49 protein-coding genes and 1 pseudogene (2 of these 50 cut by a window edge) are annotated in these 55,972 nt (G+C 66.1%); 28 read left to right on the top strand and 22 right to left on the bottom strand.

Going from position 1 to position 55,972, the window contains the following annotated elements; genetic code table 11:
• A protein-coding gene (locus ACQR10_RS01160; protein ID WP_434911745.1) for an LLM class flavin-dependent oxidoreductase crosses the window boundary here: on the bottom strand, positions 1 to 1,107 show its 5' portion. It extends 132 nt beyond the left edge of the window; only the first 1,107 of its 1,239 coding nucleotides appear in the window; its start codon is at positions 1,105 to 1,107; the stop codon falls past the left edge of the window.
• 444 nt (positions 1,108 to 1,551) lie between these two features.
• On the opposite strand from ACQR10_RS01160, the gene ACQR10_RS01155 reads away from it, so the two are divergent.
• A complete protein-coding gene (locus tag ACQR10_RS01155) occupies positions 1,552 to 3,054 on the top strand; it encodes an extracellular catalytic domain type 1 short-chain-length polyhydroxyalkanoate depolymerase (RefSeq protein ID WP_434911744.1) in 1,503 nt (500 codons plus the stop codon).
• Between the two features lie 6 nt (positions 3,055 to 3,060).
• Here ACQR10_RS01155 and ACQR10_RS01150 read toward each other — a convergent pair whose 3' ends face one another.
• Positions 3,061 to 3,729 (bottom strand): MBL fold metallo-hydrolase, encoded by a 669-nt coding sequence (locus tag ACQR10_RS01150; protein WP_434891703.1) that lies wholly within the window; start codon positions 3,727 to 3,729, stop codon positions 3,061 to 3,063.
• A 136-nt stretch (positions 3,730 to 3,865) separates the two neighbouring features.
• On the opposite strand from ACQR10_RS01150, the gene ACQR10_RS01145 reads away from it, so the two are divergent.
• Positions 3,866 to 4,348: an MmcB family DNA repair protein gene (locus ACQR10_RS01145; protein WP_434911743.1), complete on the top strand. Its 483-nt coding sequence runs from the start codon at positions 3,866 to 3,868 to the stop codon at positions 4,346 to 4,348.
• A gap of 126 nt (positions 4,349 to 4,474) precedes the next feature.
• Here the strand turns inward: ACQR10_RS01145 and ACQR10_RS01140 are convergent, their stop codons facing one another.
• From ACQR10_RS01140 to ACQR10_RS01130, 3 genes are all read right to left on the bottom strand, one after another.
• The gene (locus ACQR10_RS01140) at positions 4,475 to 4,735 is read right to left on the bottom strand and encodes a DUF1488 domain-containing protein (RefSeq protein WP_315803840.1); all 261 of its coding nucleotides are present in this window, start codon (positions 4,733 to 4,735) and stop codon (positions 4,475 to 4,477) included.
• Positions 4,736 to 4,833: 98 nt separating this feature from the next.
• Positions 4,834 to 5,076, bottom strand: a complete 243-nt coding sequence (locus ACQR10_RS01135) for a hypothetical protein (protein WP_316215312.1) — start codon at positions 5,074 to 5,076, stop codon at positions 4,834 to 4,836.
• A gap of 103 nt (positions 5,077 to 5,179) precedes the next feature.
• Positions 5,180 to 5,317 (bottom strand): hypothetical protein, encoded by a 138-nt coding sequence (locus tag ACQR10_RS01130; RefSeq protein WP_316215311.1) that lies wholly within the window; start codon positions 5,315 to 5,317, stop codon positions 5,180 to 5,182.
• A gap of 509 nt (positions 5,318 to 5,826) precedes the next feature.
• Between ACQR10_RS01130 and ACQR10_RS01125 the strand changes: the two genes are divergently transcribed.
• The 3 genes from ACQR10_RS01125 (at position 5,827) to ACQR10_RS01115 (ending at position 6,960) form a co-directional block, all read left to right on the top strand.
• Positions 5,827 to 6,096: a hypothetical protein gene (locus ACQR10_RS01125; RefSeq protein WP_316179156.1), complete on the top strand. Its 270-nt coding sequence runs from the start codon at positions 5,827 to 5,829 to the stop codon at positions 6,094 to 6,096.
• On the top strand, positions 6,089 to 6,385 hold the full coding sequence (locus ACQR10_RS01120) for a hypothetical protein (protein ID WP_316215310.1): 297 nt from the start codon (positions 6,089 to 6,091) through the stop codon (positions 6,383 to 6,385). Before ACQR10_RS01125 ends, ACQR10_RS01120 begins: the two co-directional genes overlap by 8 nt.
• Positions 6,386 to 6,594: 209 nt before the next feature.
• Positions 6,595 to 6,960 (top strand): hypothetical protein, encoded by a 366-nt coding sequence (locus ACQR10_RS01115; RefSeq protein WP_315803834.1) that lies wholly within the window; start codon positions 6,595 to 6,597, stop codon positions 6,958 to 6,960.
• 34 nt (positions 6,961 to 6,994) lie between these two features.
• On the opposite strand, the gene ACQR10_RS01110 is transcribed toward ACQR10_RS01115, so the two are convergent.
• Entirely contained in the window at positions 6,995 to 7,549 is a 555-nt protein-coding gene (locus tag ACQR10_RS01110; RefSeq protein ID WP_316215309.1) for an ActR/PrrA/RegA family redox response regulator transcription factor, read from the bottom strand.
• A 177-nt stretch (positions 7,550 to 7,726) separates the two neighbouring features.
• Positions 7,727 to 9,082 carry an ActS/PrrB/RegB family redox-sensitive histidine kinase gene (locus ACQR10_RS01105; protein WP_316215308.1) on the bottom strand — a complete coding sequence of 452 codons (1,356 nt, stop codon included), beginning with the start codon at positions 9,080 to 9,082 and terminating at the stop codon, positions 7,727 to 7,729.
• A gap of 97 nt (positions 9,083 to 9,179) precedes the next feature.
• On the opposite strand from ACQR10_RS01105, the gene ACQR10_RS01100 reads away from it, so the two are divergent.
• The 5 genes from ACQR10_RS01100 (at position 9,180) to ACQR10_RS01080 (ending at position 16,261) form a co-directional block, all read left to right on the top strand.
• The gene (locus ACQR10_RS01100) at positions 9,180 to 9,971 is read left to right on the top strand and encodes an ABC transporter ATP-binding protein (RefSeq protein ID WP_316215307.1); all 792 of its coding nucleotides are present in this window, start codon (positions 9,180 to 9,182) and stop codon (positions 9,969 to 9,971) included.
• Positions 9,968 to 10,780, top strand: coding sequence for an ABC transporter permease (locus tag ACQR10_RS01095; protein ID WP_316215306.1), 813 nt, complete (start codon positions 9,968 to 9,970; stop codon positions 10,778 to 10,780). The genes ACQR10_RS01100 and ACQR10_RS01095 overlap by 4 nt, the downstream gene beginning before the upstream one ends.
• A gap of 124 nt (positions 10,781 to 10,904) precedes the next feature.
• Positions 10,905 to 12,233: a polyhydroxyalkanoate depolymerase gene (locus ACQR10_RS01090; RefSeq protein WP_315803830.1), complete on the top strand. Its 1,329-nt coding sequence runs from the start codon at positions 10,905 to 10,907 to the stop codon at positions 12,231 to 12,233.
• 208 nt (positions 12,234 to 12,441) lie between these two features.
• The gene (locus ACQR10_RS01085; RefSeq protein ID WP_315803829.1) at positions 12,442 to 13,281 is read left to right on the top strand and encodes a M48 family metallopeptidase; all 840 of its coding nucleotides are present in this window, start codon (positions 12,442 to 12,444) and stop codon (positions 13,279 to 13,281) included.
• A gap of 316 nt (positions 13,282 to 13,597) precedes the next feature.
• Positions 13,598 to 16,261, top strand: coding sequence for an EAL domain-containing protein (locus ACQR10_RS01080; protein WP_316179166.1), 2,664 nt, complete (start codon positions 13,598 to 13,600; stop codon positions 16,259 to 16,261).
• 142 nt (positions 16,262 to 16,403) lie between these two features.
• Here ACQR10_RS01080 and ACQR10_RS01075 read toward each other — a convergent pair whose 3' ends face one another.
• The gene (locus ACQR10_RS01075) at positions 16,404 to 18,608 is read right to left on the bottom strand and encodes a transglycosylase domain-containing protein (protein WP_316215305.1); all 2,205 of its coding nucleotides are present in this window, start codon (positions 18,606 to 18,608) and stop codon (positions 16,404 to 16,406) included.
• A gap of 154 nt (positions 18,609 to 18,762) precedes the next feature.
• On the opposite strand from ACQR10_RS01075, the gene ACQR10_RS01070 reads away from it, so the two are divergent.
• From ACQR10_RS01070 to ACQR10_RS01055, 4 genes are all read left to right on the top strand, one after another.
• Positions 18,763 to 19,188: a DUF1330 domain-containing protein gene (locus tag ACQR10_RS01070; RefSeq protein WP_315803828.1), complete on the top strand. Its 426-nt coding sequence runs from the start codon at positions 18,763 to 18,765 to the stop codon at positions 19,186 to 19,188.
• Positions 19,189 to 19,469: 281 nt separating this feature from the next.
• Entirely contained in the window at positions 19,470 to 19,784 is a 315-nt protein-coding gene (locus tag ACQR10_RS01065) for an ArsR/SmtB family transcription factor (protein ID WP_315803827.1), read from the top strand.
• Positions 19,781 to 20,140 carry an SRPBCC family protein gene (locus ACQR10_RS01060; RefSeq protein WP_316215304.1) on the top strand — a complete coding sequence of 120 codons (360 nt, stop codon included), beginning with the start codon at positions 19,781 to 19,783 and terminating at the stop codon, positions 20,138 to 20,140. The genes ACQR10_RS01065 and ACQR10_RS01060 overlap by 4 nt, the downstream gene beginning before the upstream one ends.
• Before the next feature lie 41 nt (positions 20,141 to 20,181).
• On the top strand, positions 20,182 to 20,787 hold the full coding sequence (locus ACQR10_RS01055; RefSeq protein ID WP_316215303.1) for an ATP-dependent Clp protease proteolytic subunit: 606 nt from the start codon (positions 20,182 to 20,184) through the stop codon (positions 20,785 to 20,787).
• 274 nt (positions 20,788 to 21,061) lie between these two features.
• On the opposite strand, the gene ACQR10_RS01050 is transcribed toward ACQR10_RS01055, so the two are convergent.
• From ACQR10_RS01050 to ACQR10_RS01040, 3 genes are all read right to left on the bottom strand, one after another.
• A complete protein-coding gene (locus tag ACQR10_RS01050; protein ID WP_315803823.1) occupies positions 21,062 to 22,288 on the bottom strand; it encodes an ABC transporter substrate-binding protein in 1,227 nt (408 codons plus the stop codon).
• Positions 22,289 to 22,597: 309 nt separating this feature from the next.
• Positions 22,598 to 22,963, bottom strand: a complete 366-nt coding sequence (locus ACQR10_RS01045; RefSeq protein WP_316215302.1) for a DUF1304 domain-containing protein — start codon at positions 22,961 to 22,963, stop codon at positions 22,598 to 22,600.
• A 93-nt stretch (positions 22,964 to 23,056) separates the two neighbouring features.
• Positions 23,057 to 25,852 (bottom strand): [protein-PII] uridylyltransferase, encoded by a 2,796-nt coding sequence (locus ACQR10_RS01040; protein WP_315803821.1) that lies wholly within the window; start codon positions 25,850 to 25,852, stop codon positions 23,057 to 23,059.
• A 264-nt stretch (positions 25,853 to 26,116) separates the two neighbouring features.
• Here ACQR10_RS01040 and ACQR10_RS01035 point away from each other — a divergent pair.
• The 3 genes and pseudogenes from ACQR10_RS01035 to ACQR10_RS01025 all read left to right on the top strand — a co-directional run.
• Positions 26,117 to 26,500: pseudogene (locus ACQR10_RS01035) on the top strand (ABC transporter ATP-binding protein); the annotation flags it as partial.
• Between the two features lie 57 nt (positions 26,501 to 26,557).
• On the top strand, positions 26,558 to 27,073 hold the full coding sequence (locus tag ACQR10_RS01030) for an OsmC family protein (protein WP_316215301.1): 516 nt from the start codon (positions 26,558 to 26,560) through the stop codon (positions 27,071 to 27,073).
• A gap of 220 nt (positions 27,074 to 27,293) precedes the next feature.
• On the top strand, positions 27,294 to 28,103 hold the full coding sequence (locus ACQR10_RS01025) for a hypothetical protein (RefSeq protein WP_316215300.1): 810 nt from the start codon (positions 27,294 to 27,296) through the stop codon (positions 28,101 to 28,103).
• Here ACQR10_RS01025 and ACQR10_RS01020 read toward each other — a convergent pair.
• Together ACQR10_RS01020 and mutS are read right to left on the bottom strand one after the other, a co-directional pair.
• Complete coding sequence (locus ACQR10_RS01020; protein ID WP_434911742.1) at positions 28,095 to 30,233, bottom strand: hypothetical protein; 2,139 nt, start codon at positions 30,231 to 30,233, stop codon at positions 28,095 to 28,097. The two genes, ACQR10_RS01025 and ACQR10_RS01020, sit on opposite strands and share 9 nt — an antisense overlap.
• A gap of 683 nt (positions 30,234 to 30,916) precedes the next feature.
• Entirely contained in the window at positions 30,917 to 33,661 is a 2,745-nt protein-coding gene (gene mutS / locus ACQR10_RS01015; RefSeq protein ID WP_316215298.1) for a DNA mismatch repair protein MutS, read from the bottom strand.
• 360 nt (positions 33,662 to 34,021) lie between these two features.
• Here mutS and pcaF point away from each other — a divergent pair, with 360 nt between their 5' ends.
• The 6 genes from pcaF (at position 34,022) to ACQR10_RS00985 (ending at position 41,214) form a co-directional block, all read left to right on the top strand.
• A complete protein-coding gene (gene pcaF / locus ACQR10_RS01010) occupies positions 34,022 to 35,230 on the top strand; it encodes a 3-oxoadipyl-CoA thiolase (protein ID WP_316215297.1) in 1,209 nt (402 codons plus the stop codon).
• Between the two features lie 132 nt (positions 35,231 to 35,362).
• Positions 35,363 to 36,256, top strand: a complete 894-nt coding sequence (locus ACQR10_RS01005; protein WP_316215296.1) for a dioxygenase — start codon at positions 35,363 to 35,365, stop codon at positions 36,254 to 36,256.
• Between the two features lie 60 nt (positions 36,257 to 36,316).
• Positions 36,317 to 37,381, top strand: a complete 1,065-nt coding sequence (locus ACQR10_RS01000; RefSeq protein WP_316215295.1) for a phosphotransferase family protein — start codon at positions 36,317 to 36,319, stop codon at positions 37,379 to 37,381.
• 248 nt (positions 37,382 to 37,629) lie between these two features.
• The gene (locus ACQR10_RS00995) at positions 37,630 to 38,811 is read left to right on the top strand and encodes a PspA/IM30 family protein (RefSeq protein ID WP_316215294.1); all 1,182 of its coding nucleotides are present in this window, start codon (positions 37,630 to 37,632) and stop codon (positions 38,809 to 38,811) included.
• Between the two features lie 22 nt (positions 38,812 to 38,833).
• Complete coding sequence (locus tag ACQR10_RS00990; RefSeq protein ID WP_316215293.1) at positions 38,834 to 39,484, top strand: OB-fold-containig protein; 651 nt, start codon at positions 38,834 to 38,836, stop codon at positions 39,482 to 39,484.
• A 35-nt stretch (positions 39,485 to 39,519) separates the two neighbouring features.
• Positions 39,520 to 41,214 carry a flotillin family protein gene (locus ACQR10_RS00985; protein ID WP_316215292.1) on the top strand — a complete coding sequence of 565 codons (1,695 nt, stop codon included), beginning with the start codon at positions 39,520 to 39,522 and terminating at the stop codon, positions 41,212 to 41,214.
• A gap of 313 nt (positions 41,215 to 41,527) precedes the next feature.
• Here the strand turns inward: ACQR10_RS00985 and ACQR10_RS00980 are convergent, their stop codons facing one another.
• From ACQR10_RS00980 to ACQR10_RS00960, 5 genes are all read right to left on the bottom strand, one after another.
• Complete coding sequence (locus tag ACQR10_RS00980; protein ID WP_315800043.1) at positions 41,528 to 42,385, bottom strand: IS3 family transposase; 858 nt, start codon at positions 42,383 to 42,385, stop codon at positions 41,528 to 41,530.
• Entirely contained in the window at positions 42,382 to 42,783 is a 402-nt protein-coding gene (locus tag ACQR10_RS00975) for a helix-turn-helix domain-containing protein (RefSeq protein WP_315800042.1), read from the bottom strand. Before ACQR10_RS00975 ends, ACQR10_RS00980 begins: the two co-directional genes overlap by 4 nt.
• 67 nt (positions 42,784 to 42,850) lie before the next feature.
• The gene (locus ACQR10_RS00970) at positions 42,851 to 44,407 is read right to left on the bottom strand and encodes a DHA2 family efflux MFS transporter permease subunit (protein WP_315803812.1); all 1,557 of its coding nucleotides are present in this window, start codon (positions 44,405 to 44,407) and stop codon (positions 42,851 to 42,853) included.
• A 4-nt stretch (positions 44,408 to 44,411) separates the two neighbouring features.
• On the bottom strand, positions 44,412 to 45,569 hold the full coding sequence (locus ACQR10_RS00965; RefSeq protein WP_316215291.1) for an HlyD family secretion protein: 1,158 nt from the start codon (positions 45,567 to 45,569) through the stop codon (positions 44,412 to 44,414).
• Positions 45,562 to 46,041, bottom strand: coding sequence for a MarR family winged helix-turn-helix transcriptional regulator (locus ACQR10_RS00960; RefSeq protein ID WP_315803810.1), 480 nt, complete (start codon positions 46,039 to 46,041; stop codon positions 45,562 to 45,564). The genes ACQR10_RS00965 and ACQR10_RS00960 overlap by 8 nt, the downstream gene beginning before the upstream one ends.
• Before the next feature lie 174 nt (positions 46,042 to 46,215).
• On the opposite strand from ACQR10_RS00960, the gene ACQR10_RS00955 reads away from it, so the two are divergent.
• The 4 genes from ACQR10_RS00955 (at position 46,216) to ACQR10_RS00940 (ending at position 50,177) form a co-directional block, all read left to right on the top strand.
• The gene (locus ACQR10_RS00955; RefSeq protein WP_315751916.1) at positions 46,216 to 46,707 is read left to right on the top strand and encodes a Fur family transcriptional regulator; all 492 of its coding nucleotides are present in this window, start codon (positions 46,216 to 46,218) and stop codon (positions 46,705 to 46,707) included.
• Between the two features lie 227 nt (positions 46,708 to 46,934).
• Positions 46,935 to 47,888, top strand: coding sequence for a DMT family transporter (locus ACQR10_RS00950; RefSeq protein ID WP_316215290.1), 954 nt, complete (start codon positions 46,935 to 46,937; stop codon positions 47,886 to 47,888).
• Positions 47,889 to 47,901: 13 nt separating this feature from the next.
• The gene (ispG, locus tag ACQR10_RS00945; protein WP_316215289.1) at positions 47,902 to 49,191 is read left to right on the top strand and encodes a flavodoxin-dependent (E)-4-hydroxy-3-methylbut-2-enyl-diphosphate synthase; all 1,290 of its coding nucleotides are present in this window, start codon (positions 47,902 to 47,904) and stop codon (positions 49,189 to 49,191) included.
• Positions 49,192 to 49,664: 473 nt separating this feature from the next.
• Positions 49,665 to 50,177 (top strand): GNAT family N-acetyltransferase, encoded by a 513-nt coding sequence (locus tag ACQR10_RS00940; protein ID WP_434911741.1) that lies wholly within the window; start codon positions 49,665 to 49,667, stop codon positions 50,175 to 50,177.
• A 919-nt stretch (positions 50,178 to 51,096) separates the two neighbouring features.
• Here ACQR10_RS00940 and ACQR10_RS00935 read toward each other — a convergent pair.
• Entirely contained in the window at positions 51,097 to 52,704 is a 1,608-nt protein-coding gene (locus ACQR10_RS00935; protein ID WP_316215288.1) for a Na+/H+ antiporter, read from the bottom strand.
• A 30-nt stretch (positions 52,705 to 52,734) separates the two neighbouring features.
• Positions 52,735 to 53,109 (bottom strand): nuclear transport factor 2 family protein, encoded by a 375-nt coding sequence (locus ACQR10_RS00930; RefSeq protein WP_315801752.1) that lies wholly within the window; start codon positions 53,107 to 53,109, stop codon positions 52,735 to 52,737.
• Positions 53,110 to 53,329: 220 nt separating this feature from the next.
• Between ACQR10_RS00930 and ACQR10_RS00925 the strand changes: the two genes are divergently transcribed.
• On the top strand, positions 53,330 to 55,231 hold the full coding sequence (locus tag ACQR10_RS00925; RefSeq protein WP_315801751.1) for a caspase family protein: 1,902 nt from the start codon (positions 53,330 to 53,332) through the stop codon (positions 55,229 to 55,231).
• On the opposite strand, the gene ACQR10_RS00920 is transcribed toward ACQR10_RS00925, so the two are convergent.
• Together ACQR10_RS00920 and ACQR10_RS00915 are read right to left on the bottom strand one after the other, a co-directional pair.
• Complete coding sequence (locus ACQR10_RS00920) at positions 55,232 to 55,924, bottom strand: DUF1345 domain-containing protein (RefSeq protein ID WP_316179207.1); 693 nt, start codon at positions 55,922 to 55,924, stop codon at positions 55,232 to 55,234.
• Between the two features lie 9 nt (positions 55,925 to 55,933).
• On the bottom strand, positions 55,934 to 55,972 hold the 3' portion of the coding sequence (locus tag ACQR10_RS00915; protein WP_316179209.1) for a polyprenyl synthetase family protein. The gene runs 882 nt beyond the window's last position; the window shows 39 of its 921 coding nt (coding positions 883-921); its start codon lies off the right edge, out of view; its stop codon occupies positions 55,934 to 55,936.

The raw sequence follows: 55,972 nt of genomic DNA, 5'->3' as shown, positions 1-55,972 counted from the left end.
TCCCGCGCGCTCGAAGATGTCGCGATTCTCGATGACGAATTTCTGCGAGCGGCGCAGGCCGTCGATGTAGCCGTTGATCTCCGGCACGACATAGCGCGCGACCATGTCCCAGCTGCGGCGCGTGTTCTCCGGATTGGCCCAGTCGTGCACGAAGCCGATGATGTGGCCGACACCGCCCGACACCTGCATCAGGTTCTTGATCGTCTTGACGAGATCGTCGGGCGTGCCGATCGTCGACGCCGCGCCCTCGACGAAGGCGGTCTTGTCGACAGCCTCGTCCGGCGAGGCGAATGGTTTCAAACCCGGCCGCATCAGGGTGCCGACCGTATATTCGTTGTGCCAGCGCATCAGCCCGGGGCCGGCCTCGCGGCGCGCCTGCTCGCGCGTCTCGGCGATGTGCCACGACAGCAGCACGCGCCAGTTGGCGCGGCTCACGGTCGTGCCGTGCTTCTTCGCCGCGTCCTCGGCGAACTCCCATTGCTGCGGCAGCGCCATCAGGCCCTGCGTCGACATCGAGCCGAGCGAGATGATGCCGATGCCGTATTTGCCCGCGAGCGTCATGCCGGACGGCGAGATCTGCGACGCCACGACGAACGGCATCTCCTCCTGCAAGGGCAGGATCTGCAAGGCCGCGTCGTTCATCGTGAACCAGTCGCTCTTGGCGGTGACGCGCTCGCCGTTGAACAGGCGGCGGATGATCGCGATCGCCTCGTCCTGACGGTCGCGCTGCGTCATCGGATCGATGCCGAGCGTGTGGGCATCGGAGGCGAGCGCGCCCGGCCCCGAGCCGAAGATGGCGCGGCCGCCGGTCATGTGGTCGAGCTGCACCATGCGCTGGGCGACGTTGTAGGGATGATGATAGGGCAGCGAGATGACGCCGGTGCCGAGCCTGATGCGCTTGGTGCGCTCGCCGGCAGCAGCGAGAAACATCTCGGGCGAGGCGATCGTCTCCCATCCGCTGGAATGATGCTCGCCGCACCAGAACTCGTCATAGCCGAGCTCGTCGAGCTGCGAGACCAGATCGAGGTCGCGGCGGAATTGCAGCATCGGATGCTCGCCGATCGGATGATGCGGAGCGAGGAACGCGCCGAATTTGAGCCGCGCCATGTGTTTTCTCCCAAGCGGAATTCGTTGTTGCTTGCCGATCAGGCTAATTGGCGCCTCGGTGCGAGGCAATCATCTTGCCGCGCGGGACGACCGGTGCATGGCTGCCATTTGTTTGTTTACTGATCACCGATCGGTGCTCACACTCGGCGCGGGGTTGTCGATTCGTTGACCTGTGGCTGCAATGGCGACATGCCGAACGCGGTCACTGCCTTTCCGGGTTGCGTTGCGTGTCGCTTTCACGCTCGCGGCGATCGAACGCCTCGTCGGTTCGCATTTCGGTGATTGCTGCGTGAAGAACCGCGTCGGCGTGGCATTTAGATCGCAGCAAGAGCGAAATTCGCAATCAAATTGCCGAGCTCCGCAATCTCGCGGGCTTTTTCTTTTGCGCTGCAGCAACCATCTGGGTGATGGTGGGTTTGATCCGTGACTGCCAAGGAGCTGCCGTTGTCCCTCGCTGAAAATGTTGAGTATTTGCGACGGCTGCGCGAGCTGAATGGCATCACCGGATTCGCAGATTTCCACCGCCAGTCCCATCCCGCTCCCGAATGTCCGCTGGTCGAGGTCGAAAGCTTCGGCAGCAATCCCGGCCGTCTGAAGATGTTCGCCCATGTGCCGGCGCAGCGCCAGCCGCTGCTGCCGCTCGTCGTCGTGCTGCATGGCTGCGGGCAGGGCGCGGCCGACTACGATCTTGGCGCCGGCTGGTCGACGCTCGCGAAGCATTTCGGCTTCGCGCTGCTGATGCCGGAGCAGCAGCGCATCAACAATCCGCAGCGCTGCTTCAACTGGTTTCAGTCCGAGGACATCACGCGCGGCCAGGGCGAGGTCGCCTCGATCCGCGAGATGATCGCCCGCATGGTGGCCGACTACGCCATCGATGCGAACCGCATCTTCGTCACCGGCCTGTCGGCGGGCGGCGCCATGACCATGGCGATGCTGGCGGCGCATCCGGAGGTGTTCGCGGCTGGCGCCGTGATCGCCGGCTTGCCATTCGGCACCGCGCGCAACATGCGCGACGCCATCCTGCAGATGCGGATGCCGCCGGCGCGGCCGGCCGGCGAGCTCGGCGATCTCGTGCGCCGCGCCTCCAGCCATCGCGGCAAATGGCCGAAGCTGTCGGTGTGGCACGGCACCGCCGACTACACGGTGCATCCAGACAATGCCGGCGAGATCGTCAAGCAATGGCTCGACCTGCATCAACTGCCGCTGGCGCCGATGGCCGCAGGCGAGGTCAACGGCTATCCGCATGAGCAGTGGTGGAATGCCGATGGCGAGACCATGGTCGAATCCTTCACCATCTCCAACATGGCGCATGGCACGCCAATCGGCGTCGCGGCCAACGACAAGCGCTATGGCAAGGCCGGGCCGTTCCTGCTCGAAGCCGGCATCTCCTCGTCCTATCTGATCGCGAAGTTCTTCGGCGTGACCGACTGGATCCGCCAGCCGAAGCCGGCCGCGACCTCGCCGAGCACGAAGCTCATTCCCGAGGTGTCGCCGATCTCGGCGCTGCCGGCCCTGACGAAGATGCTGCGGCGGCCGGATGCGCCGGCCGCGGTCGAGCCGACCGAGGCCAAGCCCGTGCCGGACACACCGGTCAAGGCGGCGCCGGTCAAGCCGACACCGGCGCGTCCGCCGGCGCGGGCGAAGGGGACGCGGTCTGCTTCCGGCAAGGCCGCGAAGCCGAAACCCGAGTTGCCGGGATCCAGGCCATCGGCGCCGGTGGTCGCGCAAGCGGTGGCCGCGAAGCCGGCCGTTACGCCGGTCGAAATCAAGCCTTCAGCTCCAAGGCCGTCAGGCGCGAAGGCGGTCGACATGACGCCCGCCGACCCGCCGCCGGTTCTCAAGCCCGCGACCGCCGTCCCGACGCAGGCGCCGCCGCAGAAGCGGCGCCGTGTGATCGACGTGGCCGCGGTGATCGAGCGCGCGCTGCAGGCGGCCGGCTTGAAGTAGTTCGTCTCAGGCCATCCCCGTCAGGAACGGGTTGGTCATCCGCTCCTGGCCGAAGCTCGAGCCGGCGCCGTGGCCGCAGATGAAGCCGACGTCGTCGCCGAGCGGCAGCAGCTTCTCCTTGATCGAGCGGATCAGCGTGTCGTGGCTGCCGCCGGGCAGGTCGGTGCGGCCGACCGAGCCGTTGAACAGGACGTCGCCGACATGGGCGAAGCGCATGTCCTTGTTGAAGAACACGATGCTGCCCGGCGAATGGCCGGGGCAGTGCAGGATGTCGAAGACGAGCTCGCCGATCTCGACCGTATCGCCTTCCTCGAGCCAGCGGTCGGGCGTCACGTCGCGCACGCCTGTGATGCCGAAGCGCGCACCGCTGGCGACGACGTTGTCGAGCAGGAATTTGTCGGCGACATGCGGTCCCTCGATCGGCACCTTCAGCTGGTCGCGCAGATCGGCCGCGCCGCCGACGTGATCGATATGGCCATGCGTCAGCCAGATCTTCTCGACGGTGACTTTGGCCTGCGCGATCGCCGCCTGGATGTTCGGCACGTCGCCGCCGGGATCGATCACGATCGCCTTCTTCGTCGCCTCGCACCACAGGATGGTGCAGTTCTGCTCGAACGGCGTCACGGGCACGATCATCGCGCCGGCCTTCGCCCTGGTCTGGTTCTGCTCGGTCATGGGCGCCAGCATGCCGATTTTTCGCAGTGCGCCAAGTGAAAAGGCGGCTGTCGGGTGCAGAGCTCCGCGCTGCAGCGGCCCGCATCGGGGCGTCAACCGGGCTTGGGAGACGCCTGGAATCGGCTATGCTGCACCGATGGAATCGTCCGCCGCCAGGATCAGCCTCGTTCCCGTCGACCGCCGCCAGTCGGAGACGGCGCTGGCGATTGCGCGCGGCACCTCGCGGCTGCTGCGCTCGCTCGGCTTTGCCACCATCAGCGAGCTGCCGCTGCCGTCGGGCCGTCGCGCCGACCTGGTGGCGCTGAACGAGCGCGGCGAGATCTGGATCGTCGAGATCAAGTCGTCGGTCGAGGACCTGCGCGCCGATCACAAATGGGAGGATTATCGTGCCCATTGCGACCGGCTGTTCTTCGCCTTCACGCAGGACCTGCCGTGCGAGATCTTTCCGCGGGACACCGGCCTGATCGTGGCCGATGCCTACGGCGCCCACCTGCATTGCGAGGCGCCCGAGCACAGATTGCCGGCGCCGACGCGCAAGCTGATGACGGTGCGCTTCGGGCTCGCGGCGGCGCAGCGGATCAACCGGCTGATCGACCCGCAGGGCCACGCGGACCTCTAGAGAATCCTCAAGTGCGCTCCACTGGACGGGGTTCCCTGCCTAGGTAGGTGACGCAGGCTCCGTCAGGTCACGACTCTCGAGATGAGAGACATCGCATCGCTGAGAGCCGATCCGCAGGCAGCGCCGTCAAAAATTTGCAGCGACGAGATCGTAGGATCCCCGGCTTCCTCGGACATAGACCTTGGCGGCGGCGGCGCAGATGCGCTCACGGTTGGAATCGAACGCAGTCAGAAAGCCCGACTCGTCCGGACAGGTGTCGGGTTGAAGGCGTCTCAACGCGCCCTCGTCGACGAAGAACGACGCTTCGATTGCGCTGTCGTAGCCCCAGAACCGTACGGCACGTCGCGTGCGATCATAGGAGCGGCTGTGATTTGGAAACTCAATCATGTGTGTGTCCGATCGGGTTCGGAGGGCGCCGCAGATGGGCGGACGTCATCCAAGGGGCGCTCGGCGGTGGTTGCCGGCGACAAAGCGGGTTGCGCATCTCAATCGAAAGCCGACGGCAACTCGCCGTGGCGGAAGAAAACCGTCGGCTCATCGTCATAGTCGCCCATGTCGGGATCGCCAGATGACGAGAAGGCGACGACGCCTGCCTTGCTCGACACCAGTCGTTCCGCAGTTCGGAGCGCGCTCGATTCCGTCTTGCAGGCGATCGGCGTCTCGGGTTTCGGGCGTCCGCCCCGGCCGGCGCTGAACGCCTGGACGAAATAGATCGTTTCGCGCGCCATGTTCTGTCCTTTGCGCTGCCAGTACGGTCGGCCGCATCACCTCCGCATTGCGCGCGGCCTTGCATGCGGGAGAACCATCCAGACTGATGAGACCGGAAAGCCCCTAACGCTTCTTCTTGTCGTTGGAAAAATCCGGCTGCCATGCTCCGGCCTTCTGGCTCGGCGCTGCGGCAATGCTCTTGGGCTTCTCCTTCTTGGGCTTCTTGGCTTCCCGATTGCTTTTTTGCTGACCTTTGGCCATGTCGGTCTCCTCGACTCGGGTTGGAGCTGGTTCAGCGCATCGAACGAAGGCGCTGTCTCGATCCTGCGTGCGCGGCGCCACTGCCTTGTCGGCGGGTGGCCATCGTCCACCGACGCCGACGGGGCGCACGGCGGTGTGATCTACGAATGCAGCGCGGCAGTTGCGAGCGCGAGAAGGATCAGCAGCAGCGGCACGATGATGGGTGGAACGATCCACTCGCTCAGACGAAACTGCGGCATTGGCTATCCCTCGCGTGGTTTGCGGCGGGAGCGCTCGTGACCCTCAGTCACCGGTGAATGCCGTCGGAATGGCGGTGATCACCATTGATACACCCTGGCTCCTGCAATAGCGAGCACCAAAGCGCAGCGACACGGTGCGATGACGGCCCAGCCGCTCATCCGTCGTGCTGACGAGAAAGCGGTGGCTATTGCCGGCCGCAAGGCGCATGCTTCGTAGAAGCCTTGAGTTTGCGACAGCGACAGCGGGCCTGTTGCGAAAGGTAGGCGCAGATGAGCATTCGCTCGCGGCGCGAATTCGTCACCTTCAGACATCCGTTCCGGATCAGAAGCATCGAGCGTCTCCTGCCGGAAGGCACCTATGAGGTGGTCACGGACGAAGAGATGATCGAGGGGCTGTCCTTTGCTGCCTACCGCCGGGTTGCGACGATGATGATGCTGCCCGCCGACCGTCCGCACTCTGGTGCCGTCGAGATGGTATCCATCAGTTCGGCCGATCTTGCAGACGCGCAGCGTATCGACGCGAGTGCATCGGATGACTGACGAACCGTTCGATCTCGACAGCCACCGCGGGATGAGCGCGCAGAAGGCCGTGGACCTGCGTCGCGCGTTGGCGGAGGCCGAAACTCACGCACGGGACCTGCGCGAGCGCCAGGCGGTTCTCGAGCAGCACCTGCTCGCCCACGCGGCTGCGTCGTGGCCGGAAGCTGCCGCGAAGGCGCGCTATCTGCTAAACCTCTACGCCGCGAGTCTTGCGGAACAGGATACCAGGCACCGAGAGCTGATCGCCGCCGTGCTGGCCGATTTCTCCCGGCTGGCCGGGGAGAGCTGACGCGAGCCGGCGAATCGTGGCGCCTATCAGCCTATCGTGCACCCGCGCCCGATTCAGGACTGTTGCCAAGGGCGACAGCATCGACCCGTCTGGCCTCCCGGCAATTTCCCCGGCTTTGCCTGATAATTGCCCCGCATAGGGCGCAACATGCCGGAACAATTTTAAGGTTCGAGCAGTATCCAGCCCAGGGGTGCGGACAGGGACGACAGATGCGACGGGTGGTCTTGGCGTTGGCACTGCTCTTCGCGACTGGAGTCCGCGCGGAGGAAAAGGCGTTCTACGTCCTCGGCGTGGGGGCCGATTCCTGCGAGCGCTTCATCGCCGCCGCCGAGGAGCAGCCGCCCGGCACCTACAAGGCGATCAGCAATGGCGACGAACCCTACGTCAATGCCATATCAAAATATCAGCAATGGATGATGGGCTACGTCTCGGCCATCAATGCGGACCGCGGCGACGAGGGCCGGCAGATCAAGCTCGACCTGACCGAGGTCGACAGCTGGATGCGCAACTGGTGCAGCCGCAACCCGCGGCGCACGGTGTTTCATGCGCTGCAGGCGTTCGTGAAGTCGCACTGACGCCGGAGCGAGCAAACGCTCGCTTACTTCGGCCTTACTTCGGCGCGCGCTTGGCGAGGATGCGCTGCAGGGTGCGGCGGTGCATGTTGAGGCGGCGCGCCGTTTCCGAGACGTTGCGATTGCACATCTCGTAGATGCGCTGGATGTGCTCCCAGCGCACGCGGTCGGCCGACATCGGATTCTGCGGCAGCTCGGACTTTTCGCCGGTGGTCGACAGCAGCGCGGCGACCACGTCATCGGCATCCGCCGGCTTGGCGAGATAGTCGACCGCGCCCATCTTCACGGCCGTCACCGCGGTCGCGATGTTACCGTAGCCGGTCAGCACGATGGCGCGCGCCTCGGGGCGCTTGCGCTTCAGCGCCGACACCACGTCGAGGCCGTTGCCGTCGCCGAGCCGGAGGTCGACCACGGCAAAGGCCGGCGCCGCCTTGCCGATCTGTGAAATACCTTCGGCGACGCTTTCGCAGGAGGTGACGGTGAAGCCGCGAGTCTCCATGGCGCGCGACAGGCGCTCCAGGAACGGCTTGTCGTCCTCCACGATGAGGAGAGAGCGGTCCGGGTGGTTCGTCAGTTCGGCGATGGCGCCCACGGTCATATATCCTTGAGAAGATGGCTCGATGGTTGCGAGACGATCTGGTCCATCCTCATATGGTCTGCCGAGTCGCCGCTGCCAAGATCGCGGGTTGCCGCAGTCTGCGGCGTGACGCCGCGCGGGGCCGGTGTGCCGTATGCCAGGACCGCGCCAGCGGCGGCTGCCCCGCAGGTTTCATTCCGGCTCCGCCTCGCCATCGTCATCCTCGCTGGCCTCGAAGCGCCGCCGCGGCCAGACGATCTGGACCACGGCGCCATGGTCGGGGAAGGTGCGATTGCTGAACGAGACCTTGGCCCCGGTCCGCTCCAGCAGGGTGCGGGCGATGAACACGCCGAGCCCGAGTCCGCCGCCCTGGTTACCTCCCGGGCCGTCCTCGGCGCTGGGCCGTCGCGACAGATAGGGCTCGCCGATCCGCTTCAGGATATCGGGCGCGAAGCCGGGGCCGTCGTCGGACACCACGATCTCGACCGTCTCGTTGTTCCACCAGGCGTTCACCTCGACGGCGTTGCGCGCGAAATCGACGGCATTCTCCAGGATGTTGCCGACGCCATAGAGGATCGCCGGGTTGCGTGAGCCGACCGGTTCCTTGGCCGCGGCCACCGCGACGCGCACCTTGATGTCGACGCCGAAGTCGCGATGCGGTGCGACCGTCTCCTCGATCAGGGTCGACAGCTTCATCCGGTCGTACATCGACCCGATCGAGGACAGCTGGGTGATCTTGCCGAGAATGTCGCGGCAGCGCTGCGCCTGCTCGCGCAGGGTCTTGATGTCGGAGGTGACCTGGCTGTTGTCCTGCAGGGCGCGCTCCAACTCGCGCGAGATCAGCACGATGGTCGCGAGCGGCGTGCCGAGCTCGTGCGCGGCGGCCGCCGCGAGACCGTCGAGCTGGGTGAGGTGCTGCTCGCGCGCCAGCACCAACTCGGTGGCCGCCAGCGCGTCCGACAGCTTGCGTGCCTCCTCGGTCACCTGGAACGCATAGAGGCTGGTGACGCCGATCGCGAGCGCGATCGAGAGCCAGACGCCGAACAGGTAGATCGGCGGGAAGATCAGCGGCTCCTCGCCTTCCCACGGCAGCGGCAGGTGCATGAAGAACAAGGCGGTGGCGCAGGCGACGGCGAGCAGGCCGAGCATGATCGTCAAGCGGACCGGCAGCGCGGTCGCCGAGATCAGCACCGGCGCGAGGAACATGTAGGAAAAGGGATTCTCCAGCCCGCCCGTGAGATAGAGCAGCACCGTCAGCTCGATGATGTTGAGCGCGAGCAGGCCACCGGCGTGGGCCGGCTCCAGCAACTGCATCGGGTTGAAGGCGATCTGCAGGCCGAGATTGAGCAGCGCCGAGATGCTGATCACCGCCAGACAGGGCACCACCGGCAGGTCGAACTCCAGCCCCTGCACCACGATGAAGATCGCGCTCAACTGACCGAGCGCCGCCAGCCAGCGCAGTCGCAGGATGGTGTCGAGCCGGACGCGCTGGCGCGGATGGCGATAGTCGGTGTCGGGCGTGTCGATGATCAGGGCGTCGTCGGTCATGACGGGAACCTAATGCCGCGCAGGCGCGGCGACAAATCTGGGCGGCCGTTGGTGGCCTGTTGCGGTTTGCGGCACAATGCCTCAATGAACCCCTCCCATGACGCAAGATGACGCAGTGCCGACCCTCTCATCCGATTCCGGCTCGGTTTCGCCCGCGATTGCCGTGTCGCAGCTGACCAAGGTCTACAAGACGACGACCGCCGTCGACGGCATCTCCTTTGCGATCCGCCGGGGCAGCATCACCGGGCTGCTCGGCGGCAACGGCGCCGGCAAGACCACGACGATTGCGATGATCATGGGGCTGGTGCAGCCGACCTCGGGCGAGGTCGCCGTGCTCGGCCACAGCATGCCGGACGAGGCTGCTGCCGTGCTGGGGCGGATGAACTTCGAGAGCCCCTATGTCGAAATGCCGATGCGTCTCACGGTGCGGCAGAACCTCACCATCTTCGGCCGGCTCTATGCGGTGGACCACCTCAAGGAGCGGATCGCCGAGCTCGCCGCGCAGCTCGACCTCACCGACTTCATCGATCGCGCCAATGGCAAGCTCTCGGCCGGGCAGAAGACGCGCGTCGCGCTGGCGAAGGCGCTGATCAACGATCCCGAGCTGCTGCTCCTGGACGAGCCGACCGCCTCGCTCGATCCTGATACGGCCGACTGGGTGCGCGGCCATCTCGAGCGCTACCGGAAGCGCCGCGGCGCCACCATCCTGCTGGCCTCGCACAACATGCTGGAGGTCGAGCGCCTGTGCGACCGCGTCGTCATCATGAAACGCGGCCGCATCGAGGACGACGACAGCCCGGCGCAGATCATGGCGCGCTACAACCGCTCGACGCTCGAGGAGGTGTTTCTCGACGTCGCCCGCGGCCGCGACCGGGAGGCGGCGCAATGAACGATCTTTCCCTCCACATCTCGCCGCGCCGGATCGGCGCGATGATCCTGCGCTACTGGTACCTGCTGCTGTCGTCCTGGCCGCGGCTGCTGGAGCTGATGTACTGGCCGACCCTGCAGATCATCACCTGGGGGTTCCTGCAGACCTACATCACCGCCAATGCCGGCTTCTTCGCCAAAGCCGGCGGCACGCTGATCGGCGCGGTCATCCTGTGGGACATCCTGTTCCGCGGCCAGCTCGGCTTCTCGATCTCCTTCCTGGAGGAGATGTGGGCGCGCAACATCGGCAACCTGATGATGAGCCCGCTGACCCCGATCGAATTCCTGCTGGCGCTGATGACGATGAGCCTGATCCGGCTGGCCATCGGCATCATTCCGATGACCCTGATCGCGGTCTGGTTCTTCGATTTCAACTTCTACAGCCTCGGCCTGCCGCTGATCGCGTTCTTCTGCAACCTGATCTTCACCTCCTGGGCGGTCGGAATCTTCGTGTCGGGTCTGGTGCTGCGCAACGGGCTCGGCGCCGAGAGCATCGTCTGGACGCTGATGTTCGCGCTGATGCCGCTGGCCTGCGTGTACTATCCCGTCCAGGTGCTGCCGCACTGGCTGCAACTTGTCGCCTGGTCGCTGCCGCCGACCTATGTGTTCGAGGGCATGCGTGCGCTGCTGGCCGATCACGTCTTCCGGTCCGACCTGATGCTGACCGCGCTCGGGCTCAATGCCGCCCTGCTGCTGGCGTCGTTTGCGGCATTCATTGCCCTTTTGCGCAGCGCGCGGCGCGCCGGCTCGCTGCTGGCGGCAGGGGAATAATTGCGCTTTTCCCGTGGATTTCCGGGCTCATTTCGTCGCTTTGCGGCGTTGACACGTACAACACCGCATTGACGCTTAATTACGCATTCGGCAGTATGCTGCGTTGCAGAGAGGTTGAACGAGAATGCCGATAGGTGAGTTTGGCGGTGCACCGCCCCTGGCGTCGGAAGGCAGTCCGGTCCTGACGACACCGATGTACTGGATGTACGAAATGGCGCATGCATCGCTCAATCCGGCGCGCGCTGTCACCGATGCCACCAAGATCCTGTTTCAGAACCCGCTTAATCCCTGGGCCCATACCGAGATGGGCAAGTCGGTCGCAGCGGCCTGCGAGCTGTTCGAGCGCACCACGCGCCGCTACGGCAAGCCCGAATGGGGTCTCGACGAGACCGAGGTCAACGGCATCCGGACCCCGGTCGAGGTCCGCGCGATCTGGGAAAAGCCGTTCTGCCGGCTGCTCTATTTCGACCGCAAGCTGACCCGCCCTCTGCGCGCGCCCCAGCCCCGGCTCTTGATCGTGGCGCCGATGTCCGGCCATTACGCGACGCTGTTGCGCGGTACCGTCGAGGCGTTCCTGCCGACCCACGAGGTCTACATCACCGACTGGTCCGACGCGCGGATGGTTCCGCTGGCCGAGGGCCGTTTCGACCTCGACGACTACATCGACTACGTCATCGAGATGCTGCGCTTCCTCGGCACCAACATGCACGTCATGGCGGTGTGCCAGCCGGCGGTGCCGGTGCTGGCCGCGGTGTCGGTCATGGAGGCCGAGCGCGATCCGTTCGCACCGATCTCGATGACCCTGATGGGCGGCCCGATCGACACCAGGCGCAATCCGACCGGCGTGAACAATCTCGCCCAGGAGCGCGGCATCGACTGGTTCCGCAACCACGTCATCACCAAGGTGCCGTTCCCGCATCCCGGCGTGATGCGCGACGTCTATCCGGGCTTCCTGCAGCTGAACGGCTTCATCAGCATGAACCTCGACCGCCATGTCGACGCCCACAAGGCGCTGTTCGCCAACCTCGTGAAGGGTGACGGCGACCAGGTCGACAAGCACCGCGACTTCTACGACGAGTATCTCGCCGTCATGGACCTGGCTGCGGAATATTATTTGCAGACGGTTGAGACGGTGTTCATCCGACACGCGCTGCCGAAGGGCGAGATGACCCACCGCGGCACGCTGGTCGACCCGTCGAAGGTCACGCGTGTGGCGTTGATGACCGTCGAAGGCGAGAAGGACGACATCTCCGGTCTCGGTCAGACCGAAGCGACGCATGGACTCTGCTCGTCGATCCCGGATCATCGCCGGGTTCACTACGTGCAACCAGGTGTCGGTCATTACGGCGTGTTCAACGGCTCGCGATTCAAGTCGGAGATCGTGCCGCGCATCAACGATTTCATGTTGTCGGCGGCCGATCCCAAGTCGCTGCTCGCCATTGCGGCTGAATGAGCGACAATCACATTCACCGCGCATCCGAATCCGGCTGCGCGGTAACTCTTTGAAGGGACGGTAGAAACCGGAATTCAGGAGTGACTCAAGCAGTGAATGTGGCGTCGCTCCTTGAGCGATGCTTTTGAATCTGAATTCATATCTTCGGGAGCCTGAGAGGCCCAACTGCTGGGGTGCGGAACCTTCGGAACCCCTGTATGTTGGGCAAATGATTTGTTTTTGCGCCGAGCGCTTTCCCTGGCGGTGGATATGGCAAAATCCGGGCGAGTTCTTACCCCCCGGACTGACAGAAATGGCCACTCGCGCGCTACTTTATCGGCGGCCCGCCGAACCCTCGCGTCTTCTCGTCAAGCACGGCTCGCAAATCTACTCGATTAGATTGCGGCGTCACCGTCGTGCGCGACGTTATACCCTGAGAATTCATCCGTCGGATCGCGAAGCGATCCTGACGATGCCTCCGCGCGGCACCATCATCGAAGCGAAAGACTTCGCGCAGCGTCACGGCGCGTGGATCGCGGCGCGTCTCGGCCGGCTGCCGAAGGCGGCGCCATTCCTGCCGGGCACGTTGGTGCCGCTGCGCGGCGTGCCGCACAAGATCGTGCATCGCGCCGGCGAGCGCGGCACGGTGTGGACCGAGACGCGCGACAGCGGCGAGAAGATCCTGTGCGTGGCCGGCGGGATCGAGCACACCGAACGCCGCGTGCTCGACTTCCTCAAGCGCGAGGCGCGCCGTGACCTGCAGAAGGCCGCCGACGGCTATGCCGAGCAGCTCGGCGTCAAGGTCAAGCGGCTGTCGATCCGCGACCAGTCGAGCCGCTGGGGCTCGTGCACCTCGGCCGGCTCGCTGTCGTTCTCGTGGCGTCTCATCCTGGCGCCGCCCTTCGTGCTCGACTATCTCGCCGCGCACGAGGTCGCGCATCTGATCGAGATGAACCACTCGCCGCGGTTCTGGAAGGTGTGCGGTAGAATCTGCGCCTCGGTCGAGCGCGCCAAGAAGTGGCTCGACACCTGCGGCAACGATCTGCATCGCTATGGCATCGACGACTGAGGTCTCGACGACAGACCTCTCGACGATGTGAGTCCCAATGGCCCGGCCTTCTGGTCCGGGCCATTTCTTCGTCGGGTTCCAATCTGCATCGATGAACTCAGAACCCGCCTGCGGACTATCGAATTCTTAAGCCTTCTCGCCTGCAGTCGCAGGATATTGCCCAAATCGGCGGCGCCTTAACGTGGCTGTAACGCTGCGCTCGCCAGATTTACCGCAATCAACCCAAGGTGACGTCCCAGCGAGCTGCCGGGCCGTTCGCTGCAACCAAAGCGCCGATCGTTTCTCTCGAAACGTGCAGCGCGCCTCGAATCGAACGATGTTTGCAAGCGAGTTTCAACCGGCCGCATCCACACAATTGCTCTCTGCCGCGCTCGACGGTGCCTCCGAGGCGATTCTCTTTCTCGACGCGCAGGGCCACGTCCAGCACGCCAATCAGGCGGCGTCGGTGCTGCTGCGGCGTGAGCCGGCCGCTCTGGTCGGCGCCGACCTCGAAAGCCTGGGTCTGCCCGCGGATCTGATCGCGGCGACCCCGTGCGCCGAGGCGACCGACGCGCAGCAGGAGCCGGACCAGTCCGACGCCCGCGAAATGACGATGCGCCATGCCGACGGCGGGCGGACCCGCCTCCGCCTGTCGTTGTGCGCGCTCCCGCCGGGCCGGGAGGATGAGCCGGTCCGTTCGTTGCTGTTCATTCGTGACGTGACCACCGAAGTCGACATGCGCGAGCGCAATGCGCTGCTGACGTCGGTCGCCGATCGGACCAACCGGGCCGTCATCGTCACCGATCGCCATCTCAACGTCCTGTACACCAACGCCGCCTTTGCCAGCCTGTTCGGCTACACGCCTGAACAGGCGATCGGGCGCCGCGCCGAGGAACTGCTGACCGGCCCCTGCACCGATCCCGCCATCGTCAACCGGCTGAGGCAATGCCTCGAGGACGACCGCGGCATCGAGGAGGACGTGCTGGTCTACGACAAGGACGGCCGCGAGATCTGGACGACCGCCTATGTCAAGGCGCACCGGACCAGGCGGGGCAAGGTCAGATATCTGTTCGGGCTGCTCACGGACATCCGGGAGACCAAGCAGCTGCGCTCGCTGCAGCAGCTGATCATGGCGTCGCTGGCGTCCGACGTTTCGATCACGACCATCGCCGATCAACTGTGCCGCCGGGTCGAAGAGCTCGCCCCTGACGTCGTCTGCTCAATCCTGCACGTCGATTCAGATGGGCACGTGCATCCGCTCGGCGGCCCGAGCCTGCCGGCCGATTTTTCCGCCAGCCTCGACGGGATCCCGATCGGGCCGGACGTCGGCTCCTGCGGCACCGCCGCCTATCTCTGCGAGCCGGTGCTGTCGCGCGACATCGACAATGATCCGCGCTGGCAGCCCTACAAGGCCGGCCCGCTCGCCGCCGGCCTGCGCGCCTGCTGGTCGTCGCCCATCAAGGGCAAGGACGGCCGCGTCATCGGCACCTTTGCCTTCTACTTCCGTGAATGCCGCGGCCCCAGCCCCTGGCACGAGCAGATCGTCGCCGCCTGCGTCCAGCTCGGTGCGCTCGCCATCGAGCGCCAGGAGGTCCGCTCGACGATCTCGCAGGTCGCCTATCACGACATGCTGACGGGCCTGCCCAACCGTGCCCGCATCCCGTCGCTGATCGCCGAAGCCATCAAGGCCTGTCCGGAAGGCGGACACGTCGCCGTCGCCTTCCTCGACGCCGACAATTTCAAGGACGTCAACGACACGCTGGGCCATGCCGCCGGCGACGAGTTCCTGGTCGGCTTCGCCAACCGCCTGCGGGCGCAGATTCGCGCCGGCGACATGCTGGGCCGGCTCGGCGGCGACGAGTTCGTGATCGTGCTGCAGAACCGCGATCCGCTCGAGGCCTCGCTGGCGGCGGCGCGGATCACCGCGGCGCTCGCCATGCCGCTGACGATCGGCAAGCGGCAGGTGCCGATGTCGGCGAGCATGGGGCTCAGCCTCTATCCTGACAACGCCAAGGACATCGAGACCCTGATCAAGCAGGCCGATGCGGCGATGTACAAGGCCAAGCGCGGGGGGCGGGCGACCTACCGCTTCTTCAGCGCCGACATCGACAAGCTCGCCGAAGAGCGGCTGATGCATTCGACCGCGCTGCGCGAGGCGATCGCCAGCGAGGCCCTGACCCTGCACTATCAGCCGCAGATCCGCACCCGCGACGGCGCGATCCACGGCGTCGAAGCGCTGGCGCGCTGGCACGATCCGGTGCTCGGCGAGGTCTCGCCCGCCAAGTTCATTCCGCTTGCCGAGGAATGTGGTCTGATCGAGCAGATCGGTGTGTGGTCGATCAAGCTGGCCTGTCAGCAGATGGCGTCGTGGCGGCGTGCCGGTCTCGATATCCCCTGCATCTCGGTGAACCTGTCGCCGATCAACTTCCAGAACGTCAACCTGGCGGCGATGGTGGCGCAGATCCTGGCCGCCAACGACCTGCCGGCGAAGATGCTGATGCTGGAGATCACCGAAGGGGTGATCCTCAACGAGCGCGCCACCGTGATCGCGACCATGAACGAGCTGCGCAACATGGGCGTCGGCCTGTCGCTAGACGATTTCGGCACCGGCTATTCCAGCCTGAGCCGGCTGGCCCAGCTGCCAATCGACGAGCTGAAGATCGATCGCAGCTTCATGCGCGATTTCGAGAACGACAGCGGCACGCGGGCGATCGTGACCGCGGTCGTGCGCGTCGGCCAGAGCCTCGACGTGGCCGTGGTCGCCGAAGGGGTCGAGACCGAGCCGCAGCGCAAGCTGCTGGCCGAGCTCGGCTGCGATGCGATGCAGGGCTTCCTGTTCGCGCGGCCGATGGCCGCCAGTGCCTTCAGCCGCTGGCTGCTGGACTACAGCGCCCACCGCGCGAGCCTGATGCTGCGGCAGATCGGACGCGTTTTGGCGCAGACGGCTGGTTCTGGGGCGGTTGACCCGGCTCCGCTTCCGATCGCCAAGGCGGCCGGCTGAGCCAGCCGGGCTCCATCCATCCTCAGCCGAGCTTGTTGAACGAACGCCAGCCAAGCCACGTCGAGATTCCGCGTTCAAGGCCTGCGGCCTTGCCCCGGAATGACGGTGGGCGTGGCGCAAGTCGTCACGCGATGAGCTCAGCTCAGCGCCGACCACCGAACAGCCGGTCGACCAGCCAGCCATCGAGGCCGGCGGCGGGCTCCGGCCGCACATTGTTGCGGCTTGGCGGCGGCGCCGAGCGCGCGGAGTAGGCGGCATTGGGGGCAGGGGCCGTCGGCGCCGTGATCTGTGAGGCGATCTGCGCCAGTGTCGGGACCACGCCGGGGCTCTGTGCATTCGGCAGCGCCGCCACCGGCACGCCCTGATGCGCTGATCGCATGAAGCGCGTCCAGACCTCGACCGGCAGGCCGCCGCCGGTCGCCTTCTTGGTCGGCGAGTTGTCGTCATTGCCGAGCCAGACGCCGGTGACGAGATGCGCGGTGTAGCCGATGAACCACGCGTCGCGGAAATCCTGGCTGGTGCCGGTCTTGCCGGCAGCGGTCCAGCCCGGGATCTCGGCCTTCTTCGCGGTGCCGGAGATCAGCGTCTCCTGCATCATCTGATTCATCATCGCCGCGTTGCGCGGCTCGATCACCTGCACCGGCTGCTCTGTCTGGCGCATGTAGAGCAGCTTGCCGTCGAGCGTCCTGATCCGCGTCACCACATGCGGCGAGACGGCGAGGCCGCCATTCGAGAACGGCGCATAGGCGCCGACCAGCTCGATCATCGACACCTCGGAGGTGCCGAGCGCGATCGACGGGTTGGGATCGAGCCTGGAGGCGATGCCGAGGCGGTGCGCGGTCCGCACCACGTTCTTCGGCCCGACCTCGAGGCCGACGCGCACCGCGACCGTGTTGAGCGACATCGCCAGCGCCTGGGTCAAGGTCACCGGGCCGAAATATTCGCGGGTGTAGTTCTCCGGCTTCCAGCCCTTCAGATCGAGCGGCGCGTCCTGGCGGACCGTGTCCGGCGTCAGGCCCTGCTCGATCGCGGTGAGATAGACGAACGGCTTGAACGCCGAGCCGGGCTGGCGCTTGGCGGTGACGGCGCGGTTGAACTGGCTGTCGGCGTAGTTGCGGCCGCCGACCATGGCGCGCACGGCGCCGTCCGGCGTCATCGCCACCAGCGCGCCCTGGCTGACGTTGAATTTGACGCTCTTCGCCGCGAGCTCGTCGATGATCGCGGCCTCGGCGACGCTCTGCAGCTTCGGATCGATCGTGGTCTCCACCACGATCGATTCCTCGACCTGGCCGACGAGATCGTCGAGCACCTCGCCGATCCAGTCGGCGACGTAGTTGATGGTGCCGGCGCCCGCCGGCTTCACCGCGACGGAAGGGTGCGCGATCTGGGCCCGCGCCTGGGCGTCGGTGATGAACTTGGCGTCGGCCATCGCCGCGAGCACGGTCTGCGCGCGCTTGGCGGCGCCCTCCGGGTTGCGGTTCGGCGCCAGCCGCGACGGCGACTTCACGAGACCTGCGAGCATCGCGGCCTCGCCGATCGTCACCTGCCGCGCCGACTTGCCGAAATAGCGCTGCGCCGCCGCCTCGACGCCATAGGCGCCGGAGCCGAAATAGACCCGGTTGAGATACAGCTCCAGGATCTCGCGCTTGGAATATTTGCGCTCCAGCCACAGCGCCAGCTCGGCCTCCTGCAGCTTGCGCGCCAGCGTACGCTCCTGGGTCAGGAACAGGTTCTTGGCGAGCTGCTGCGTCAGGGTCGAGCCGCCCTGCGACACGCCGCGATGCAGGACGTTGGCGACCACGGCGCGGGCGATGCCGATCGGATCGATGCCGAAATGCTGATAGAAGCGGCGGTCCTCGATGGCGATGAAGGCCTTCGGCAGATAGGGCGGCAGATCCTTCAGCGCGACATTGGCGCCCGCCATCTCGCCGCGCTGCGCCAGCATGCTGCCGTCATAGCCCACGATCTCGATCGTCGGCGGCCGCTTCGGGATCTCCAGCGACTGGATCGGCGGCAGATGCGCGCCGGCCCAGATCACGACGCCGACCAGCGCGATCACGCCCCACAGGCCGCAAACCAGTGCCCAGTAGAACATGCGGCCGACCGACATCCCCCAGCGTGAGTTGGCTCGGGCAGGCTTCGGTTTCGGTGGGGTGGCTTTCGGCGCGCGCGCCGGCACATCGTCCTCGTCGTCCGGCTCGACCGGCCTTTTCTTTGCAGCGGACTTCTTGGGCGCGTTGTCGGAGGGAATGCGATCCTTGGGGTCGAGGCGCAGATCGGCCATCGCGGCCGCAAGACCGAATCGCGGCTCCTTGCGTCCGCCGCCCTGTTTCCGTCCCCGCGCCATACGCAACCCGAGCCCGCGATCCCGCCGTCCGACCACGGTAATGTCCGGAGTTTAAGGGGCAGTTAGGAAGAGCTTAACGCGCGATTAGGAGTTTCGCGCTCGTAACGCCGCGTTATGGTTAAGCCAAGGTAAACAACAACAGACGAGGGAGTTCATGGGCCATATCGATCCCACCAAGGAGGTGTTCGCGCAGTTCCGGGAGAACGACCGCCCGGGTCCGATCCACATGCTGAACCTGGTGCGACTGCGCAAGGAGGCGGCCTATCCCGACGGACGCAAGGTCAGCGGCGCGGAAGCCTATGCCGCCTATGGCCGCGAGAGCGGCCCGGTGTTCGAGCGCCTCGGCGGCCGCATCATCTGGCAGGGCCGCTTCGAGCTGATGCTGATCGGCCCGCAGGAGGAGCGCTGGGATCACTGCTTCATCGCGGAATATCCGTCCGTGCAGGCGTTCGTCGAGATGATCCGGGATCCCGTCTACCGCGAAGCGGTGAAGCACAGGCAGGCGGCGGTGGAAGACTCGCGGCTCATCCGGCATGCGGTACTGCCGGTGGGGAAGAACTTTGGCGAGGTGCCGGCGTAGTTTTTTCTCAGCAGTGTTGGTCGAAGTCGACGCCCCATCGGCGGTAGGTTCCCTCCCCCCTTGTGGGGGAGGGTTAGGGAGGGGGGTAGCTACGAGGACGGTCGCCCGGAGGCCCCCCTCCCCAACCCTCCCCCACAAGGGGGGAGGGAGCGCAGCGGGGGACTTTGCGAGAGTGTTTTCTACAGTGGAATGCAGTCCGCGAGCGTGGGATCGCTCGATAGGCTCGCCAATGCTTGGGCTGCGGGCTTGCACAACACATAAGTTTATGCTTATGTGTTGTCATGATCGAGAGTGACATCTTCAAGGCGCTGGCCGATCCGACGCGCTACGCGATCTTCGAGAAGCTCGCGGCCGGCGGCATGAATGCCAGCGCCCTTCGCGAAGGTTTGACGATCAGCCAGCCGGCGATGTCGCAGCATCTCGCGGTGCTGCGGAACGCGGGGCTGGTGCGGGAAGAGCGGCAGGGCCGCTTCGTCAACTACGAGGTCGATCCGAATGGCCTGGCGCACATCGCGCGCTGGCTGGCGAAGTACCGCGCCTACTGGCCATCACGGGTCGATGCATTGAAAACCCTGCTGAAGGACATGGACCAATGACCGATCTCGAGGCTGACGCGCAGGGCGATGAACTGGTGCTCGACTACGAGCTCGATGCGCCGCCGGAGAAAGTCTGGCGGGCCATCAGCAGTCCGGCGCTGCGCGACACCTGGCTGCCGCCCGGCGACCTCGCCGATGCCGCGCCGATCTCGTCGACGCCGGGCGAGGAAGTGCGCTACCGCATGCGCGACGACGAGCCGCCCTACCTCGAAAGCATCGTGACGTTCCAGGTCATCCCCAACGCCGATGGCGGCACGCGGCTCAGGATCATCCACGGACTGGCCGCGGCGCCGCTGATGCGGCGGACGCCGCCAGCGGCGAACAGCAACATGCGCAGTCTGATGCGCGCGGCCTGACGCATCAACTCATCAGCAACTCACTGAACGGGAGCTCGCGCATGCGCGACACGATGCAACTCGTCCCCATGGTCATCGAGCAGTCGAGCCGGGGAGAGCGATCCTTCGACATCTATTCGCGGCTGCTGCGCGAGCGGATCGTCTTCCTCAACGGCGAGGTCAACGACACCGTCTCCGCCCTGGTCTGCGCGCAACTGCTGTTTCTCGAGGCGGAGAACCCGAAGCGGCCGATCCATCTCTACATCAATTCGCCCGGCGGCGTGATCACCAGCGGGCTCGCGATGTACGACACGATGCAATTCGTCAAGGCGCCGGTGCATACGCTGTGCATGGGAACGGCGCGCTCGATGGGGTCGTTCCTGCTGATGGCGGGGGAGCCTGGCGAGCGCACCGCGCTGCCCAATGCGAGCCTTCACGTGCATCAGCCGCTCGGCGGCTTCCAGGGCCAGGCGTCCGACATCCTGATCCACGCCCGGGAGATGGAGCAGACCAAGCGCCGCGTGATCAGGCTATATGCCGAGCATTGCGGGCGCAGCTATGAGGACGTCGAGCGCACCCTCGATCGCGACCACTTCATGACGGCGGATGAGGCGCAGCAATGGGGCTTGATCGACCGGGTCGCGAAGCAGAGGGCGATGGGCGAGTAGCGTGGACGGCACGTTCGACCGAGAGTGCACGACGTGCCGGATGCCCCGCCGGCGCGGGGCATGACAGTGGTGTCTGCGGCAGCAGGAGCGACGAAGGGGCGCAATCCGTGCCGCAACGCAAAAGGGCTGCGCCGTTGCGCAGCCCTTTACCGGTGATGTCGTCATTCCGGTCGCGCGCAGCGCGAGCCCGGAATCCATTTGGCGTGATATTCGGTTGTGAGATGGATCCCGGGTTCAGCCCTATCGGGCTGCCCCGGAATGACGAGGGGTGGCGCTAACCCGCCGCGCCCTTGTCCTCCAGGATCGGGCCGAACAGCTCCCAGCGCTCACCGTTGAACTTCATCATCTGCAACTGCTTGTTGACGCGGTAGTCGGTCGGCGAGGTGTTGATCTTCATGCCCGGCAGCGACAGGTCGCCGACGACATCCTTCAGCGACGTCGCCTGCTTCATGACGTTCTCGCGGGTGAGATTGTCGCCGCACATGCGCAGGATGGTCACCAGCAGCTCGGCGTTGCCGTAGCCATAGGTGTTGAAGTTCGAGTTCTTGTCGCCTTCAGGATAATACTTGGCCATGAACTCGAAATAGCGCTTCATGCCCGGATCGTCTTTCCACTGCGGATCGAGCGGGTCCTTGCCGTAATTGACCGAGATCACGCCCTTGGACGCCTCGAGACCGGCCGGCTGAAGCACCGCACCGACCGACGTCGCATTGATGTCGACGATGTGCACCGGATGCCAGTCGAGCTCGTGCAGCTTCTTGATCGCCTGCGCCGCCTGCTTCGGCGTCGCGGCCGAGAACAAGAGGTCGGCGCCGGCCGCCTTGAGCTTGAGGAGCTGGGAGTCGATGGTGGGGTCGGAGACCTCGTAGGAGGCCTCGGACACGATCATCGTCGCCGCCTTGTCGCCGAGGCCGGCCTTGATGCCGTTGAGGTAGTCCTTGCCGAGATCGTCGTTCTGATAGAGCACGCCGACCTTGGCATTGGGGTGCTCCTTCAGAATGTACTGGCCGTAGATGCGGCCCTCGGTGAAGTAGTTGGGATTGTATCCCATGGTCCAGGGGAAGTTCTTCGGATCGGTGAACTTGGTGGCGCCGGTGGCCGCGAACAGCTGCGGCACCTTCTTGGCGTTCAGGTATTTCTGGACCGCGGCGTTGGACGGCGTGCCGATGATCTGGAACGTCAGCAGCACCTCGTCGTCCTCGACCAACTTGCGCACCTGCTCCACGGCCTTCGGCGGCGAGTAGGCGTCGTCATACTGGATCAGCTTGATCTTGCGGCCGTTGATGCCGCCCTGCTCGTTGATCATGTTGAAATAGGCGGCCTGGGTCTTGCCGATCGAGGCATAGGCCGAGGCGGGACCCGAGAACGGCACGGTCTGGCCGATCTTGATCTCGGTATCCGAAGCGCCGGGATCGTACTTCTTCTGGGCCGAGGCTGACGTGACGGAGAGGGTGACGGCCAGAGCGGCCGCCCCTGCAAGACGGAAATATCCCTGTCGCATGGGGTCTATCGTTCCTCCTGATTTGTTGTGCGGCTGGTCTGCCCAATGGGCGCCATCGCTGGAAGGCAGTGTGGAGGAACGGCTTGGCGGACGCAAGGCGAGGGGAGCGCGGGTGGGGCGGTTCCGCGGGGCGGGGGCGTGTGCTGGATTTCGTCGCCTTTCGGCGAGAGCATTGGCCTCATGGTTCGAGGCGCGCCGCAAAGGCGGCGCTCCTCACCATGAGGGTGGAGATTGCGCCGCGAATTCCGCCCTCGTCCTGAGGAGCCCGCCGGAGGCCGGCGTCTCGAAGGACGGCCGCAAACTCGATGGTCAGCCCGCGAGCCAGACCAGCACGAGGCCGATCGCGGCCGGCACGCTCTGGATGAACAGGATCTTGCGGCTCGCGGTGGCCGCGCCGTAAAGCCCGGCGACCAGCACGCAGAGCAGGAAGAAGATCTTGATCTGGAACGCGAAGGCCGGCGTCGGGTGGGCCAGGCCCCAGAACAGGCCGGCGGCGAGGAAGCCGTTGTAGAGGCCCTGATTGGCGCCGAGCACCTTGGTCTGCTCCGCGCGCTCCGGCGTGTTGTTGAACGCCCTCAAGCCGGCCGGCTTGGTCCAGAGAAACATCTCCAGCACGAGAATGTAGACGTGCAGCAGGCCGATCAGCCCGACGACGATGTCTGCAATCAATGCCATGGTTCGGCTCCCCCAAGCCTGCGTGGGCCGGCGCTGGTGCCGGTCCCCTTCTTCAAATCGGCTCCGAGCGGCTCAGGGCCGCGCGATGGTCCCTCATGCCGCCGGTTGAGCGGCCGCGTCGTCGTTCGCCAGCAGATGCAGCAGCGCGCTCTTGATCGCGGCCTGCCGGGTCGGCGCGTTGATCTGCGCGCCCAGGAGGTCGGTGACGTAGAACACGTCGCGGGCGCGCTCGCCGAAGGTGGCGACATGGGCGGAGGCGATGTTGAGGTTCAGCTTCGAGATCGCCGTCGTCAACTCGTAGAGCAGGCCGGGGCGGTCGAGGCCGGAGACCTCGATCACCGTGTAGAGCTCCGACCACTGATTGTTGATGGTCACTTCCGGCTCGACCGAGAACGCCTTGTGCTGCTTGCCGCGCGTGGTGCGCCGCGCCACCGCGTCGGGCAGCCGCAGCTTGCCTTCCAGCACCTGCTCGATGGTCTCGCCGATCCGGGTCGCGCGCCGGCCCTCGTCCTCGTCGCGCTCATACTCGCGGGAGATCGCGATGGTATCGAGCGCGCGCCCGTCGGTCGTGGTGTAGATCTGGGCGTCGACGATGTTGGCGCCGGCCGAGGCGCAGGCGCCTGCGATGATCGATAGCAGCCAGGGGTGGTCCATCGCGAAAATCGTCAGTTCGGTGACGGCGCGGGCCGGATCGAAGCCGACATTGATCGCGAGCTTGTGTCCCGCATCCTCGCTCGATCGCACGAAGCGGGCATGGCGGATCTTGCGCGGCAGCTCGACCTTGAGCCAGTAGGCCGGATAATGCCGGCCGATATAGGTGTTGAGCTCGTCGTCGGGCCAGTCGGTGAAGGCGTTGCGGAATTCGGCCTGCGCCGCGGTAATGCGCTTGGCGCGGTTGACCTCGGAGAAGCCGCCGGTCAGCACCGGTTCGGTCTCGTAATAGAGCGTGCGCAGCAGTTGCGCCTTCCAGCCGTTCCAGACGCCGGGGCCGACGCCGCGGATGTCGGCGGTGGTCAGGATGGTCAGCAGCTTCATCTGCTCGACGGACTGCACCACCGCGGCGAAATTCTCGATCGTCTTGCGGTCCGACAGGTCGCGCGACTGCGCCACCGTCGACATCGTCAGGTGCTCCTCGATCAGCCAGGCGACCAGCTCGGTGTCGGCATTGTTGAAGCCGAGCCGCGGGCACAGCCGGCGCGCGATCTTGGCGCCGGCGATGGAATGATCCTCGGGGCGGCCCTTGGCGACGTCGTGCAGCAGCACGGTGATGTAGATGACGGCGCGGTGCTCCGGCCGGATCTTGCGCATCAGGTCGGAGGCCAGGGTGAACTCGTCGATGCCGCCGCGCTCGATCTCCTGCAGGAAGCCGATGCAGCGGATCAGGTGCTCGTCGACCGTGTAGTGATGATACATGTTGAACTGCATCATCGAGACGATGCGGCCGAAGGCGCGAATGAAGTGGCCGAGCACGCCGGTCTCGTTCATCCGCCGCAGCACGACCTCGGCATCGTTGGAGGTCAGGATCTCCATGAACAGCCGGTTGGCCTCGGGATCGTCGCGCAGCTCGGTGTTGATCAGGTTCAACGAGCGCGTGACCGCGCGCATCGCGTCGGGATGGAAGGCGAGGTTGTTCTTCTGCGCCAGCCGGAAGATGCGGATCAGATTGACCGGATCGTGCTTGAAGACGTCGGGCGCGGCGAGGTTGATGCGGTTGTTGTCGACGATGAAGTCGTCGCTCTCCGGCACGCGCCGCCAGGTCGAGCCGGTGGTCAGGCGCGAGATCATCCGGCTCAGCACCGGCGCCGGCTTGGCTTGCTGGTCCTCGAGCTTGGCGCACAGGATCGCGGTGAGATTGCCGACCTCCTTGGCGACCAGGAAGTAGTGCTTCATGAAGCGCTCGACATCCTGCATGCCGGGATGGCTGGTGTAGCCCAGCCGCACCGCGATCTCGCGCTGCAGGTCGAACGACAGCCGTTCTTCCGGACGCCCGCTGACGAAATGCAGGTTGCAGCGCACCGACCACAGGAAGTCCGCGCAGCGCCGGAAGGTGCGGTATTCATGCGCGTCGAACACGCCGCGCTCGACCAGCTCGGCGGTCTCGCGCACGCGGTAGACGTATTTGGCGATCCAGAACAGCGTGTGCAGGTCGCGCAGGCCGCCCTTGCCGTCCTTGACGTTGGGCTCGACCAGGTAGCGCGACTGGCCGCCGCGGCGATGCCGCTCCTCGCGCTCGGCGAGCTTGGCGGCGACGAATTCGGCGGCGGTGCCCTGCACCACCTCGCTGTCGAAACGTGCGACCAGCTCGTCATAGAGCGGCCGGTCGCCGGCGAGATAACGCGTCTCCAGGATGGCGGTGCGGATGGTCATGTCGCCGCGTGCCTGGCGGATCGACTCGTCGACCGACCGGGTCGCGTGGCCGACCTTCAGCCCCATGTCCCATAGCGAATACAGGATGGCTTCGGCCACCTGCTCGCCCCAGGCGGTTTGCTTGTAGGGCAGGATGAACAGCAGATCGATGTCGGATTCCGGCGCCATCAGGCCGCGGCCATAGCCGCCGGTGGCGACCACCGCCATGCGCTCGGCGCCGCTCGGCACCTGCGAGCGATAAAGGTGCTGGGTGGCCGCGGCGTAGAGGATGCGAATGATCTCGTCCTGCACGAAGCAGAGCTGCTCGGCGCAGCGCCGGCCGTGGCGGTCCTTCAGCAGTTGCGCCTGGGCCGCCGCGCGCGCCTTGACCAGCTCGGCCTTGAGGAATTGCACCACGGCCGCGCGGAACATGTCCTCGCGTCCCGAATGCTGCGCGGCCAGCGCGTCGACCGCAGCCGCGATGCCGGCGCTGTCGAAATCGGAAATGCTATCAGGGTGGGAATGGGGGGCGACGCTGTCCATGGCTGCAACCGGATATCGAACAAGGCCTGTGCTGTCACGAAACTTCCAATGCAACAATCGATCCATGCTGTCATCGGTGGTCACGGGATGATGATCGTTCTGAACCGCGCCGTCGAAAGGAAAAGCAATTCTCGCGCGCTTCCGGAATAAACTCTTGTAATAAAAGAGAGATTTCCGAGGCTCCAAAGGAGCTGCGACGGGTGATTGTCGGGGCGCGGATTTGCTGCGGTTGCGGCCGTGGTTCTACTGGGGTGCGACGCTTGACGCGCGGCCGAGCCGGTGAATGAGGTCCGCGGCGCGCGTGCGCTCTTCCGCGACGAGCCGTTCTCGGCGCTCGACGCCTTCACCCGCAAGGACCTGCAGGATCATCTGCTCGATCTCTGGACTGATGCGCGCCCGACACTGGTGCTCGTGATCCACGACGTCGAGGAGGCCGTCGTGCTGGCCGACCGCGTGCTGGTGATGCGGCCGCATCCCGGCCGGCTGTTCGAGGAGATCACCATCAATCTGTCGCGGCCGCGGGACCGCAACGCGCCCTTGTTCGACCACTTCAAGCGCCACGTGCTAACCGCGCTGGACCGCTCGCTCGACCGGACGATGCCGGACGCGCAGGGCAGGGGTGAGCCCGGCGGCGGCCTGTGGTGGTGACAGCGGCAGCCGGTCCCGGTACATCTCGTCTGAAATAAATCCGGGAGAGAACGACAAATGGATGCTGCCGAGCTGCGCGCCATGCAGGCGCCGATCAAGGAACGCTACAAGGCCGACCCGTCCGCCGCCGTGATCACCTTGAAGGCCAAGGGTGAGGTCGGGCAGGAGGGGCTGACCTGCAAGCTCGAGACCGGGCGCGCGGCTGCCGTGGCTGGTCTGCATCCGGGAACCGGCGGCTCCGGGCTCGAGCTGTGCTCCGGCGACATGCTGCTGGAGGCGCTGGTCGCCTGCGCCGGCGTCACCTTGAAATCGGTCGCGACCGCGGTCGAGGTGCCGCTCAAGAGTGGCCATGTGCTGGCCGAAGGCGATCTCGATTTCCGCGGCACGCTCGGCGTCGACAAGGAGGCCCCGGTCGGCTTCCAGGAGATCCGCCTGCGCTTTGAGGTCGACACCGACGCCCCGCAGGACAAGCTCGACCTGCTGCTCAAGCTCACCGAGCGCTATTGCGTGGTCTATCAGACCATCAAGAACGGCCCGAAGGTGTCGGTCAGCCTGAAGCGGGTGGCGGCGTAGCCCGTCGTTCATTCTGTGTCCCGCCATTGGTGAGCGCAAGCCGGCGAGGCGTGCTCGGTCTGCGCCTCCCCCGCGCGCGGGGGAGGTCGTCTCGCATCGCAGATGCGAGGCGGGTGGGGGAAATTCTCTCCACACGACGTGTACCACCCGAGCCGCGCCCCCACCCCAGCCCTCCCCCGCAGGCGGGGGAGGGAGAGCACCGCCGCTGCGGCATGAGCTGATGTCCCTCGATCCCTCCTTTCTGCTGCTGCTGACCCTGCGCATGGCGATCGCGGCCTCGTTCGTGGTGTCGGCGTCGATGATCGCCGAGCGCACGGGTCCGGTGATCGGCGCGCTGGTCGCGACCCTGCCGATCTCGGCGGGGCCGACCTACGTGTTCCTGGCGCTCGATCACGACGCCGCCTTCATCGCAGAGGGCGCGCTGACCAGCCTGCCGATCAATGCCGCGACGATCTTCCTCAGTCTCGTCTATGCCGTGCTGGCGCAGCGCCACAGCGTGGGGGTGGCGAGCGCCACCGCCGTCGCGGTGTGGCTTGGTCTCGCCACGCTGATCAAGAGCGTGCAGTGGACGCTGGCGATGGGCATCGTCGCCAACGTTGTGACCTTTGCGATCTGCCTGCCGCAGCTCGCGCGCTACCGTCATGCCAAGATGCCGCTGATCACACGGCGCTGGTACGACGTTCCCTTACGCGCCTCGCTGGTCGCGACGCTGGTTGCGACCGTGACCTCGGCGTCGGGCTGGGCCGGCCCGAGCGTCTCCGGCATCCTGGCGCTGTTTCCGATCGTCTTCACCTCGATGATGCTGATCCTGCAGCCGCGCATCGGCGGACCCGCGACCGCGGCCGTGCTGGCCAACGGTGCCTGGGGCCTGATCGGCTTCTCGCTCGCGATCGTCGTGCTGCATCTCGGCGGCCTGCATCTCGGTGCGGCGTTCGGTCTGAGTGGCGCGCTGGCGACCTGTGTCGGATGGAATCTCGGCCTGTGGTGGCTGGGGCGGCGGAAGGCGGCGGGCGTCCGACCGTTACGATAGACGTGGACGCCGGCGCAGGAAGTCGGCGCGCGATCGCACCGATGGGTTCTTGTCCTGCTCGAAATGCGCGATCAGCCGGTCTTCGTCAGGGACGGCCGCACGACTGGCGATCAGCGCATCGGCTGCAGCACGCCGCACGATCACCGATGCGTCGCGCGCCGCCTGCCAGAACAGATCAGGCGGCAGTGCGATGTCCTGCAGGGGACGGTGATCGAGTTTCGGAACGCGCTTCCTGATGCCGTAGACCTTGTCGATCCATTGCCACTCATAGCCCGCGAACCAGGTGACGTTGCCTGTCAGCAGGCTGTGATAGGCAATGGCCCTCACCTGCGGCTGGATCGCCGATGCGGCCAGGGCCGGTAGATACTGATCGATCGCAGGATTGCGCGCGAGTAGACGCAGATACTTGGCCAGCGAGCCGTTCGCCGTCCGTTGCAGGAAGCCGGCAATGATCGGCAGCACGTCCGGCCTGCCGAAAACGTCATCGAGCAGGTCGGCTTCGCGGCTCCAGCGTCCCCAACTGTGTCGGCGATCGAGGAGATAGGGGGCACTGCTTGCTGCAACTTCCGGAACGATCTGACGTTGGACGCGCTGCACATAGCGCGCGGCGGCACGTCGGACCGGCTCGGCCCAATCATTCAACAGCACGTCCGGCCTGCCGAAAACGTCATCGAGCAGGTCGGCTTCGCGGCTCCAGCGTCCCCAACTGTGTCGGCGATCGAGGAGATAGGGGGCACTGCTTGCTGCAACTTCCGGAACGATCTGACGTTGGACGCGCTGCACATAGCGCGCGGCGGCACGTCGGACCGGCTCGGCCCAATCATTCAACAGCACGTCCGGCCTGCCGAAAACGTCATCGAGCAGGTCGGCTTCGCGGCTCCAGCGTCCCCAACTGTGTCGGCGATCGAGGAGATAGGGGGCACTGCTTGCTGCAACTTCCGGAACGATCTGACGTTGGACGCGCTGCACATAGCGCGCGGCGGCACGTCGGACCGGCTCGGCCCAATCATTCAACAGCACGTCCGGCCTGCCGAAAACGTCATCGAGCAGGTCGGCTTCGCGGCTCCAGCGTCCCCAACTGTGTCGGCGATCGAGGAGATAGGGGGCACTGCTTGCTGCAACTTCCGGAACGATCTGACGTTGGACGCGCTGCACATAGCGCGCGGCGGCACGTCGGACCGGCTCGGCCCAATCATTCAACAGCACGTCCGGCCTGCCGAAAACGTCATCGAGCAGGTCGGCTTCGCGGCTCCAGCGTCCCCAACTGTGTCGGCGATCGAGGAGATAGGGGGCACTGCTTGCTGCAACTTCCGGAACGATCTGACGTTGGACGCGCTGCACATAGCGCGCGGCGGCACGTCGGACCGGCTCGGCCCAATCATTCAACAGCACGTCCGGCCTGCCGAAAACGTCATCGAGCAGGTCGGCTTCGCGGCTCCAGCGTCCCCAACTGTGTCGGCGATCGAGGAGATAGGGGGCACTGCTTGCTGCAACTTCCGGAACGATCTGACGTTGGACGCGCTGCACATAGCGCGCGGCGGCACGTCGGACCGGCTCGGCCCAATCATTCAACAGCACGTCCGGCCTGCCGAAAACGTCATCGAGCAGGTCGGCTTCGCGGCTCCAGCGTCCCCAACTGTGTCGGCGATCGAGGAGATAGGGGGCACTGCTTGCTGCAACTTCCGGAACGATCTGACGTTGGACGCGCTGCACATAGCGCGCGGCGGCACGTCGGACCGGCTCGGCCCAATCATTCAACAGCACGTCCGGCCTGCCGAAAACGTCATCGAGCAGGTCGGCTTCGCGGCTCCAGCGTCCCCAACTGTGTCGGCGATCGAGGAGATAGGGGGCACTGCTTGCTGCAACTTCCGGAACGATCTGACGTTGGACGCGCTGCACATAGCGCGCGGCGGCACGTCGGACCGGCTCGGCCCAATCATTCAACAGCACGTCCGGCCTGCCGAAAACGTCATCGAGCAGGTCGGCTTCGCGGCTCCAGCGTCCCCAACTGTGTCGGCGATCGAGGAGATAGGGGGCACTGCTTGCTGCAACTTCCGGAACGATCTGACGTTGGACGCGCTGCACATAGCGCGCGGCGGCACGTCGGACCGGCTCGGCCCAATCATTCAACCGCCAAGCGACAGCGGCAAGAAAGAACGCAGACTCGGGCGGTCTTTGCAACGAATCGAGGGCTGCTTCGCGAACATGGCCGCTCGGATGAAATAGGAAAATCCAAGCATAGTTCGGAGCTCGTCGCATCAGGGCAAGATCACGGACATAGATCGGCTCGTTGGTGAATGCACCGATCAGGCGATCCATCAATAATGGCTCCCAGCCGAGACGCGCCGCCAGCGCGATCTCGCGGGAAGCCAGAACAACCAGATGATGTGGAACGGCAGAGAGGTCCGCCAGAATAGCCGGCAACTCGTCATCCCAGTTCTCGCGAGTGGACGCCAGCGCCGACAGCTTGGCAGTCAAGGCGGTAGACAGCACTGTACGAGAACGCGTGGTCATCTCGCCAGAATGACAGTCTCGCGCAAATTTTGAAAGGGGAGACGACGTTCCTCATTGCTTGCGAGTCTGCCTTTGGCCTGTCCCCATCCACCCGACAAACCGCCGCCGCCTCGACCGCTTTCTCCACCGTCATCGCGAGCGCAGCGCGCAATGACGGAGAGTGTGGACCGAGCTGCCTCCCCATCCCCGCTGTCATTCCGGGGCGCGCGTAGCGCGAACCCGGAATCCATTGGACCGCATGTGCCGACGAGAAATGGATTCCGGGCTCGCGCTGACGCGCGCCCCGGAATGACGGCCGACTATTTGGTCGGCAGCTTCGCCTTCAGCCGATACAGCGCATCCAGCGCCTCGCGCGGCGTCATCTCGTCGGGATGCAGCGCCGTCACCGCGGCGATCAGCTCCTCCGTCTCCTTCGACATCGCAGGCTCCACCGCCGCGCGCGACGGCACCGCGAACAGCGGCAGGTCGTCGACCAGGGCACGCGCGCTCTGGCCGCGGTCCTGGGCCTCCAGCTTCGCCAGCACCGATTTGGCGCGGCTGATCACCGCCGGGGGGAGACCGGCGAGCTTCGCCACCTGAATGCCGTAAGAGCGGTCGGCCGAGCCGGGCAGCACCTCGTGCAGGAACACCACGTCGCCCTGCCATTCCTTGACCCGCACCGTGGCATTGAACAGCCGCGGCAGCTTGGCGGCGAGGGCTGTCAGCTCATGGTAATGCGTCGCGAACAGCGTGCGGCAGCGGTTGCTCTCGTGCAGATGCTCGATCGCCGCCCAGGCAATGGAGAGACCGTCGAACGTCGCGGTGCCGCGTCCGATCTCGTCGAGGATCACCAGCGCGCGCTCGCCGGCCTGGTTGAGGATCGCGGCGGTCTCGACCATCTCGACCATGAAGGTCGAACGTCCGCGCGCGAGATCATCGGCGGCGCCGACGCGCGAGAACAGCCGGTCGACGATGCCGATGCGGGCGCGGCTCGCCGGCACGAAGCTGCCGATCTGCGCCAGCAAGGCGATCAGCGCGTTCTGACGCAGGAAGGTCGATTTACCCGCCATGTTAGGACCGGTGAGCAGCCACAGCTGGCCGCTCTTGTGTCCCGGCGTCGGCGACAGGTCGCAGGAATTGGCGATGAACGGCTGACCCTCGCGCTTCAGGGCCTGCTCGACCACCGGATGGCGGCCACCTTCGATGGCAAAGCCGAGCGAGCCATCGACCTCGGGCCTGACGTAGTTGTCGTCGACCGCGAGCTTGGCGAGGGCGGTGGCGACATCCAGCATCGCAAAGCCATGCGCGGCGGCGCGCAGATCGTCGCCGATCGCGAGCGCGGCCGCACACAGCCGGTCGAAGATCTCGAGCTCGAGATTGAGCGCGCGCTCGCCGGCATTGGCGATCTTGGCCTCGATCTCGCCGAGCTCCGACGTGGTGAAACGCACCTGGCCGGCCAGCGTCTGGCGATGGATGAAGGTCGCGTTCAACGGTGCCGTCATCAGCTTGTCGCCGTGCTGCGCGGTGACCTCGACGAAATAGCCGAGCACGTTGTTGTGCCGGATCTTGAGTGCCTTGACGCCGGTCTGGTCGGCGTAGCGCGCCTGCATCGAGGCGACGACGAGCCGCGAGGCGTCGCGCAGATTGCGCGTCTCGTCCAAGGTCGCATCATAGCCTGATCGAACGAAGCCGCCGTCGCGCTTGATCAGCGGCAGCTGCTCGTCGAGCGCGCGGGCGAATTCGTCGGCCAGCGCGCGTGCCGGCCGCACCAGCGCGGCCATCACCGAGGCGATCTCCTGCGGCGGCTGGTCGAGCACTGAGAGCCGCGCCAGCGCCTGGTCGGCGGCGAGGATGCCGTCACGCAAGGCGGCGAGATCGCGCGGGCCGCCGCGGCCGACCGAGAGCCGCGCCATCGCGCGGGTCATGTCGGGCGCGCCGCGCAGGATCGAGCGGATGTCCTCGCGCGCGGCGCTGTCGGCAACGAAAACGTTGACCGCGTCGAGCCTTCGCCCGATCTGCGCGGGCTCGGTCAGCGGCGCAGCGAGGCGTTGCGCGAGGAGGCGCGAGCCGGCCGAGGTCACCGTGCAGTCGATGGCGTCGAGCAGCGAGCCGCGCCGCTCGCCGGCGAGCGTGCGCGTCAATTCGAGATTGGCGCGGGTCGCCGGATCGATCGCCATGGTGCTGCCGGTCGCCTCGCGCGCTGGCGGCGCCAGCGGCGGGCGCTGGCCCACTTGCGTGCGCTCGACATAGGTGACGCAGGCAGCGGCGGCGGTCGCCTCCAGCCGCGACAGCACCGCGAGCCCGTCCATGGTCGCGACCGCGAAATAGTCGCACAGCCGCCGCTCTGCGGTGGCGCCGTCGAACACGTCGCGGGTCAGCGGCGTCACGGCGGTGAGCTCGCGCAGCACAGGCTCGAACGCCGCGTCCGAATACAGCGCGTCGGAGACGATGACCTCGTTCGGGTTGATACGGGCCAGCGTCGCCGTGAGCTCGGCAAAGGCACATTCGGTGACGATGAAGTCCGAAGTCGAGATGTCGATCCAGGCGAGCCCGAGCCGGTCGCCGCCGGACGAGCCGCGGCTGCGCGCGATCGCCAGCAGATAGTTGTTGGCGCGCGCGTCGAGCAGATTGTCTTCCGTCAAGGTGCCCGGCGTCACCACGCGCACCACGCCGCGCTTGACCACGCTCTTGTTGCCGCGCGCCCGCGCCGCCGCCGGATCCTCCATCTGCTCGCACACGGCGACGCGGATGCCTTGCGCGATCAAGCGATGCAGATAGTCCTCGGAGCGCTCCACCGGCACGCCGCACATCGGGATATCCCGGCCCAGGTGCTTGCCGCGCTTGGTCAGCACGATGCCGAGCGCTTTCGAGGCGACCTCCGCATCCTCGAAGAACAGCTCGTAGAAGTCGCCCATCCGGTAGAACAGCATCAGCCCCGGATGCGCTGCCTTGATGTCGAGATACTGCTCCATCATCGGCGTGAGCTTGGCCGGCGCCTCGGCGGGAGCGGCGCCGAGTGTCGACTCTTGCGGAACCGGGGCGGAGATGGGCTGCTGGATCGTCATGGCGCGGAAACTAGCCAATTTGCCCGGACGGTCCTACCGCTTTGCAGGCGATGTCCCGGTTTTCCACGATGAGCGGTGCCTGCTGTCGCACCTCCCCCGCTTGCGGGGGAGGTCGTATCGCATCGAAGATGCGATACGGGTGGGGGACGTCTCTCCACACGACGAGTGGCGCTTGGGGCGGCCCCCACCCCAACCCTCCCCCGCAAGCGGGGGAGGGGGCGCACCGTGTGCGGGGAGACGGTGTGCGCACGCCATTGTCGGCGCATAGCACCCCGCGTCCCCGTCATTTGACCTGCCTCCAGGGCACTCCTAAAACCGCCGTCAATTCTGACCAGAAACACGAAAGTTCGGGAGAGAGCGATGCGAGACGTGTTCATTTGTGATGCGGTGCGGACTCCGATCGGCCGCTTCGGCGGCGCGCTGGCCAAGGTGCGCACCGACGATCTCGCGGCCACCCCGCTCAAGGCGCTCAAGGCGAAGCATCCCAAGCTCGACTGGGCTGCCGTCGACGAGGTGTTCTTCGGCTGCGCCAACCAGGCTGGCGAGGACAACCGCAACGTCGCGCGCATGGCGCTGCTGCTCGCGGGCCTGCCGGATTCCATTCCCGGCCAGACCTTGAACCGTCTCTGCGCCTCCGGTCTCGACGCGGTCGGCGCGGCGGGACGTGCGATCCGCGCCGGCGAGGTCGATCTGGCGATCGCCGGCGGCGTCGAATCCATGACGCGCGCGCCGTTCGTGCAGGGCAAGGCGACCGAGGCGTTCTCGCGCTCGGCCGAGATCTTCGACACCACGATCGGCTGGCGCTTCATCAATCCCTTGATGAAGCAGCAGTATGGCGTCGACTCCATGCCGGAGACCGGCGAGAACGTCGCCGAGGAATTCCAGGTCTCGCGCGCCGACCAGGACGCGTTCGCGATCCGCTCCCAGCAGCGCGCCGGAAAGGCGATCGCGTCGGGCTATTTCGCCGCCGAGATCACGCCGGTCATGGTGCCCGGCGGCAAGGCCGGCCCTGTGACGGTGGACAAGGATGAGCATCCGCGCCCCGAGACCACGCTCGAAGGCCTCGCCAAGCTGAAGCCGATCGTGCGCAATCTCGGCACGGTCACGGCCGGCAACGCCTCCGGCGTCAATGACGGCGCCGCCGCCATGATTCTCGCCTCGGAAGCGGCGGTGAAGAAGCACGGCCTCACGCCCCGCGCGCGCGTGCTCGGTCTGGCCTCCGCCGGCGTGCCGCCGCGCATCATGGGCATCGGCCCGGTGCCGGCGGTGCGCAAGCTGATGGAGCGGCTCGGCCTGAAGATCAGCGATTTCGACCTGATCGAGCTCAACGAGGCGTTCGCCTCCCAGGGCATCGCCTGCCTGCGCCAGCTCGGCGTCGCCGAGGACGCCGATTTCGTCAACCCGCATGGCGGCGCCATCGCGCTGGGACACCCGCTCGGCATGAGCGGCGCGCGCATCGCGATGACCGCGGTGCACGGCCTTGAGGTGCGCGGCGGCAAGCGTGCGCTGGCCACGATGTGCGTCGGCGTCGGTCAGGGCGTCGCGCTGGCGGTCGAGATGATCAACTGATCCCAAACCCTCATCCTGAGGAGCCCGCCTCTTGGCGGGCGTCTCGAAGGATGAGGCCCGGCACTGGCCTCATGGTTCGAGACGGCGCTTCGCGCCTCCTCACCATGAGGGGAAACAGCGGAGAGCGCCGCCATGACCATCTCCCGCGAACAGGACGTCACGCCGGCCGTATTGGCGGTGATGGAGCGCACCGAGAATCCGCGGCTGCGCGAGATCATGGTGTCGCTGATCAAGCACCTGCACGGCTTCGTCCGCGATGTCAGGCTGACCGAGGCGGAATTTCGCGAAGCCGCCGCCATCATTGCCGAGCTCGGACAGCGCACCAACGACACGCATAACGAAGTCGTGCTGATGGCCGGCTCGCTCGGCGTCTCGCCGCTGGTCTGCCTGCTCAACAATGGCGATGGCGGCAACACCGAGACGGCGCAGTCGCTGCTTGGCCCGTTCTGGCGGCTGAATTCGCCTGTTACCGAGAACGGCGGCTCGATCGTGCGTTCGGCGACGCCGGGTCCGGCGTTGTTCGTGCACGGGCGCGTGGTCGATCCGAAGGGCGCGCCGATTGCCGGCGCCGAGGTCGACGTCTGGCACGCCTCGCCGGTCGGCTATTACGAGAACCAGGATCCGGAGCAGGCCGACATGAACCTGCGCGGCAAGCTCGTGACCGACGCCGACGGCCGCTTCTGGTTTCGCTCGGTGATGATGGTCGGCTACCCCATCCCGACCGACGGCGTCGTCGGCCGTCTCCTGAAGGCGCAGGGCCGCCATCCCTATCGCCCGGCGCATCTGCATGCGCTGATCGTCAAGGAAGGCTTCAAGGTGCTGATTTCGCAGGTCTACGACCCCAACGATCCGCATATCGACAGCGACGTGCAGTTCGGCGTCACCAAGGCGTTGCTCGGCAACTTCATCCGACACGACGCGCCGCATCCGACGGAAGCCGACGTCACTGCGCCCTGGTACTCGCTCGATCATGTCTATCGCATGGAAGCCGGCGACACCGTGCTGCCGCGCGCGCCGATCAAGTAGCGCTTCGGAATATCCATGTTAGTGTGGGCTAAGCTGCAACCCTGAAGGGACGGCGCCCACATGTCCTCCACCGACTTGCCGTCCGTCGCCGAGCCTGCCGCGTTGACGGCGACGATGCGCGATTCGGGTGTGCTCCAGTCCGGCGCGGTCTCGGACGTCGCCGTGATCAGCGACCGGCCGATGCTGCTGTCGCGCATCATCCGCCTTGGTTTGTCCTATCGCGGCGCGGCCCCGGATGCGCCGAAGGCGCTGATCCTGAAAATCCCGATGCCAGCCTTCGCCAAGACGCTGTGGTGGGGCGGGCGCCACGAGGTCAACTTCTATCGCGATCTGGCGCGGCTCATGCCGACGGGCCTGGTGCCCGGCTCTTACGGCGGCGCCTGGGACGAAGCCGCGCTCACCTGGCACTTGCTGCTCGAGGATCTCACCGACACACACCAGACGGCGACGCCATGGCCGCTGCCGCCCGCGCTGCCCCAGGCCGAGGGGATCGTGCGGGCGCTGGCGCGGCTGCATGCGGCGTGGTGGGACGATCCGCGGCTTGGCGTGTCCATCGGCAGCTTCGCGACCGCGGACGAGCGCGACGAGCGCGGAAAAACCTTTGCCGGCCACTATCAGCGCTTCGCCGATCAGTTGGGAGACCGCCTAAGCGCGGACCGGCGCGCGGTCTACGAACGCCTGATGGCGGCGACGCCGCGGCTCTCGGAACGCTATCTGTCGCGGCGAAACCTCAGCATTCTGCATGGCGACGCGCATGTCTGGAATTTCCTGGTGCCGAAGGCCGCCGACAACGACGACGTGCGCGCGTTTGATTTCGACCAGTGGCGGATCGGCGTGCCCGCGAACGACCTCGCCTACATGATCGCGCTGCAGATCTATCCCGACCGGCGGGCGCGGATGGAGCGACCGTTGCTCGACCGCTATCATCAGATGTTGGTCGCAGGCGGTGTGACCGGTTACGACAGGGCGGCGCTCGATCAGGACTATCGTCTCGCCGTGCTCTGGCACATCGCCCAGCCGGTCCGGCAATGGGCGATCCAGCTCCCGCCGGTGATCTGGTGGAATAATCTCGAGCGGATCTTCCTTGCGTTCGACGATCTCGGCTGCCGCGAATTGCTGGACTGACGACGCTTTCCCCATGACAGGGCCGCACGCAGGCGGCGAGGTCCCTGTCGCTACACGTCACTGCGGTGCATTTGCCGTCGCAGCTACCAGTCACCTTAACGATCACCAGAGATTGTTCGCCGGCCTTAAACCGCCGGCCAGCATCGGCGCGACATATCGGCATGGGCATGGCGTTTGGCATGGTCACGGAGAGAAGCGGCGTCCCCGGCCTGGAGGGCGGCTTGCTAAAGCACATAAATCGTGCTTTAATGTTCCTTGTGCCCGAAAGCTTGTACGATCAGGCTGTTCGCTACCGTCTGCTCCTCTCCGCCGAGGCGCGGGACGCGATCGAGGCGACCTTCGCCGACTATACCCGGATGATGGACATGCTCGACGAGATCGCTGCTGGCAAAGGCGTCGGCGCCAATCTCGTCGCGCTGCACGGCCATGCCTACGACCCGATCCGCAAGGCCACCCGGCTGCCGTCGCGCCTCGTCACGCTCGGCCTGCGTGACCGTGCGGCCTATCGCGCCGCTTCAATCCCAAGGTTGCCGCTGGACGACCGCCTGGTGAATGTCAGGGATGCCGGCACGTTGTCGCTCGGCACCGCGCGCGGTCGTTTCACGATCCCGTTCGAAGTGACCGGCTATGCCGCGGGCTGGCCGCATGCGACGCCGGCGCAGCTCGTGCGCACCGCCCAGGATGACTTCGAGGTCCATTTCGGCGTCACCGCAACGTCGCAAGCTCATCTCGCCTCAACACGCAGCCCACGAAAGGACCACGTCATGCTCGCCGAACACGCGCCGGCTCCCGACACGCTCCTGTCACGCGCCGGGCGGCTCATCGCCGGCATCGCCTATGGAGCGATCGAAAAGGCCGAGGACAAGAATCGGGGCGCGCTGGTCAGCCAGGCGATCCGCGAGATCGAGCAGGCCGAGCGCGAATCGCGCGAGAGCCTGTCGCATGCGCGCGCCGAGGAATATCGGCTCAACGCCCGCCGCGCCGAGATCGAGCGCGAGACGACCGTGCTGGCTGAGCAGATCCGCGTCGCCATCGCCGAGCACCGCGACGATCTCGCCCGCGCCGGCATCGCCCGGCAGATGGATCTCGAAGCCCAGTTCGAGGTGCTGTCGAAGGCGATCGACGAGAATGCCGAGCGCGTCGATGCGGTGCTCACGACGCTGCGTGCGATCCTGTCGAGCCTGCAGGACGCGCAGGCGCGTCTCGTCGAGCTCGAGCGCAGCGAGGCGCTCGCCGAGCAGCCGAAGGCCACATCGCGCAAGTCGGGCGATACCGGCCTCGCCAGGGCCGCGCGCGCCTCCCGCGTCATCGCCCGCGCGACCGGCGTGCCGGAAGGCATCGCGCCGTCGCCCGACATCGACGAATTGTCGAAGCTGAAGCGCGACAAGGACATTGCCGAGCGGCTGGCACGGCTGAAATCGCAGAATTGAACGGGCAGGGGCGCGTCGTCCCATGACCATCGTCGACCATTTCATGCAACCCGAGGTGCGGCCGTTCGCGATCGCCGCCGTGATGATCGTGCTGGTCGGCGGCGTCGAGATCGGCTCGATGCTGATCGGCCTGTCGATCAGCGAGCTGCTCGGCCAGACCGTCGATCTCGGTCACGACGGCGACAGCACCAGCGTCGGTCACGTGCTGTCCTGGATCAATGTCGGCGGTGTGCCGCTGATGATCTGCGTCCTGCTCGCGCTCGGCATCTTCTCGATCACGGGTTTTCTCATCCAGGATGCCGCGCGGCTGGTAGCGGTGGCGCTGCCGCCAACGGCCGCGGGCATGCTCGCCGCCGTCGTCACCGTGCCGCTGCTGCGCAGCTCGACGCGCTATGCGGCGCGGCTGGTCCCGCAGGATGAGAGCTATGCGGTCGGCCTGTCCGATCTCGTCGGCCGCACCGGTGAGGTCGCGGTCGGCCCGCTCGACGGCGGGCTGCCCGGCCGCGTCCGCGTCAAGGACGTCCACGGCAATTGGCACATGGTGACGGCCTCGGCCGCGCCGGACTCACCGGCCTTGCCGGTGGGCGCGTCGGTTCTCCTCGTCGACCGCAAGGACGGCCGCTTCATCGCGATCGCCGCAGCCGACGAGCTCACGAGCTCCAAGACACTTTAGCCCAAGACACTTTCCTCAACCCGAAAGTAAATCCCATGTTTGATCTGGTTCTGCCTGCGTCGATCGGCGTTGTGCTGCTGGTCGTTCTCGGCACTGTCTTTGCCGTTCTCTACCATCGTTCCACCCGCGACGAGGCGTTCGTGCGCACCGGCCTCGGCGGCAAGAAGGTGGTGCTCGACGGCGGCGCCGTGGTGCTGCCGATCTTCCACTCCATCGCGCGCGTGAATCTGAAGACGCTGCGGCTGCGCGTCGAGCGCTCGAAGAAGGATTCGCTGATCACCAAGGACCGCATGCGCGTGGACATCGACGCCGAATTCTACGTGCGCGTGAAACCCGACGTCGATTCGATCGCGCTGGCCGCGCAGACGCTCGGCGCCGTCACCAACAATGCCGAATTGCTGCGCGACCAGGTCGAGGCCAAGTTCGTCGACGGACTGCGCTCGGTCGCGGCGACGATGGAGCTGTTGGACCTGCAGGAGAAGCGCTCGGATTTCGTCAAGCACGTCCAGGCCGCGGTCGAGGCCGACGTGCAGTCCAACGGCCTGGAGCTGGAATCGGTGTCGCTGACCAAGCTCGACCAGACCGACATCTCGTTCTTCAACGCCGAGAACTTCTTCGACGCCGAAGGCCTCACTCTCTTGAAAACGGTCACCGAGACCCGCCGCCGCGACCGCAACGCGATCGTGCGCGACAACGAGGTCGCGATTGCGCAGAAGGACCTCGAGGCGCGCCAGCTCACCCTGACGATCGAGCGCACCAAGAAGGAGGCCGAGCTCAGCCAGGAGCGCGACATCGCCAACAAGACCGCGAGCACCCGCGCCGAGGTTGCGAGCGCCACCCAGACCGCGTGGCAGACCGAGGAGAATGCCCGCATCGAGGCGCAGCAGAAGATCGCCCAGCGCGAAGCCGAGGCATTGAAGGTGCGCGAGACCGCGGCGATCGAAAGCAATCTCGCGATCAACCGCCGCAAGACCGACGCCGACCGCGAGATCCAGATCGCCACCCAGGACAACGACATCCAGATCGCGACCAAGAGCAAGGAAACCTCGGAGGCGCGCGCGGTCGCCAAGGCGGCCGAGGCGCTCGCGGTCTCCGCGGAGGAAAAGGTCACGACGGCGCGCGCCATCGAGATCGCCGATCGCGAGCGTCAGACCGCGGTCATGGCGGCGCGGAAGGAGGCCGAGCAGCGCTCGACCGGGATCACTGTCGCTGCGGAAGCCGAGAAGCGCGCGGCGGTCGATCGCGGCGAGGCCGCCAAGACCCTGGCCGAAGCGGAGGCCGAGGCCAACAAGATCAAGGCTGTCGGCGTGCGCCAGATCGGCGAGGCGGAAGCCGCCGTGATCCTGATGAAGAACGAAGCCCAGAACAAGCTCGGCAGCAACGTGATCGATTTCGAGCTCGCCAAGCAGCGCATCGCGACCATGCCCGCCGCGCTCGGCGAGATGGTCAAGCCGATCGCCAACCTGAAGGACGTCCGCATCCTGCACACCGGTGGCGCCTTCGGCGGCAACGGCAATGTCGGCGCTGGCGGCAATGTCGGCTTCGGCGAAGGCCTCGCCGGCGAGCTGCTGCGCGTGCACGCGCTGAAGCCCTTGATCGACGAGATCCTGGTGCAGTCCGGATTCAAGCCCGGCGACGATCCGGTGCAGGCGCTGGCGGGTGTGATCGTGCCGGCCACGGAGAAGAATACCGCTGCCGGGCCGAAGATCGAGCCACTGCAGAAGCCGTAAGCAAGACACATGAAAAGGGAAGCCCCGGGGCTGGGGGCGGCGCTGGAGGAGCCACCGCCCCCGCCCGGCACATCACGAGTGGGGCGCTCATGAGGTGCAGTCTCTGCGCGCAACTCATACGCAGAGAACCGAGTGGGGTGAACAGAAGATAGCCGGAAACGCGCCGGATTGAAGTTACAAATCCATCACGTCGTGGTCACCTTTTTGCTATCCCGGTCTCGCTGCGTCTCAACAGCACGCGAATTTTCCGTCGCGGGGAAGTGGACTGCACCCCTCAAGTGAGACACGATAATCTCAGTGACAATGGGTAAAGTCATCGCATCGTGTTTTGCTTGAACGCGGCTTCGAACTCAAGAGGAGATCGATAGCCGAGGGCCGAATGCAAGCGCTCCTTATTGTAGATCTCGGCGATGAAGCTGTTGATCCGGCGCCGGGCGTCGTTGACGTCGGCAAAGCTCTTGCCGTTGATCTCCTCGGCCTTGAGCGTCTTCATGAAGCTTTCGGCCTTGGCGTTGTCGAACGGGTTGCCGGGACTGCTCATGCTGATCTTGATGTCGCGCTTGGCCAGCCGCTCCCGATAGGCGATCGAGGAGTATTGCACGCCGCGGTCTGAGTGGTGGATCAGGCTGCCGGGCTTGGGGTTCCGAGATTGAAGCGCTTTGTCGAGAGCCGCGATCGCGAGGGAGGCGTCGAGGGTGTTGTCGAATGCCCAGCCGACCGCCTTGCGGGAGAAGCCGTCGAGAATGACGGCGAGATAGGCGAACGTCTTGGCGAGATGGACGTAGGTGATGTCAGCGACCCAGATCTGATCCGGAGCCGATGGCGCTAGGCCACGGATCAGGTTGGGGACGACGATCACGTCAGTCGGCCTTGCAGTCGGCGGCTTCAGGAAGGGCGTCTTGCGCTGCGCGAGAAGATTATCCTGACGCATGAGGCGCAGGACTTTCTTGCCATTGACGACCATTCCCAGACGCCGAAGAGCGGCGGTCACCCGTCGATAGCCGTAGAACGGATGCTTCAGGCAGATGCGCTGGAGCTGGTCGCGCAACTCGCACTCGGCTTCGGCGCGGCTACGTCGATTGAGATGCCGGTAATAAGTCGCTCGAGGCAGCCTTGCCAAAGCGCAGAGGCGCTGCACATGAGCGCTGGAGTCGGCTGTCTCCGCGGTCATGCTTTTGATGACTTCGATGATGCGGATACGGGTTTGCCTTGCGCTGCCGGCCGCTCCAGTGCGCGCAAGGCTTGCCGAAAAAAATCGAGGTCCATCTGCTGACGGCCGACCAGCCCTTCGAGCTCGGCAATGCGAGCATTGGCCCGTGCCAGTGCGGACCGCTTATCGTCATAGGTCGCCACAGATTTGAGCTTCCGGGGACCAGGCTTCGGTCCCGGCTTGCGGTTCAACCCGTCCGGCCCTTGCGCCCTCCAGGCCTTGATCCAGTCATGAAGGATCTTGCGCGATATCCCAAGGTCCCGAGCCACAGGCAGAACGCCTTCGCCTCGTTCGACACGCTTGATCGCCTTCAGTTTATAAGCCGTCGGAAACCGACGGGTCTTCCCTCTTGCTGCCACAGGTCATCCTCGGAATGCCTGTCACTGAGATTATCGTGTCTCACTTGAGGGGTGCAGTCCAGAAGCGTCACTCCATCACGGCGTGGTCGGCCGGGGCGGACTGGGCGCGCAGCGCGCTGCGCGTCGAGCCGATCATGACCGCGAGCGGGATCGACACCAGGATGAACGTCATGACCAGCTGGTAGTCGTGCGAGAAGGCCAGGATCTGCGCCTGCACCATGACCATCGCGTCGGCCATCGCGCGCCCGGCATCGGTGGACAGGTTCAACAGGCCGGCGACATTGGGCATCTGCAGGGCGTGATTGAACGGATTGATGTGCTCGACCAGGATCGCGTGGTTGCGCCGCGTTCCCTCGGTGAGCTGCGCGATCGCGATGGAGATGCCGATCGAGCTTGCGACATTTCGCACCAGGGTCAGCATCGAGGTTCCATCCGTGCGCAACTCGCCCGGCAGCGTCAGGAACGCCACGGTCGACAGCGGCACGAAGACGAGGCCGAAGCCGAACCCCTGCATGATGCTGATGGTGATGATCTCGGGCACGCCGGTCTGGTCGGTCCACGCCGTCATCTGGAACAATGACAGCGCCGTCAGCGCCAGCCCGACCACGATCAAGGTCCGCGCCTCGATGTAGCGCAGCAGGCGGCCGACCAGCATCATCGCGACGAAGGTGCCGCAGCCGCGGGTCGCGAGCAGGACGCCGGCGGTGATGATGGGATAGCCGATGACGTTCTGCAGATAGGGCGAGGACAGCGCCATGGTCGAGAACAGCACCAAGCCCATCACCGTCATGAACACGCAGCCGCCGACGAAGTTGCGGTCCTTGAACAGCGCGAACTGGATGAACGGCCGCTTCGTCGTCAGCGAATGCGCCAGGAAATAATAGAAGCCGACGCCGGCGACGATGAACTCGATGATGATCTCGTTGCTCTCCAGCCAGCCCTGATCCTCGCCGCGGTCGAGCGCGATCTGCAGCGAGCCGATGCCGATGGCGAGCGCGGCGAAGCCGAACCAGTCGAAGGTCAGCTCCGCGTTCGGCTTGGTTTCCTCCATGAACGCCATCAGGCCGAGCACGGTCACGGCGCCGAACGGCAGGTTGACGAAGAACACCCAGTGCCAGGAATAGGTCTCGGTCAGCCAGGCGCCGAGCGACGGCCCCATGATCGGGCCGAGCATCACGCCCATGCCCCAGATGGCCATCGCCTTGGCGCGCTCATGCAGCGCGTAGGAGTCGAGCATCACCGCCTGCGACAGCGGCACCAGCGAGGCACCGAACACGCCCTGCAGCAGGCGGAACAGCACCATCTGCGTGATGTCCTGGGCCAGCCCGCACATCACGGACGCGATGGTGAAGCCGGCCGAGCAGACGATGAAGGTGCGCTTGCGGCCGAAGCGGTTGGCGATCCATCCCACCGGCGCGGTCATGATCGCGGCGGCGACGATGTAGGACGTCAGCACCCAGTTGATCTGGTCCTGCGACGCCGACAAGGTGCCCTGCATGTAGGGCAGCGCGACGTTGGCGATGGTGGTGTCGAGCGCCTGCATGATCGTCGCCGTCATTGCGCAGATCGTCACCATGTTCCGGCGCAGGCCCGGAACTGCTGATGAGGCTGCTGGCGCGGTCATGACGCTACTCGTCCTTGTCCGCCGCGTGCGCCGATCCGAACAGCCCGGCCAGCGAACGCTCGTGCCCGGTGTCGATCGAGACGTTGACGCTCATGCCGGCCTTCAGCTTCGCGACGAACTTGTCGGACTTGTCGAAATGGATTCTGACGGGCACGCGCTGCACGACCTTGACGAAATTGCCGGTCGCGTTCTGCGGCGGCAGGATTGCGAACTGCGCGCCGGTGCCCGGCGACAGCGAGCCGACCGTGCCCTTGAAGCGGTGGTTCGGGAAGGCGTCGACGTCGAGCTCGACCGGCTGTCCGACCGCGACATAGGTGAAGTCGCTCTCCTTCGGATTGGCGTCGACCCAGGGATTGGCGATGTCGATCACCGAGAAGACCGGCGTGCCCGCGGTGACGAAGCGGCCGAGCTGGATCTGGTCGACCTGCGTGGCGATGCCCGGCATCGGCGCGCGCAAGGTGGTGTGGTCGAGGTCGCGCTGGGCATCGTCGAGCTTGGCCTTGGCCTGGACATAGGGCGGAAACTGCTCCAGCGGCAGCTCGGGATTGCCGAGCAGTTGCGTCCTGGCGTTCGACAGCTGCTGCTTGATGAACTGCGCCTGCGCGCTCGCCGTCACCAGTGCGTTCGCGGCGTTGTCGAGGTCGAGCTGCGAGCCGAAATTGTTCTTGGCGAGCGTCTGCTTGCGCTCGACGTCCTTCTGCTTGAGCTCGATGCCCTGCTGGGCGAGGTCGAGCATCTGACCGTAGATCTTGATGTTGGCGGTGAGATTCTCATAGCTCGTCCGCGCCTGCTCCAGCGCCGCCTTGGCCTGGTCGACCGCCAGGCGATAGGGCACGGGGTCGATCTCGAACAGCTCGTCGCCCTTCTGCACCTGCTGGCCTTCCTTGACGACGACCTTGACGATCTTGCCGGAGATATCGGGCGTGATGAGCACCTTCTGGGCGCCGACATAGGCGTCGTCGGTCGTCACGTAGCGTCCGCCATTGAGATACAGCACGAGGCCGCCGATGACGGCGACGAGCGGCAGCACGACCAGCAGCAAGGTGCGACGGTAGCGGCGCAGGAATCCGGGGCGCGCCGGCTTCGCGGCCGCGGCCGCGGGCGCCGCCGCATCCGGGCTGGCCTTCTGTTCAGGGGCGAGTTTCAGGGCGGGCTCAGCCATAGCGCTGTTCCTTTCGCTGCTCGTCGCACAGCGACTGCAGGGCGTTTCTCACGTTTTCCTTGATGGCTTCGAGATGGGTCATCAGCCGCTCGGCATCACCGGCGCTGATGCCCTGAAGGGCGGTGTCGGTCAGCTCGGCCTTGAGCACGCCGAGCTTGGCGAGCAGCGGGCGGGCGGCCTTCTTCAGATAGAGCCTGTTGACGCGGCGGTCGGTGTCGTCGCCGCGGCGCTCGATCAGCCCGGCTTCGGCGAGCTTGTCGATCAGCCGTGTCAGCGTGATCGGCTGCATCTCCAGCTGCTCGGCCAGCTCCGACTGCTTCATCCCCTCGTTGCGCTCGACCTTGGCCAGCACGGCCCATTGCGCGCGGGTCATGCCGAAGCGCGCGGCCTCCTTGTCGGCATAGGCGCGCATCAGGCGCTGCAGCTCGCCGAGCGTAAACAGGAAGTTGGCGTCCGCGGAGGTGCGGCTCATGGCGGTCTCGATTCGGGATCGGAGGGAACTAAGCTTTGGCTGTAATGAGCCTTGGATATAATAAGCAAGCTTATGAATATTTCATGGCCCCGCCGAGCGCACCCGCTCCGCTCAGGATGCATGGCTCGGCCGCGGCCTTTGGCGAGAGCGGCCCGAGATGCTAGATTGTCGCCAATGACCCTCGCAAAACCCACCTTCCCGGCGCCGGACCACGATCATGGCCGCTGCGCGGCCGATGCCTTGGACCATGCCGAGCGCATCTGCGCCCAGCGTGGCCAGAAGTTTACGCCGCAGCGCCGCCAGGTGCTGGAGGCGCTGCTGTCGAGCCACCGGCCGCTCGGCGCCTACGAGATCATCGAGGAACTCGCCAAGGTGGCCGCGCGGCCGGCGCCGATCACGGTCTACCGCGCACTCGAGTTCCTGATGGCCAACGGTCTGGTGCACCGCATCGAAAGCCGTAACGCCTTCCTCGCCTGCGCTCACGACCACGAACAGACCGCGCTGGTGGCATTCCTGATCTGCGAGAGCTGCGGCGCCGTGGGCGAGGTTCCGGCCGCGCCGATCGCGGAAAGCCTGAAGCTGGCTGCCGCGGCATCGGGCTTCACGCCGAAACTGTCGGTCGTCGAGATCACCGGGCTGTGCGCCCATTGCCAGAAGGCGGCGTGAGGTCGGTCACTGGAGCTCAAGTCGCACAGCTGTACACATGTGACCGACCGTCGTATGCGATGACCATGCCGCGAGGGTGGTGCGTTCCCTCTTCCCAGCCAGCGGGGCGAGGTGACCAGTGCCGTTGCTGCAGCCACGTCAGCCTCGTCTCGGGCGGATCGCGGCAACGCTGACCGCAGGTTCAATTGCGGTCCAACAAGGAAACGCTTTCGGGAGTCCACGTCCTCGTGTCCGCAACGTCCACCTCGTCCGCCGCGAGCCGTCCCCTTGGCCCCGGCGCCATCGCAGTCATTCTCGTGCTCTGCATCTCCTGGGCCTTCAACCAGATCGCGGTCAAGCTGGCGCTGCCGGAGATTCCGCCGATGCTGCAGGCGACGTTGCGCTCGGCCGGGGCGCTGCCTGTCCTCCTGCTCATCGCCCGGGTGCGCGGCGTGAGGATGTTCGAGCGCGACGGCACGCTCGTCCCCGGCCTGATCGCCGGCATGATGTTCGGCGTCGAGTTCGTGCTGATCTATGGCGGATTGCTGCTGACGTCCGCCTCGCGCGCGGTCGTGTTCCTCTACACCGCGCCCTTCTTCGTTGCGCTTGGCTCGTACCGCTTCCTGGGCGAGCGACTCGGCGCCATGCAATGGTCGGGCTTGGCGCTCAGTTTCGCGGGCGTGGCGCTGGCGATCGGCGTTCCCCAGGCCAATGTCGATCGAACCGTGCTGCTCGGCGACCTCATGGTGGTCGGGGGCGGGTTGCTGTGGGGCGCGACCACGGTCGTCGCAAAAGGCACCCGGCTCCGCTTCGCCCCCCCGGAGAAGGCCCTGTCCTACCAGGTTGCCATGTCGATTCCGATCCTGGGGGCGGCAGCCCTGCTGGCCGGGGAACGGCTCCATCAGGTTCCTAGCCCGTTCGTGATCGGCCTGATGGCCTACCAGTCGATCTGGGTGGTCGGGACCACCTTTACCCTGTGGTTCGCGCTGGTGAAGGCCTATTCGGCCAGCAAATTGTCGGCATTTACCTTCATCACCCCTTTATTCGGGGTGGTGGCGAGCTATTTCATCCTGCATGACGCCCTGACGCTGGCCTTTGGCCTGGCCGCCGTGCTTGTGATCGTTGGGCTTTTTCTCGTAAACCGCCCGAACCGCGTGGTCCTGGCCGCGACTGATCCATTGCTGAATGTCACCAAAACCTGATATCCGAGCGCCCATGAACAAGCCCGAGACACTGACCCAGACCGATGTCGCCGGACCCGCTCCCCGGCATCAGACCACCAAAGTCATGGTCGGCAACGTCGCCGTGGGCGGCGGGGCGCCGATCGTGGTCCAGTCCATGACCAACACCGACACCGCCGATGTCGAGCAGACGGTGGCCCAGGTCGCAGCGCTGGCGCGCGCCGGGTCGGAGATGGTCCGCATCACCGTGGATCGCGACGAGGCCGCCGCGGCGGTCCCGCACATCCGCGAGCAGCTCGACAAGCGCGGCGTCACCACGCCCCTGATCGGCGACTTCCACTACATCGGCCACAAGCTGCTGACCGACTATCCCGCCTGCGCCGAGGCGCTGGCGAAATACCGCATCAATCCCGGCAATGTCGGCTTCAAGGACAAGCGCGACACCCAGTTCTCGACCATCATCGAGCTCGCCAACAAATACGGCAAGCCGGTGCGTATCGGCGCGAATTGGGGTTCGCTGGACCAGGAGCTCTTGTCCAAGCTGATGGACGAGAACGCGGCCTCCGCGAACCCGCGCGATGCGCGCGCGGTGATGCGCGAGGCGATGGTGCAGTCGGCGCTGCACTCGGCGGAGCGCGCGCAGGAGCTCGGCATGCCGAAGGACCGCATCATCCTCTCGGCCAAGGTCTCGGCCGTGCAGGACCTGATCGCGGTGTATCAGGACCTCGCTGCGCGCTCCGACTACGCCATCCATCTCGGACTCACCGAGGCCGGCATGGGCTCGAAGGGCATCGTCGCCTCCTCGGCCGCGCTCGGCATCCTGCTGCAGCAGGGCATCGGCGACACCATCCGCATCTCGCTGACGCCGGAGCCCGGCGGCGACCGCACGCTCGAGGTCCAGGTCGCGCAGGAGCTGCTGCAGACCATGGGCTTCCGCACCTTCGTGCCGCTGGTGGCGGCGTGCCCGGGCTGCGGCCGCACCACCTCGACCACGTTCCAGGAGCTGGCGCGCTCGATCCAGGACTTCATCCGAGAGGAAATGCCGGCCTGGAAGACGCAATATCCGGGCGTGGAAGCGCTCAACGTCGCCGTCATGGGTTGCATCGTCAACGGCCCCGGCGAATCCAAGCACGCCAATATCGGCATCTCCCTGCCTGGTACCGGCGAGGCCCCGGCCGCGCCCGTCTTCGTCGACGGCAAGAAGTTTCGCACCCTGCGCGGGCCCACCATCGCGGCCGACTTCAAGGCGCTGGTGATCGACTACATCGACCAGCGCTACGGCAGCGGCGCCAAGGCTGCGGAAAGCGTGACCGCGGCGGAGTAGGGGCGCCCGGATCTGAATCGGCGGCGCCTCCTGCGTCTCTGGGATGATTGCGCTGTGCTTCATATCGCTGCCCGAGCATCTGCTTATTAGTTTCTCCGTCATGCCCGGGCTTGTCCCGGGCATCCACGTCTTTCCCAGGATGCCGAACGACGTGGATGGCCGGGACAAGCCCGGCCATGACGATGGGAAGCAAGCGTGCGCATCATTCAGGTCGCGGCATACGCGTTCGCCGTGGCGCAGGGCGCCGAAAGCACGAGGAAGAGCCGGCAAAGCGACCTCCTCTTCAAAGTGCAACCTTGAGAGCGGCCAGCCCTGCAACCGTCAGCTGCTTGTGCCGCGCGCCTCAGTCTGGAATTTTCATCCGTGGATCAGCCGCTACGCGCCGCTGCCGTGACCGGCACGATCCGCCGGCCACGCCCCACTGCTGCCCGCATGATCAGCACCTTGAGGCCTGCTGAAAAAGGGACGCCTCGATGACTCTCGATATCCGTGAAATGGAGCTCGCCGAGACCTCGCTGGTCATCGACTACTTCTATGCGTCGAGCATCGAGCAGCTCGACCTGATGGGCATCGATCCGACCCGGATGCCGACCAGGGCGGTCTGGAGCAGCCTGTTCAAGACGCTCTACGCGACGCCGCTCGCCGAGCGCGCGGCGCTGCTGGTGATCTGGCAGCTCGACGGCCGGCCGATCGGCTTCTCCAGCTGCGACCGCATCGTCTACGGCAATCGCGCCCACATGCATCTGCACGTCACCGAGCCGGAGCTGCGCGGCCGCGGCCTCGGCGCCGCATGCGTCAGCCGCAGCGTCGACCTGTATTTCGAGAAGCTGCAGCTCAAGCAGTTGTTCTGCGAGCCGCACGCCTACAACACCGCTCCCAACCGCGCGCTGCAGAAGGCGGGTTTCCGCTACTTGAAGACCTACAAGACCGTGCCTGGCCCGATGAACTACCACCAGGCGGTGACGCGCTGGATGATCGAGCGGTGAGAGAGGCTGCCACGTTGAGCGCGGTGAGAACCGGCGATGGGCGGCGGATCGGACCACGTGAGACAAGAGCAAGTTTGTTGGCGAGATCTTACCGCGCCAACAGTGTCGTCCCAGCCTTGAGCCGAGACCTATACCACCGACCTCAGTTGTCGAGCAGGCTGCCGCTGCTTTCTTCGCTATCACCCTGCCCTGTGATTATGGGTCCCGGCTCAAGGCCGGGACGACAGCGGAGGATGTGGTCGGCTATCGGTCATATCGGCCGTTCTTCGCGCGGCAAGCCGCCAGCACTTACGAATCTCAAACTTTGCCCGTCGCGTTACCATGTCGCAGCCGTCAGGCCTTGTGCCGTCGGGCAAATCAGATCGATGTTTCCGCCCGTCCCGCCTCGCTCACGAGGGGCGCTTCGCGGTCGTCACGAACGTGGAGGCGGGATGCGGTGGACGCGACGTGGCGCAGTGAGCTCGGTGCTTGCGGACGAACGTCATGGCGCGGACGGTCAAGTCGCATGGTCCTGACATCCCGATGCTGATGCCAAGCTGGCGGTGATGATCCGCTGGCGACGGGGGCAAGAAAGCCCGGTCCCCGGGGAGAGTGCGAAGCAGCCGTTAAAACCATCGCGCAGGGAGGGCCGGGTCTGTCCGGCTGAACCTGTGGTTCCTGCCGCCTGCATTCTTTTCGCAGGCGGGCCACGGGCCTCAGTCGGGGCCCGGCCTTCCCTGCGCCCTCTGTTGAGAGAGGGCGAGAGAGACATCAATGCTCGGACGCGAGAGCGGGCGCGAGGATGAGATGCTGTGTCTACAATGCTGTGTCTACAAATTCAGTCGCCGTATCTGTACCCCCGCTCCATCCACGTCATTGCGAGCGCAGCTCGCAATGACGGCGTGCGTGTTGATGAGCGATTGCGCTCAACAATCCACTTCTACAACGGCAACTCCCCGTACTCCCGGTTGGCGAGGCTCGCCTCCTCCAGATCGAGGTCGCGCTCGATGCGGCGGCGGGTTTCGTCGGTGATCTGGCCGTCGCGGAGCATGGCGTGAATGCTCTTGCGCTCGACGCCGATCAGCTCGCGGGTCAGCTCGATGCCGAGCGCGGAGGCGTCGTAGTCGTCGGGGTTGAGCGCCTCCGGCAGCTGGTTGACGCGGACCTCGTGTCGAGCGCGCAGCAGCCGCATGACCTCGTCGGACACCTCGCGGTCGCTGGTCATCATCTCCAGCGACTTCAGCGCCCGGTCGAGCCCCTCGCGCCGTGCCGCAATCTCCTGCTCGTGCTCTCGCACATGCTCGGCGCGTCCGGTGTTGGAGACGCCGAGCAGGCGCACGACGATCGGCAGGGTCAGGCCGAGGCCGATCAAGGTGAAGAAGATCACGCCGAAGGCGATGAACAGGATCTCGTCGCGATAGGGAAAGGCTTCACCGGTCGAGAGCGTGAGCGGCAGCGCCAGCGCGGTGGCGAGCGAGACCGTGCCGCGGACCCCGGTGAAGCCGATGATGAAGGTCTGCTGCCACGGCGGCAGCGGATCCCTGGCGCGCAGCGAGGGGCTCAGCACGCGTGGCAGGATGGTCGCCGGAAAGGTCCAGGCGAAGCGCGCGATCACGACGATCGCGACCACGAGCGCGGTGGCGATCATGATTTCGTCGAGCGGGAACGCCTTCGACTTCTCGTAGATCAGCCGCATCTGGAAGCCGGTCAAGAGGAACAGCATGCCCTCGATCAGGTAGACGACGAGGTCCCAGAAGAACACGCCCTGCAGGCGGGTCGCGGAGGAGATCCAGAGCGGTCCGTTCCAGCTCATATAGAGGCCGCAGGCGACCGTCGCGATCACGCCGGAGCCGCCGACATGCTCGGGGATCCAGTAGGCGAGATAGGGTGTCAGCAGCGACAGCGTGATCTCGACCTGCGGATCCCTGGCGTAGTGGCGGGCGCGCAGCATCAGCCAGCCGACGCCGATGCCGAACGCGATCTCGCCGACCACGATCGCGGCGAACTCGCCGGCCGCGACCGGAAGCGAGAACGCGCCGGTGGTGATGGCGGCCACGGCGAAGCGATAGAGAATCAGCGCCGTCGCATCATTGGCGAGGCCCTCGCCTTCGAGGATGACCATCACCCGGCGCGGCAGGTGCAGCCGGCGGGCGATGGCGAGCGGCGCCACGACGTCGGGCGGCGCCACGATGGCGCCGAGCAGGAAGCCGAGGCTCCAGGGCAGACCGAGAAGATAGTGGGTCGCGATCGCAACCATGGAGGCGGTGAAGATCACGCAGCCGACGGCGAGCAGCACGATCGGCCGCAGGTTGCGCTTGAACTCGCGCCAGCTCATCGCGACGCTCGACGAATAGATCAGCGGCGGCAACACCACCAGCAGCACCAGCTCCGGCGGCAGCGCGAAGGCGGGCATGCCCGGCACGAAGGCCAGCGCGATGCCGGCGAGCATCAGCAGGATCGCCGGCGCCAGGTTGGCCCGCCGTGCAAGAAGGGCGGTTCCCGCCAGCACGGCCAGCAGGATCAGGAATATCTGAAAGTGAGCTTCCATGGCGGGGGACCTGGCGTCCTTGCGCCGGCCTCAATCCCGGAGGTCGTAGCGGTAGGACTTCGACACGATCTGCCAGCCGTCCTTCAGCTTCATCGCCACCAGGTAATCGGTGAAATAGCGCGGCGGCAGCTGGCAGCGCACCTTGATGAAGGCGGTCTTGTCGTCCGAACGGTCGATGGTGACGATGAAGTCCTCGCGCGGCTTGCCTTCCCCCTTGGCGGAGGGGCGCTTGCGCACCCAGGCCAGCCAGTCCGGCACAGTGAGGATCTTGAGCTCGCCGTTGTCGACCCAGCGCAGGTCCGCGGTGGGGTGGAACACGGCGCCGAGCTTGTCGGCGTCGCCCTCGTAGAGCGCGTCGAAATAGCCCTGCACGACGGCCTCGACGGTGGAACGGTCTGCGCTCATGGCCAACTCCCTGGGGAACCGCGGACAAACAAGGATCGCATTTTCGATGCAAAACGGGGCTTGGCAAGCCATGAACTGCGGATGATGCTCCGTCGACAGAAATATCGTGGCCCAGGCGGGATGTCCCCGGACCGAACCTTGCGTGATCCCGGTCACAAGCCGAACGGCCGCAATCTGCTAGCAGACCGAGCATGTTTCCCAGGGCTATGGGGTAGATACGATGTCGTGGTCAGTTCGATTGGGCGGTTTTCTCGTGGCGGCAGCGCTGCTGCTGGCCGGCCACCCGGCGCTCGCGGAGAAGCGGGTGGCGCTCGTCATCGGCAACTCCGCCTATCAGAACGTGCCGCAACTGACGAACCCGGTCAATGACGGCGCGGTCATGACGGCGACCTTCAAGAGCGCGGGCTTCGATGTCGTCGATTATCGGCGCGATCTCACCGCGCGGGAGACGCGCCGGGCACTGCGCGATTTCGCCGATGCCGCCCGCGATGCCGATATCGCGGTGGTCTACTACGCCGGCCACGGCATGGAGGTCGAAGGGTCGAACTATCTGATCCCGATCGACGCCCGGCTCGAGCGCGACACCGATGTCTACGACGAGACGCTGTCGCTCGACCGCATTCTGGTTGCCGTCGAGCCGGCGAAGAAGCTGCGCCTCGTCATTCTCGATGCCTGCCGTGACAACCCGTTCACCCGCAACATGCAGCGGACGGTGGCGACCCGCAGCCTCGGCCGCGGCCTCGCCAAGGTCGAGCCGACCAGCCCGAACACGCTGATCGCCTATTCCGCCAAGGCCGGTTCGACCGCGCAGGACGGCGACGGCAAGAACTCACCGTTCACCTTGGCGCTGTCGCGGCACATCGCGACGCCCGGACTCGATGTCCGCAAGGCGTTCGGCTTCGTCCGCGACGAGGTGTTGAAGGCGACCGCCAACCGCCAGGAACCGTTCGTGTACGGCTCGCTCGGCGGCGAGGACGTGCCGCTGGTTCCCGGCGTGCCGCGCGTCGTGACGCAGATGCCGGTGACGCCGCCGCCGAACCCTCAGGCCGACATCCGGCGCGATTACGAGCTCGCGATGCAGGTCGGCAACAAGGGCGCGCTGAACGCCTTCCTGGCGCAGTACCCCGACGGTTTCTATGCGAGCCTCGCCAAGCTGCAGCTCGAAAAGCTGACCGCCGAGGAGAACCGCGTGGTCGCCGCCGAGAAAGCCCGCGCGACCGAGGCCGAGCGGGCGCGGCTCGCCGCCGAGGGCGCGCGCAAGGAGACGCTCGCCAAGGCGGAGGCCGAGGCCAAGGCCGCGGAGCAGGCGCGGATCGCAGCCGAGAAGGCCACGCAGCTCGCGCAGCAGCAGGCGGCCGAAGCCGAGAAGAAGCGCGGGGACCAGCAGCTCGCGGCGGTCGACAATCCGCGCGCGGCGACCTCGTCCGGCACGCCGACGGCCGCAGCGCCGCAGCAGGGGCCGCAGGTGGCCGCGCTGACCCCGGCCGCGCAGCCCGCCGATCTCACCAAGTCGGTGCAGCTCGAGCTGCGCCGGGTCGGCTGCCTCACTGAGGATGCCGATGGCGACTGGGGCTCGGCCTCGCGCCGCTCGCTGTCGCAGTTCAACCGCTATGCCGGCACCAAGCTCGACACCCAGGCGGCATCGGCCGATGCGCTCCAGGCGATCAAGCTCAAGCAGGCGCGGGTGTGCCCCCTGGTCTGCCCGCATGGCAGCAAGCCGGACGGCGACCGCTGCACCCGCATCGTCTGTGCCGAAGGCTCGTTCGTCAACGACGACAATGAATGCGAGAAGCGGCGCGACCGGAAGCCGGTCGCCAAGCGCGACAGCAGCGACGAAGATGTGCCGTCGCGCCGCCGCGGCCGTGCGGCACCGGACGCCGGCCTGCCGATGCCGGCTCCCGGTACGGGCGTCGGGGTGGGGATCGGAGGTGGTGGCGGTCTCGGCATCGGGGCGGCCCCGGGCTACACCAGGCCGCAGACGCAGGCGGCCCGGCCCGCGAAGTCGGGCGGGCAGATCTATTGCGACGCCTATCTGTGCCGCACCGTCCGGCCCGGCTGCCGGCTCGAATATCGCGGCGGCGGCGGGCCGGCCAACAATGCCAGCGTCGAGGTATGCAACTGATCAGGAGGAGATCGCGCTGGCGGCGATGTTGACCATCAGGGCGACCAGCGCGGTGTTGTAGACGAACGAGATGATGCCGTGGACGGTCGCGGTGCGGCGAATGATCTTGTCGGTGATGCCGACGTCGGAGACCTGGGCGGTCATGCCGATGATGAAGGAGAAGTAGACGAAGTCCCAGTAGTCGGCGTGCTCGTCTTTGTCGCCGCTGGGGAATTGCAGGCCCCCAGGCTTGGCGCCGCGGTAATAATCATGGGCGTAGTGCAGGGCGAAGGTCGCATGCACCGCGGCCCAGGACAGCGAGACGGTGAGCAGCGCCAGCGTCAGCGCCGGAGCGTCGCGCTTGGAAGCGCCGAGCTCGAGCACGATCGCGGCGATGCTGGCGAAGGCGCCCAGCGCCGTCACCATCAGGATCACGAAGCGGCCATCGTCCTGCATGACCGCCTTGCGGCGGATGTGATGATGCTCGCTGCGCAGCATCATCACCGCGACCAGCACGAGGTAGATCGCGGTGAAGATGTCCCAGCCGATCAGCAGCCGCGTGATCAGGCGGAGCGCCGGCGGCAGCAGGAAGAACGCGACGCTCGCGAGGCCCAGCGATATGAAGGTGCGCGGCCGCGCATAGATGACGCGCAGCGCAGCTGGCAGCCTTGCAAAGCGGGCGAGGTCCGGATCGTCAGGATGGACTCCGGCCAACGCCTCGCCTCAGCTCTTGCGTTCGGCAACGAAGTGGGCGGCGGCGCG

This window comes from Bradyrhizobium sp. HKCCYLRH2060 (genome assembly GCF_051168135.1).
Lineage (GTDB): Bacteria > Pseudomonadota > Alphaproteobacteria > Rhizobiales > Xanthobacteraceae > Bradyrhizobium.
Note: the sequence above shows the minus strand (reverse complement) of the source record. Positions and strands in the feature narration are given on the sequence as shown.

Excerpts from the sequence above, each read along its gene's own strand:
- ACQR10_RS01150 (WP_434891703.1), bottom strand. The coding sequence starts at position 3,729 with ATGACCGAGCAGAACCAGACCAGGGCGAAGGCCGGCGCGATGATCGTG.
- ACQR10_RS01145 (WP_434911743.1), top strand. The coding sequence starts at position 3,866 with ATGGAATCGTCCGCCGCCAGGATCAGCCTCGTTCCCGTCGACCGCCGC.
- ACQR10_RS01140 (WP_315803840.1), bottom strand. The coding sequence starts at position 4,735 with ATGATTGAGTTTCCAAATCACAGCCGCTCCTATGATCGCACGCGACGT.
- ACQR10_RS01135 (WP_316215312.1), bottom strand. The coding sequence starts at position 5,076 with ATGGCGCGCGAAACGATCTATTTCGTCCAGGCGTTCAGCGCCGGCCGG.
- ACQR10_RS01130 (WP_316215311.1), bottom strand. The coding sequence starts at position 5,317 with ATGGCCAAAGGTCAGCAAAAAAGCAATCGGGAAGCCAAGAAGCCCAAG.
- ACQR10_RS01125 (WP_316179156.1), top strand. The coding sequence starts at position 5,827 with ATGAGCATTCGCTCGCGGCGCGAATTCGTCACCTTCAGACATCCGTTC.
- ACQR10_RS01120 (WP_316215310.1), top strand. The coding sequence starts at position 6,089 with ATGACTGACGAACCGTTCGATCTCGACAGCCACCGCGGGATGAGCGCG.
- ACQR10_RS01115 (WP_315803834.1), top strand. The coding sequence starts at position 6,595 with ATGCGACGGGTGGTCTTGGCGTTGGCACTGCTCTTCGCGACTGGAGTC.
- ACQR10_RS01105 (WP_316215308.1), bottom strand. The coding sequence starts at position 9,082 with ATGACCGACGACGCCCTGATCATCGACACGCCCGACACCGACTATCGC.
- ACQR10_RS01100 (WP_316215307.1), top strand. The coding sequence starts at position 9,180 with ATGACGCAAGATGACGCAGTGCCGACCCTCTCATCCGATTCCGGCTCG.
- ACQR10_RS01095 (WP_316215306.1), top strand. The coding sequence starts at position 9,968 with ATGAACGATCTTTCCCTCCACATCTCGCCGCGCCGGATCGGCGCGATG.
- ACQR10_RS01090 (WP_315803830.1), top strand. The coding sequence starts at position 10,905 with ATGCCGATAGGTGAGTTTGGCGGTGCACCGCCCCTGGCGTCGGAAGGC.
- ACQR10_RS01085 (WP_315803829.1), top strand. The coding sequence starts at position 12,442 with ATGATTTGTTTTTGCGCCGAGCGCTTTCCCTGGCGGTGGATATGGCAA.
- ACQR10_RS01080 (WP_316179166.1), top strand. The coding sequence starts at position 13,598 with ATGTTTGCAAGCGAGTTTCAACCGGCCGCATCCACACAATTGCTCTCT.
- ACQR10_RS01075 (WP_316215305.1), bottom strand. The coding sequence starts at position 18,608 with ATGGCGCGGGGACGGAAACAGGGCGGCGGACGCAAGGAGCCGCGATTC.
- ACQR10_RS01070 (WP_315803828.1), top strand. The coding sequence starts at position 18,763 with ATGGGCCATATCGATCCCACCAAGGAGGTGTTCGCGCAGTTCCGGGAG.
- ACQR10_RS01065 (WP_315803827.1), top strand. The coding sequence starts at position 19,470 with ATGATCGAGAGTGACATCTTCAAGGCGCTGGCCGATCCGACGCGCTAC.
- ACQR10_RS01060 (WP_316215304.1), top strand. The coding sequence starts at position 19,781 with ATGACCGATCTCGAGGCTGACGCGCAGGGCGATGAACTGGTGCTCGAC.
- ACQR10_RS01055 (WP_316215303.1), top strand. The coding sequence starts at position 20,182 with ATGCGCGACACGATGCAACTCGTCCCCATGGTCATCGAGCAGTCGAGC.
- ACQR10_RS01050 (WP_315803823.1), bottom strand. The coding sequence starts at position 22,288 with ATGCGACAGGGATATTTCCGTCTTGCAGGGGCGGCCGCTCTGGCCGTC.
- ACQR10_RS01045 (WP_316215302.1), bottom strand. The coding sequence starts at position 22,963 with ATGGCATTGATTGCAGACATCGTCGTCGGGCTGATCGGCCTGCTGCAC.
- ACQR10_RS01040 (WP_315803821.1), bottom strand. The coding sequence starts at position 25,852 with ATGGACAGCGTCGCCCCCCATTCCCACCCTGATAGCATTTCCGATTTC.
- ACQR10_RS01030 (WP_316215301.1), top strand. The coding sequence starts at position 26,558 with ATGGATGCTGCCGAGCTGCGCGCCATGCAGGCGCCGATCAAGGAACGC.
- ACQR10_RS01025 (WP_316215300.1), top strand. The coding sequence starts at position 27,294 with ATGTCCCTCGATCCCTCCTTTCTGCTGCTGCTGACCCTGCGCATGGCG.
- mutS (WP_316215298.1), bottom strand. The coding sequence starts at position 33,661 with ATGACGATCCAGCAGCCCATCTCCGCCCCGGTTCCGCAAGAGTCGACA.
- pcaF (WP_316215297.1), top strand. The coding sequence starts at position 34,022 with ATGCGAGACGTGTTCATTTGTGATGCGGTGCGGACTCCGATCGGCCGC.
- ACQR10_RS01005 (WP_316215296.1), top strand. The coding sequence starts at position 35,363 with ATGACCATCTCCCGCGAACAGGACGTCACGCCGGCCGTATTGGCGGTG.
- ACQR10_RS01000 (WP_316215295.1), top strand. The coding sequence starts at position 36,317 with ATGTCCTCCACCGACTTGCCGTCCGTCGCCGAGCCTGCCGCGTTGACG.
- ACQR10_RS00995 (WP_316215294.1), top strand. The coding sequence starts at position 37,630 with ATGTTCCTTGTGCCCGAAAGCTTGTACGATCAGGCTGTTCGCTACCGT.
- ACQR10_RS00990 (WP_316215293.1), top strand. The coding sequence starts at position 38,834 with ATGACCATCGTCGACCATTTCATGCAACCCGAGGTGCGGCCGTTCGCG.
- ACQR10_RS00985 (WP_316215292.1), top strand. The coding sequence starts at position 39,520 with ATGTTTGATCTGGTTCTGCCTGCGTCGATCGGCGTTGTGCTGCTGGTC.
- ACQR10_RS00980 (WP_315800043.1), bottom strand. The coding sequence starts at position 42,385 with ATGACCGCGGAGACAGCCGACTCCAGCGCTCATGTGCAGCGCCTCTGC.
- ACQR10_RS00970 (WP_315803812.1), bottom strand. The coding sequence starts at position 44,407 with ATGACCGCGCCAGCAGCCTCATCAGCAGTTCCGGGCCTGCGCCGGAAC.
- ACQR10_RS00965 (WP_316215291.1), bottom strand. The coding sequence starts at position 45,569 with ATGGCTGAGCCCGCCCTGAAACTCGCCCCTGAACAGAAGGCCAGCCCG.
- ACQR10_RS00960 (WP_315803810.1), bottom strand. The coding sequence starts at position 46,041 with ATGAGCCGCACCTCCGCGGACGCCAACTTCCTGTTTACGCTCGGCGAG.
- ACQR10_RS00955 (WP_315751916.1), top strand. The coding sequence starts at position 46,216 with ATGACCCTCGCAAAACCCACCTTCCCGGCGCCGGACCACGATCATGGC.
- ispG (WP_316215289.1), top strand. The coding sequence starts at position 47,902 with ATGAACAAGCCCGAGACACTGACCCAGACCGATGTCGCCGGACCCGCT.
- ACQR10_RS00940 (WP_434911741.1), top strand. The coding sequence starts at position 49,665 with ATGACTCTCGATATCCGTGAAATGGAGCTCGCCGAGACCTCGCTGGTC.
- ACQR10_RS00935 (WP_316215288.1), bottom strand. The coding sequence starts at position 52,704 with ATGGAAGCTCACTTTCAGATATTCCTGATCCTGCTGGCCGTGCTGGCG.
- ACQR10_RS00930 (WP_315801752.1), bottom strand. The coding sequence starts at position 53,109 with ATGAGCGCAGACCGTTCCACCGTCGAGGCCGTCGTGCAGGGCTATTTC.
- ACQR10_RS00925 (WP_315801751.1), top strand. The coding sequence starts at position 53,330 with ATGTCGTGGTCAGTTCGATTGGGCGGTTTTCTCGTGGCGGCAGCGCTG.